Origin of the sequence: Pseudomonas kielensis, from assembly GCF_030505375.1 — a bacterium.
Classification (GTDB): domain Bacteria; phylum Pseudomonadota; class Gammaproteobacteria; order Pseudomonadales; family Pseudomonadaceae; genus Aquipseudomonas; species Aquipseudomonas kielensis.
In genome coordinates this window covers 4,436,674-4,492,949 of record NZ_CP130043.1, presented here as the reverse complement: position 1 = coordinate 4,492,949, position 56,276 = coordinate 4,436,674, and the positions used below count along the sequence as shown (strand labels likewise).

Genomic DNA, 56,276 nt, shown 5'->3' with positions numbered 1-56,276 from the left:
GGTTCAGTTCGAGCGATACGCACAACAGGCGAGACACCGATCCACGGCCGACAAGGCCCTAGCCGGTGTCAGCCCTTGGTCAGATCAACCAACGGCGTCTGCCGCACCTCGGTCTCCCGCTCACCCTGAATCTCGCTCACCCGCTTCAAGGCCTTATCCACGGCCGCCTTGTCCGCCAACAAGCTGTAGCTGATGCGGAACTGCTTGTGCTCCTTGGGCCCAATGGTGGGGACCAGGTTCAGGGGCCGCTGATAACGGCGGTTGTAGGAAAAACTTGTTCCCGGCTCCAGCCCCGTGACATAGCCCTGGCCTTGGGTATCGGTGTTTTTCCACAGGGAAAACACCGGCAGTGTCTGAGTATTGAAGCCAACCGAAACGCCCAGGCTGCCGGCCTTGTTATGCAGCACGGTCAACGTATCGCCCTTGGCATCGGCATACGGCACCACGTTGTAAACCGTTTCGTCGTAGTCCTTGGTCGGTGCGCGGTAGGTTTGCCACTCGGGCAGATCGCCCTTGGCCTTGTCGTTGAACGGCGACACCTGTTTCACCGGCGCGGCGAAACGAGCGCCCTGCTCCAGGAACGGCGTACTGAAGTTACTGTGATACAGCGCCTGGTATTCCTTCGGATAGTCGCCGTTGTTGGTCAGGGTGTCGTTGAGGGCGAACACTACGCTGCCGGGTTCGGTGACCAGTTCGGTCGCGACGGAGAAGTCGACCTTCTTGAACGCCTGCTCTTTCAGTTCGCCGCGCAGGGTGATGGCGTACGGCGGTTTTTCATCGATGTGCAGGGTGACTTTGTTCGCAGGAATGTTGGCGGCCCGACCGTGCAGGGTCAGCAGTTCGCCGTTGTCGACGCCGGGATGGCCGACCCATTCGTACCCGCAGCGGGTGACCAGCTCATTGAAACCTTCCAGCCAGCCCAGACCTCCGCGGCCATTGAGTTCGATGAAGGACGGATTGACCACTTCCTTGACCGGCGAATCCCAGCCCATGCGCACATCGCCGACCGAGGCCTGCAAGACGTTCATGCCGCGAGTCGGCACTACCGAGAGTTTCATCGTGCCGTTATCGATGTCGACGATGCTGACACCCTCCTGCCGACCGCCGTGCAAGGTGCGCAGGGTAACGCTGAAGGGGGTGTCGGTTTTTATGCCCAGTTGCTGGCTGGTGATCTGCCAGCTCTGGGCGGCTTTGTCGGTGTCGAGCAGAACGTAATCCCAGGCCATGGCCTGGGAGGCAGCGGACAGTGCGCTGAGGGCAACAACGAGTTTGAGCGGGGTCATGGCAGCAGCCTTTCTTGGAGTTGTGCCATTTTTATAAACGCGATGAAACGTTTCAGCAAGCTTAAAAAGCGGCACAGCGCCGGCAATGAATCGATTCATGATCGCCGCCCCACTCCGATCTTGTGGTCGAAGGGCTAGGCGATCCTGCTGACATTCACATAGTCTGTACCGCCTGCCGACGGCTGTAGGCTTATTCAAACCCCACCGGCGGGACGAAAACATAAGGAGTGTTTCAGATGCTGCGAGTGGATTGGCTCGATAATCAAATGGATAAATGCGGCCTGATGGCCGAATGGATTTATCGGGAATTCAGTTACGAGTTTGCGCAACAATCTCTTTCGAGTTGGCAACAGGAATTCGCTGAAGGACAGCGTGATGGCAGTTGGAAGTGTCTGATCGCAACAGAACAAGACCAGTTGCTGGGCGGCGCCACGCTTGCCAGTAGCGACCTCTCTGACCGACCCGATCTAGGCCCATGGCTTGCGTGTGTTTTCACCGCCCCTGAAGCCAGGCGCAGAGGGCTCGCAACGCAGTTGATCGAAGGCATCTGCAGCCATGCAAAAGATGCTGGATTCACGACCTTGTACTTGCACACCCACAGCCAGAGCCATTACTACACAAAGCTCGGCTGGACGGTGTTGGAGCGCTTTGAGGTTTGGGGCAAAGAGCACTGCCTCATGTCGCGGAGTTTGTAGCCAACGCCGACTTCGACATTCCTGGGCTGACGCCACCCACCTGGCAGTCTCTGTTGGATCATGAGTACGAGCCGTGGGTGCGCCAGCCAAAAACCCAGCGTGGCGCAGTCCGCTCTTGAATCAGGGTTGCTTGCGGAAGAACAAGGTGATCTGGCCGACCTCCACCCCGAACTTGGTCATGAACGAACGGTTGATCATCGTGTTCTTGTCCATCAGGTACATCCAGTCGTCCAACTGAACCTGATACACCTCGCCGTCCACCGGTAGGCTCAGCACGTATTTCCAGCGCAGTGTATTGCCTGCCACCTCACCCAGCGCCTCGCCCACCACGTCGCCAGCGGTTCCGCGCCATTGACTGGAGCCAACCGGGGTCAACGTCCACACTCGTTTTTGCCGGGTACCGTCGCTGTACGTAAACGATTCGTCGAGTATCAGCTTGCTGCCTTCGGAGTGGCCAATGATCTCCACATGGAAGCGCTTGGCAACCAGGCCAGAGCGCTTTTGAAACATACCCCAGGCTTCAACCCGACCCTCGAAGAATTCTCGCAGCTCAAGCGTGGGCGTCTCCTGGCTGTAGCTTTGCACATCCACCGGGCTGCAACTTGCAAGGCCAAGACACAGCAGCAGTATCCCTATCTTCAACATGTGCATTTCCTCAGCGGTCTCAGGGTTTAGCTGCACCCAGCAATTGGGCGCGCAGCTCCGGGTTGCGTGTTCGGGGGTCAAGCCATATCGAAAAAAAGGCTTTGGCGAACGCAACATCGCTCACCACATGCCGAAGGTGCTCTCCGACGTAAAAGCGCGCGCCCTCCCTCGGCATATAAACGCCGGTGATGCGGTCACCGGCACGCACATCGACAAACGCCTGGAACATCTCCGACTCCCAGCGGGCCATCAGCTCGGCATCCAGGCCGTTGGGCGACAAGCGACGGATTTCCTTGAGGCTGGCCTCAACCAGATCATCGCGACTGATAGCGCGCCGGTAGGTCAGCTCCAGCGCAAAAGGCACATCCGCCCCCAGGGTTTCACCGGCAATCAGGCGTGAGCTCCAGAACTGCGCGCTGTAAATGGAAAACCCGAACACGCGCAACTCCCCGGAACCCAGCCGGCGAGCATTGGGAATAGCCTCGCGCCAATCAGCAAACAGTTCTGCGCTCTGGAGCATCAGAACAAAACAGATAGCGTGGCGGATAAAGCGGCCCGTCTGCCTGGTCATGCAAAGCCCTCGATATGACGCAATCGGCACCTTTAAAAGTTATACCAAATGCTTATTTTGTACAGGAAATATCTCAAACTCGACTGCCCCCACCAAAACGGACGGCAGCGATCCCGGCGAAATGACTTAATTACGATGGATTTGAAGACGATCTACGCCGAAAAAAGAGGTTAGTGCGAGGAAGGTTTTGACGAAAATACTCCATCCGCGAGGGGGGCCAGGGGCTGGCTTCGGCACGCGTTAATGAGCCGGTAGCGTCGCCTGGTGATCTGGCGTCAGCAATAGGGGCTGGAAATGGCGATTATCAGCGGGCTTTTTAGGCCTTATCTGCACAAAACATATACAAACGCATCCGATAGGTACAACAAAAAGGCGATGACCACTCACGCCTTCCTTTGACGGTGAATGCCCGCGCTGCGCTTGGAAAACAAAGCCCCGGCGGCGATTTGTTGAGATTTGCAGTGATCGGTATCAGGCACCACGAGTGGGTCGCGCATAGCAGCGCTGGCTTTTTCGATGTGCTGGTTCAAACCCAATATTCTGTCGTTCAGCACATTTTCACTCCCGCGGGCGTTCACTCATGAAACTTGCCAGCGAGCAAAATTGCGGTATAGCGCTGCCATACGCTCAATACAGAATCTGTAATGGGTCGATTGCGATGGGTCGTTACAGGCAGCAACCGGCCAATAGCGGTCTATCGACAACGGCACACACAGTGTTGAAAATGAGCCCGGCTCTCAGCGCCTGCCGTCTATCAACAATTTTCAGGGAAGAACCATGCAACCATCACTCAATCGGATAATGCTGTACGTCAGAAATGTTCAGGAGACTTGCGATTTTTATCAGCGCCATTTCGGCTTTGTCAGCGAGCGTGATGCTGATGACCGGGTCGTCGAATTGAGGTCTGCGAACGGCGGTGCGATTCTAATGGTTCACCTAGCGGCAAAAAGCGTCAAGACAGGCCAAGTCACCGTCAAACTTGTCTTTGACATCGAGGATGTCGATGGCTTTAAGGAAAAATGCCTGACGCAAGGACTGAAGTTTGGAGCCACACACAAGGCCGACGGCTATACCTTCGCTAATGCCAAAGACCCCGACGGCAATTCGATTTCCATTTCTAGTCGAGCGTTTGCCGCACCCTAAAACTAGTCACTGCTCCATCTGGAGTTGTGAGTCTGCTGATGACGTTTTCTGCCTCTCGCGACGGGCAGAAAACGGCCAAAAGCGGACATGCTCATGTCAACTACGCCCAGCACACTGGCTCTAATTATCCCGGCGTCGTTCTGGTTGGAGGCAAGTCTGCTGTCGATTCACGACTCGCCGCCAACAAGTCTCACTCTGTGGCAGTCAGACGGTCCAAGTTTTTGACCGTTTGATGAGCGAACATCAATCGGCATCAGAGGCTGGCCGGACTCGTTGTCTATCAGCACGGAACGCGTCTCCTGCGGCTTGAACAGGAAACGTTCGCCCCACTGCCTGAGACTTATCACAACTGGAAAGATCTCCCTTCCTTTTTCCGTAAGGACGTACTCCTTGTAGGCACTGCCATCTGACGCCGGTCGAATGTCGAAAACGCCGACCTCAACCAGCGTCTTCAGTCGCGATGCCAGAATATTCTTGGCCACGCCCAAGCTCTTTTGGAATTCGCTGAACCGGCGAATGTCGTCAAAAGCGTCGCGGATGATCATAAGCGACCAACGATCCCCAATGGCCTCCAGCGTCCTTGCTACCGGGCATTCGCTGCTGTGTGGTGAGGCATATTCTTCCATCTTTTTGACCTTGTGCGGTGTGGGGTGGCCAAGTCTGTCCACCAGTCTGGCGCAATGTGGTTGCAATTTAAAACCTGATGCGGCAACAATGAAATCTAGTTTCTAATTAAAACCAGATTAGCACCATGGAGGTGCACATGACAGCAGATGCCGACTCAGTCACCAAGCGGTTCTCCAGACATCCTTCGCAATTGCTGCATTCAGATACCGCTGAGAGCAGCAGCTGCGACCGCTCTCCAGGGCTTTCTCCGGCGCTGACGTTATTGTTATCTATCACCTGCGCACTGACCGTAGCCAACGTTTACTTCGCGCAACCGTTACTCGACTCAATGGCACTCAGCCTGGGTGTGGCCTCATCAATGATCGGCGTTGTGGTGACGGCCACTCAGGTTGGTTACGCGTTGGGGTTGCTGTTCATAGTCCCGCTGGGCGATTTGATAAACCGCAAGCGGCTGATTCTGACGCAGGTACTGCTGTCGGCGGCGGCGCTCGCGGCGGTCGGTGCGGCACAGCAGTGGCTGGCCCTGTTGGGCGCCATGATCATGATGGGCTTGTTGGCAGTGGTCGTTCAGGTATTGGTGGCATACGCGGCCGCGCTGGCAACACCCTCACAACGCGGGCAATCAGTCGGGACAATAACCAGTGGAATTGTCCTGGGCATTCTTCTGGCTCGGTTTACCTCTGGCCTGATTGCGGACATCGCGGGCTGGCGCGCCGTTTACTTCGTGTCCTCAGGATTGATGCTGACCATCGCGACGGTGCTGTGGAAAGTGGTTCCTGTCGCGGCGGCGCCAAGGCACAAAGATTCCTACCTGGCGCTCATCAGTTCACTCTTCAAACTATTCATCACCGAACGCACCTTACGCACCAGGGGCCTTCTGGCTTTACTGATCTTTGCCGCGTTTTCCGTGCTGTGGACATCCATGGTGCTGCCACTGAGCGCACCGCCGCTGTCGCTTTCACACACGGCCATCGGCCTGTTTGGATTGGCCGGCGTCGCCGGCGCCCTTGCTGCCAGTAAAGCCGGTCGCTGGGCCGATCAAGGCCTGGGGCAGCGAGTGACCGGTATTTCGCTGGGGCTCCTGACACTGTCCTGGTTGCCCATCACGTTTGCCGAGACGTCCCTCATCGCACTGGTCTGCGGCGTAGTCTTGCTCGACTTCGCGGTGCAAGCAGTGCACGTCACCAACCAGAGCCTCATTTTTGCTGCACGACCCGACGCCCAAAGTCGCATGGTCGGCGCCTACATGTGCTTCTACTCGGTCGGCAGCGCACTGGGAGCCGCAGCGGCGACCCAGGTTTATGCGCTTTGGGGCTGGATTGCAGTAAGCCTGCTGGGCGCCTTGATCAGCGCTACTGCCCTGGTGCTGTGGTTTTTCACGTTTCATTTTTCAACAACCCATCAAGGAAGATCAGCATGAGAGCCAGGCACCTACTGCTCGCAATCTCGATTACTGCCATATGGGGCTTGAATTTCTCGGTTATCAAACTGGGCCTCACCAGTGTTGACCCGCTGATTCTTGCTGGCATTCGCTTCACGCTTTGCGCACTTCCAGCGATCTTTTTCATTCCGAAACCCGATGTGCAGTGGCGCTACCTCATTGGTTACGGTCTGGTCTTCGGTATCGGACTTTGGGGCGTCGTTAACCTTGGTATTAAGTCTGGTCTTTCCGCAGGGATCGCTTCGCTTGTGCTTCAGTTCAGCGCATTTTTCACCATCCTGCTGGGCTCATGGATATTCAAGGAAGCGATTTCCCGCTACCAACTTGCGGGTATGGGTATCGCCTCCTGTGGTTTGTTGAGCATCATCTCAATTGTTGATGGGACAGTAACGACGGCCGGGCTGGTATTGGTGCTGATGGGAGCGGTCGCCTGGAGTGCAGCCAACGTGATCAACAAAAAAGCGAAGACCACCCAGGTCTTCGCTTTCCTGGTGTGGTCCAGTGCGTTTTCACCCATCCCTCTTTTCGCGCTGGATTACGCTGTTAACGGATCGACGGGTTACAGCGCACTGGTGAATCAACTCGACTACCGCGCCGTCCTGTCGATCCTGTTCCAGGTCTACCCCAATACACTGTTCGGCTACTGGGTGTGGAATTCACTTCTGAAACGATATCCAGTGTCTACAGTCGCGCCATTGTCGTTATTGGTGCCGGTATTCGGACTGCTTGGTTCAGTCATGATTTTCAGTGAGAGCCTGTCAGCCAACAAAATCGTTGCAGTGGTTCTAATTGTGTCGGGTCTTGGCGTCGGCTTATACGGACAACGCGTCCTCAGTGCGGTGCTCAAGCGTTCTGACCGATGCCCATCGTGATGTAACAGCATGAGCTGGAGATCTTCTGAACACTGCTGAAACCCACCATGGATTCAGTCGATATAGATGACAGGCTAAAGGGTCGCCAGGTGCCCTTCGCGACAGGCAGCAATCGGCCACTTTGCGCTTGCTTTCAATGTCAGTTAGGGGTCGTTTTCTGCCTCTCGTGACGGGCAGAAAACGGCCAGAGGCGGTCATCAAGTGTCTAGATAAGCCGGGACGGTTCAATGCTTCAACTTTTTGACTCAGTGGCGATAACGGCGCCGACGATAATCAGCAGTGCGGGAATAATCAGGATCGGGCTGGCATGGCTTTGCCCTATGGCCACCAGCAGCAGGGTCGAGATCAGGGGGGCCAGATAGGAGAGAGCGCCGAGCATCGCCAGGCTGCCGTGCTTGGTGGCGTGGTCCCAGGCGAAAAACGCCAGGCCCACCGGCCCCAGGCCAAGGCCGACGATGGCCGCCCATTGCCCGGTGCTTGGAATGACCGCGGTTTCAAACGCCAGATGGCAGACCAGGCCGGCCACTGCGACGAGGCCACAGATGCCACCAATGATGCTGCTTGGCACGTCGCTGAAGCGGCGGTTGATCACCGAATAGGACGACCAGACCAGCGCGCAGGCGAAGGCGGCCAGGTAACCGGCTACCGGCATGGCGGCGGCTTCACCCGAGGCGCGCTGTTGCATGATGAACGCCGTACCGGCCAACCCCAGCAGCGCGCCGAGCAATTGGCGTTTGCGCAGCCGTTCCCCCGCGCTGAAGGCCGAGAGCAGCACAATCAACAATGGCCACAGGTAGGCAATCAGACTCGCCTCGGTAGCCGGGGCAGCCTTGAGGGCGAAAAAATACAGCGCGTGGTAGGCGAATATCCCGAGAAAACCGACCGCCCATACCGACCAGGGCTGACGCCAGCTGCGAAACCCCGCCATGCCGTTGCGGCCAAGGATGCACAGGCTCGCCACAAACGCAACGGCAAAACTCAGGGTCAGCAGTTGGAAGGGCGGAATGCCTTCGGTGAGGCTGGTCAGCAACGCCAGGCATGACCACAGGAACACCGCGATCACGCCGATGGCGGTGGCCGAGGCTGCGGCTCTGACAGACACCTGTGTTTTGGCAGTGTGCGTCGCTTCGGTCATCTACGCCCCGTCTGATTTATCCTTGTCAGTGGGGCAATGATAGAAAGGTCCGGCCGGGCGGGTATTGATGAGCACTGCTGAAGATTTGTTCAGGCCTGCCGGACTCAACTTACCCGCGAACTTCGGCGCACCGCGGCCGGGGTCAGGTCGCGGTTCTTTTTCAGGGCGTGGGTGAGTGCGCTTTGATCGGCATAACCGACGCGGTGGGCGATCTCGGTGATCGACAGCGCGGTTTCGCACAGCAAGTCGATAGCACGGTTGAGGCGCAAGGTGGCGATATGCGCAAAAGGCGTGCTCTTCAAATGCCGAGCGAACAGTACGTAGAGTCGCCGCTCGCTGGTACCTGCCACCCGTGCAATCTCCATGGCGCTGAGCCGGCTGTCCAGATGGCTTTCGATGTAAGCGAGAGCCCGTGCCAGGGTGAACTGACCATGCTCAGGGATGATTCCGGGCGGTAGCGTCAGCGAAGACAGCAGCAAAGTACTCCAGGACTCCGCCACCTGAGGTGAACTGGTCAGCAGGGGTGCGCTGCGGCTGGCGTATTCGAGTAAATGGCGGATTTCCGGGCGTACCGGGAAAAAGCGTTTGCCGGCCAGGAGTCTGGTCGACAGGTCGACATTCTTGGGCCCGCCGAAGGTCGTCGCCGGCACGTCGAGCACCAAAAAGGTATTGGTCTTTTGCGCCAGAAACGCATGGCGAGCACCGGCAGGAATTACCAGGCCCTGACTCCAGTCGACCTTGCCGCCCCGACCGTCGACTTCGATGTCCATGGAGCCGGACTGCGGCAGCACGAGCTGATGAAAGTCGTGATCGTGCAGTTCGACTTGGCCCGAATACGAACGAAGGGCCAGTGAAACCGCTGGGTTGTCGTGACTGCCCATAGCGCATCTCCGTTGGCTCAGTTTCACATCATGCCTGAGTCAGAGAGCCCGGTGCCACTCCCGCGAGCGCTCAGGAGAGATGCGACGGGTCATCGTTTTCCAATGACTGCCCGGTCGTTATTCCTGCTTGATTGACTGGAAAAGGGGACGAAAAAGGGGACATTCATTAGCCTCCCCAAACGACCGCTCTTGGCCGATTCTGTTGAAAAAGTCGGCCATGGTTTCCACGGTAGAGAAGTATGCGTTTGAGATTGAAATCTTCACGTTGAGCAGAGGATTCGCGGCTCAGATTTCGCATAGCGACGCGCAAAAAAGGCATGTTGAGCAGTCAGTACGTGGGCAGTCTGGAAGTACCGACTTTTTCAACAGAATCGGCCAAAAGCGGGCGTTCGCTAATAATGACCCAGTAGCGCTGCGATGACTCACTCAGCGCAGAGGGGATCTGCTTAACGTTTTCCGCAGGTAGCTTGCTGACGAAGGGCACAAATGCTTGAACTGAGCTGTCTGGGAAATTGCGACAGGTGCCTTATCCCTATCAAGCCGTTCGTACCCGTTGGCCGTGAAAAAATCAACAGCACTTTGGGTCAACAAATGCAGTCGGTCTGCGCCTCGGGAGACCGCGTATTGTTCCAGTTCCGACAACACCGCCGAGCCCAGTCCTGCTCCACGATGCTCCTCGCAAACGACCATAGATCGCAATAGTAGATCGGGACCAGTACCCTCCAACCCTCCGTAAGCAACCATTTCCCCATCCACGTCGAATCGGTAAAACTGTCGCCCGGGATCGCTCACATCATCGTAGGGCAATCCAGCTTGACTCAGGGACGCGCGGAGCTGATTCAAACCGCTCGCTTCTACTTCAATCATCTGCATTTTCAGTGCTCTTATAGGCTCTCTGATACTCAATGCTAGCAGGCTCAATCCTTATCACCGATCAATCGACGACGGCACCTGAATTCGTCCGCTTTGGGTCGTTTTCAGCCGGTCGCGACAGGCAGAAATCGGCCAGAAGAAGACATCAGGTGTGTCTGAGAATTAGAGGCGATTGAGGGCTGAAAAATCCTATATCAGTAAGAACTGATAGCGGCAATTTGCTGCATATCAAGACGTGTTTCGGCTTGAAGATTCAAAAGGATCATCAAACGACGGATTTTCTAATCCTCCCTGACAAAAGGAGGAATGGCGATGAACCGTTTCCTCAACCACTGATGAAGCTCGGCTACGGCCCGCGATACTTGCCCACGGTGGGGGCAGGCGAAACTCAGAGGGTACACGTCACCGGGAAAATCAGTCAGCAGCACCACGAGCCTTCCCGCTTGCACATCGACGCTGACATCCAGCCAGGACTTGTAGGCGATACCTTCACCTTCCAGTGCCCAGCGGCGCACCACATCGGCATCATCGCTAAACAACGGGCCGGCGACTTGCACCGTTTGCGTGCCCAATTGCCAGCGGTCATGCAGTCGGCCGCTTTGTAGGTAGGGCAGGCACGTGTGACGCAATAGGTCTTCTGGCGTTCGTGGCGCGGTACGGCGTGCCAGATAGTCCGGCGACGCCACCAGTACCCGGCGGTTCAATGGAACTAGGGGCAGGGCAATGTAGTTAGCGTCTTCGTTCAGGCCATAGCGGATGGCCACGTCCACCGGGTCGCGAAACAGGTTGCTCACTTGATCGGAGAGCAGAAAGCGTAGGTTCAACTCAGGATGCAGGTGCCGAAAATCCGTGAGCCACGGCAGTAAGATATTGCGTCCCAGATCAGACGGGGCGGCGATCTGCAGGGTACCGCGCAGTGGTGCATTGTCACCGCGCAGGTTCGCCCGTCCTTGCTCCAGGTGCTCGAGCACTGACCGAGCTGTGGGCAAGTATTGCTCGCCTTCAGCGCTGAGGCGCAGGCTGCGCGTAGTACGGGTAAATAGGCGCACCCCCAACTCCCGCTCCAGCCGCTTAATAGCGGCTGAAACCTGCCCCGGCAGCAAATCAACTTCGACCGCCGCTGCGGTAAAGCTGCCCAGGGCGGCGCTGCGCAGGAACAGCCCAAGATCATCGATACGAATCATTTTCCCTCCAGCAGTGAAAGTGTTACTGCATTGTGTTGATTTTTCTTTGTAGTGGGAAAGGTAAAGATGCACGCAACCCCATCATCAATGAGTTGTCATGAAAGCCATTGCCTTTACGGAGCACGGTCTACCTATCAACGACCCGCGCTCCCTCCAAGACGTGAACATCGCCGCACCTATGCCAGGCCCTAGGGATTTACTGGTGGAAGTGGAAGCGGTTGCGGTCAACCCGGTGGACACCAAAGTCCGTTCCGGTAGCTTCGCCAAAGAACCGAAAATACTCGGCTGGGACGCGGCCGGCACCGTGCGGGAAGTGGGCGCCGACGTCAGTTTGTTCAAGCCTGGCGACAAGGTCTACTACGCCGGCTCGCTGACCCGGGCAGGCAGTTACAGTGAACTGCAGGTAGTGGATGAGCGCATTGTCGGGCACCGGCCGCAGTCATTGAGCGCTGCCCACGCTGCTGCCTTACCGCTGACATCGATTACAGCCTGGGAATTGTTGTTTGATCGTCTAGGCGTCAGCGAAGGCGGCAGCGATGGCGATGTATTGCTGGTAGTCGGTGCTGCCGGCGGTGTGGGGTCGATGCTGGTACAACTGGCTCACGAGCTGACCGGCATGACCGTGATTGGTACCGCTTCGCGCCCGGAAACCGCTGACTGGGTCAAGCGCATGGGCGCCGACCATGTGATCGACCATCGCCAGCCGATGCTGGCCCAATTGCAGGTTCTGGGGATTGGCGAGGTCAGTTATGTGGCCAGCCTGACGCACACCGAGGAGCACCTGGCGCAGTTGATCGAAGTGTTGCGCCCTCAGGGTCGCCTGGGGGTGATTGATGATCCACGCAGCCTGGATGTGATGCCACTCAAGCTCAAGTCTTTATCCCTGCATTGGGAACTGATGTTCACCCGCTCACTGTTCGAAACCCCGGACATGATCAACCAGCATCACCTGCTCAATCGCATTGCCCAACTGATCGACCAAGGCATTTTGCAGACCACACTGGGTGAGCATTTTGGGGTCATAAATGCCGCCAATATGCGCCGCGCCCACGCGCTGGTCGAAAGCAACAAAGCGTGGGGCAAGATTGTTCTAGAGGGCTTTGCATGAACACCTTAATCAGATCGATGGGCTTATCGTTACTGGTGTTGTTGATCGGCGGATGCGGCAGCCAACACCCAACCCTTTCTTCTGACGGAACTACCACTATGCAAAAATCATTGATATCCATCGCCGTACTCAAGGCCAAGCCAGGCAAACAGCAGGCGCTCAAGCAAGGCTTGTTGGCGTTGGTTGAACCAACGCGCACCGAGCCCGGTAATCTTGACTATGTGCTGTTTGAGCTGCGCGATGAACCCGGCACTTTCTACATGCGCGAAGCGTTCAAGGACCAGGCGGCCCTCGATGTGCATTTTGCAACGCCGTACTTCAAACAATTTGCGGCAACCGCCGATAGTTTGCTCAAGGAGCCTTTGCAACTGATCTTCCTTGAGCAGGTCTCGAACTGAGACAGCCTCGTTTCACATGCCGTCTTGTGAATCGCTCCTGATTTCTCAGACACATCGAATGTCTGCTCCTGGCCGTTTTCTACCTCTCGCGACAAGCAGAAAACGGCCGATTCTATTAAAAACAGTCGGAACGCCTGCTTTACACGCCCCCACCTGAAATCCGACTCCGGAAGCCTCTCCAAACCATAAAAACGTCAATCTCCAACACCTACTTTTCTGATACGCAAACCAGACCGACCTTTTCAACAGAATCGATCAAAGTCGGTCTCCCCTCCCCAGCAAGCAATCCTGGTCCAAAACAAAACCCCAGGTTATCTACCGATATCAATCCACGCCGCTGCAGGCCGGCGGGCTTTGTCCATTCGTCTGTTCTTGCGGTCAACAGCTGAATGAGGTGCGCATCCAAAGTAGCACCACCTATGCTTAGCACAGCCCTCTTTAGAAGACGTCGTGTTCCATGCCTGAAGCCCGTGCCGGCAGGTTATTGACCTAGAGGCTGCGTGCTCCAGCTGCCCATCCTGAACAGGCGGGTCATCGATGTATCAGAACTTAGCGCTGCTTGCCGCCTTCCTCCTGACCTACAGCATCTTTGCGGGGCGCCTGGAGTCCAGTCTGCTCAATGGCCCGCTAATGTTCATGCTGGCCGGTCTGATTCTCGGCCCGGCCGTTCTGGGCATTATGCAACTCCAGATTGACAGGTATGGCCTCAAGTTCCTGGCGGAGCTGACACTGGCGATTGTTCTGTTCAGCGATGCGGCCAACGCCGACCTGAAGGTCCTGCGGGCCAATGAAGGACTTCCGTTGCGCTTGCTGATGGTGGGGCTGCCCCTGACCATCGCAGCGGGTTGGCTCGTCGGCATATGGCTGTTCCCACAGGTTCCACCGTTGGAAATAGCAATACTGGCGACCCTTCTGGCGCCCACCGATGCGGCGCTCGGCAAGGCGGTGGTGAGCAACCCCCAGGTTCCCGCGTCCGTGCGTGAAGGGCTAAACGTTGAGAGCGGGTTGAATGACGGAATCTGCGTCCCCGTGTTGCTTGTGTTTTTGGCATTGCTGGTTGAACAACAGACACAGTCCCCCCTCTCACTGGCGTTCGAGTTAGTCATCGAGGAGCTGGGCATCGGTGCATTGATCGGTGTCAGCCTGACGCTCATCGCCTGGCGGTTGCAGCGCTACTCCGCAAAACACCAATGGCAAACGCCCATGTGGTCACAGTTGACCCTGCCCGGGCTCGCCATTCTGTGCTTTGCCACCGCGCAGACACTGGGTGGCAGCGGGTTTATCGCCGCGTTCGTCGGTGGGTTGCTCGCCAGCTTTCTGTTTACCGAGCAAAAGCACCAGATGCTCAAGGCCAGCGAAGAGTTCGCCAGCCTGCTATCGGTCATCACTTGGGTCGTATTTGGCGCACTGGTGATCCCTTGGGCCTGGAGCAGTCTCACCCTGAACATCTGGCTTTACTCGGTGCTCAGCTTGACCGTGATTCGCATCCTGCCCGTGCTGATCAGCCTGGTGGGAACACGCTTCGATTTCGAAACCCGCCTCTTCATCGGTTGGTTCGGCCCACGAGGCCTGGCCAGCATTGTCTTCGCCGTCATGATATTGGCCTCCCCTCTACAGGAAAGTCGCACCTTGGTGGCGACGGCGGTCTGTACCGTTTTACTCAGTGTGCTGCTGCACGGCCTGACTGCCAATCCATGGGTCGCGCGGCTAGCCAATCGTAATCATTGATCGTTGTCAGAAACACCACCGCGTTGAGGATGCCCTGGGCTTCGGCGTCAACGCTGCTCATGGAAGCGGGTTTGAAAGTCAGCTATAAGCTTTTACCCCCTTGCGTGACATACGGTGATCCCATTGGCAGCGATCCAACATTGCATGTATTGCCCACCGCCAGTAATGGCGCGTCGGACCTGAGCCTCGAGCATGTCTGAACGTTTGAGCAAACTGCTGCTAGGTCCCCTGCTCCTGCTGCAGGGCCTGTACACCCGGCGGGTCACCCCGCGGTTGCCGGAAGCCAGCGGTGCACGCCAGGGCCTGGCGGGCAACGGCGCGCGCCTGCGCTTGCTGATTGTCGGGGATTCGGCCATTGCCGGGGTGGGTGCCGCGACCCAGGATGAGGCCTTGAGCGGGCAACTGGTCGCTCGGCTGGCTGAGGGCTTTCAGGTGAGCTGGCAGCTCTGGGCGCAGACCGGGCTGGATTCCCAGGGCCTGCTGGAACTGCTCGACAGCCAGGACGCGCAGCCCTTTGATGTGGCGGTGCTGGGTATCGGTGTCAACGATGTCACCAGCAGCCTTGGCGCCGATCAATGGCTGACACGGCAACAGCGCCTGCTGGGGGTCTTGAAGGACAAGTTCGCAGTGCAACAGTTGGTCATTTCTCCACTGCCGCCGATGCACCTGTTCCCCGCACTGCCCCAGCCGTTGCGCTGGTACCTGGGCAACCGGGCCAGGCGCTTCAACCAACACCTGGCCACCCTGATCGCTGCCCAGCCATCCTGTAGCCTCCTGACCCTGAGCCTGGCCCCGGAGGCCGGCATGATGGCCGCCGATGGTTTCCATCCTGGGCCTGTGATCTACAGTCTCTGGGCAGAGCACGCCGCCCGGGCCATTACCGGGCAGCGGCACACGGATAAAAACCCAGGAGTCGAACATGTCTGAACTCAACCTGTCCCCCAACGTCGCCACCGCCCTGGCCCAGTGGCACGCCATGCTCGACCAGGGTGACTTGCGCGCACTGCCCGAGCTGCTGGCCCCCGAGGCGGTGTTCCGCTCGCCCATGGCCCACACGCCCTACCCCGGCGCGCCGGTGGTGGCGATGATCCTCAACACGGTGTTCCAAGTGTTCGAGGACTTTACCTACCACCGCGAACTGGCGAGTGCCGACGGGCTGAATGTGGTGCTGGAGTTCAGTGCCCGGGTCGGCGACAAGCAACTCAAAGGCATCGACATGATCCGCTTCAACGCGGAGGGGAAAATTGTCGAGTTCGAAGTGATGGTGCGGCCGATGAGTGCCTTACAGGCCCTGGGGGATGAGATGGGCCGGCGCCTGGCTGCATACCTGGCGGCGAGCAAGGCCTGATGGCCCAGGCGCCAGCCTGGATTTAAACGCAAGACACCGGGTGCGAGGTGGCGCACGGACGACTAGTCTGTCCGCCATACCTTCACTGCTGCCCCGGATGACCCATGCCTTATGACCGCGCCCGCCAGTTCCTCGCCGCCCTTGACGACGACTGGGCGCGGCATGTCGCGGCCATCGGCCCATGCCTGCATGAACCCAAGCCAACCCGCGATCCCTACGAAGCCCTGGTGCGGGCCATCGCCTATCAGCAACTGCACGTGCGGGCCGGCGATGCGATTGTCGGGCGTTTGCTCGCGCTGTTCCCGGGGCAGCCCTTCCCCAGTGCCGCGCAGTTGCTGGCCAGTGACGGTGACGCGCTGCGCCGCTGCGGGTTCTCCGCGAGCAAGGTCGCGACTATCCGGGGCATCGCTGACGCCACCTTGAGCGGCGTAGTCCCGGATTACCCCACGGCGCAAGCCATGGACGACGAGACGCTGATTGCGCGCCTGACGCCGTTGCGCGGGGTCGGTCGCTGGACCGTGGAGATGTTGCTGATCTATACCCTCGAACGCCCGGACATCCTGCCCGCCGACGACTTTGGCGTGCGTGACGGATACCGCCGCCTCAAGGGCCTGGAACAGACGCCCACCCGTAGACAGATGCTCGAGCTCGGCCAAGCCTGGAGCCCGTATCGGACGGTTGCCGCGTGGTATTTGTGGCGAGTGCCCAGAGGATGAAAACCTACTGGCTGCTCAACGAGAAACGACAGAAGGTCGCCAGCCCGGTGCCCGGCCTGTTGGGCGGCCACCGGCGCTCGAAGATCTACGGTCGCCTGGATTGCCCAGGCGCCTTGCGTGCCATCGCCCGGGGCGGCTACGTCACTCATCGGGTGTTTTTTGCCGATGAGGCCGCCGCCCTGGCGGCCGGTTTCAGGCCATGTGCGGTGTGTTTGCCCGAGGCTTATCGGGCGATGGCACGCAGCGCGACAGCCGTACCCCGGGTAACGCTTTTCAGACGATGCTGAAAATGGGCCGGGCACACAAAACAAAACGCCGCTCAATGAGCGGCGTTCTTGTGCGCGGGGCGATTACCAGGACCTGGAAGGTCTCAGGCCTCGCTGTCCCATGGACGATCGCCACGCTCATCCTTGACGCGGGTCGGCAGGCCCATCACGTCCAGCGCCTTGAGGAACGGCTCGGCTGGCAGCTCCTCGACGTTGACCATGCGTTGCACGTCCCACTCGCCACGGGCGACCAGCAAGGCCGCGGCTACCGGTGGCACGCCAGCGGTGTAGGAAATGCCCTGGCTGTCGGTTTCGGCATAGGCTTCCTCGTGATCAGCCACGTTGTAGATGAACACTTCGCGCGGCTGGCCATCCTTGGTGCCCTTGACCAGGTCGCCGATGCAGGTCTTGCCGGTGTAGCCCGGCGCCAGCGAACTTGGATCCGGCAGCACGGCCTTGACCAGCTTCAACGGCACCACTTCCAGGCCTTCGGCGGTCTTGACCGGTTGCTCGGAGAGCAGGCCAAGGTTCTTGAGCACGGTGAACACATTGATGTAGTGCTCGCCGAAGCTCATCCAGAAACGCACGTTGGCCACGCCGAGGTTCTTCGACAGGGAGTGCACTTCATCGTGGCCGGTGAGGTAGAGGTTCTGCGCGCCGACGACGGGCAGGTCGTCGGTGCGTTTGACTTCGAACATGGTGTTGCTGGTCCACTGGCTGTCCTGCCAGCTCCACACCTGTCCGGTGAATTCGCGGAAGTTGATTTCCGGGTCGAAATTGGTGGCGAAATATTTGCCGTGGGAACCGGCATTGACGTCGAGAATGTCGATCGAATCAATGCGGTCGAAATACTGTTGTTGCGCCAGGGCTGCATAGGCGTTGACCACACCCGGGTCGAAGCCCACGCCGAGAATGGCGGTGACGTTCTTCTGCTGGCATTCCTCGAGGTGCTTCCACTCGTAGTTGCCATACCAGGGCGGCGTTTCACAGATCTTGCCCGGCTCTTCGTGGATGGCGGTGTCCAGGTAGGCGACACCGGTATCGATGCAGGCACGCAGCACCGACATGTTGAGGAACGCGGAACCGACGTTGATGACGATCTGCGATTCGGTTTCGCGGATCAGCGTCTTGGTCGCTTCGACATCCATGGCGTCCAGGGCGAAAGCCTGGATATCGGCGGGCACTTTGAGGCTGCCCTTGGCCTTGACGCTGTCGATGATGGCCTGGCATTTGGAGATGTTGCGCGACGCGATAGCAATACGACCGAGTTCATCGTTGTGCTGCGCGCACTTGTGGGCCACCACCTTGGCGACACCTCCTGCACCAATGATAAGTACGTTCTTCTTCAATTTTTCTCTCTCTCCTTCTGCGCCAGCTTACGAAAGGCTGGACAAGTAATCGTCGAAACCAAACTCACGAACCAGCTCGACACTACCATCGAGTTGTTTCACTACGATGGACGGCATTTTCAGGCCGTTGAACCAGTTTTTCTTGACCATGGTGTAACCCGCGGCATCGACAAACGACAGACGGTCGCCAATGGCCAACGGTGCAGGAAACTGATACTCACCAAAGATATCCCCGGCCAGGCAGGATTTGCCGCACACCATGTAGGTGTGTTCACCCTCGCTCGGCGCCAGCTTGGCGTTCAGGCGGTAGATCAGCAGATCGAGCATGTGCGCTTCGATGGAGCTGTCGACGACGGCCAGGTGCTTGCCGTTGTAGAGGGTGTCGAGCACGGTGACTTCCAGCGAGGCGCTCTGGGTGATGGCGGCTTCGCCCGGCTCCAGGTAGACCTGCACGCCGTACTTCTGCGAAAAGGCCTTGAGGCGCGCGCAGAACTGGTCGAGGGCATAGTCTTCACCGGTGAAGTGAATACCGCCGCCCAGGCTGACCCACTCGACCTTGTGCAGCAGGTGACCGAAGCGCTCTTCGATGGTGCACAGCATCTGGTCGAACAGGCCGAAATCGCCGTTCTCGCAGTTGTTGTGGAACATGAAGCCGGAGATCTGCTCGATGACCGCCTCGACCTTGACCGGGTCCCACTCGCCCAGGCGGCTGAAGGGACGCGCCGGGTCAGCCAGCAGGTAGTCGGAGCTGCTCACCTGCGGGTTGACCCGCAGACCGCGAACCTTGCCTTCGGACGCCTCGGCAAAGCGCTGCAGCTGGCCGATGGAGTTGAAGATGATCTTGTCGCAGTTGGCGAGCATCTCTTCGATTTCGTCGTCGGCCCAGGCCACGCTGTAGGCGTGGGTCTCGCCGGCAAATTTCTGGCGGCCGAGCTTGAGCTCGTAGAGCGAGGACGAGGTGGTGCCGTCCATGTACTGCTCCATCAGGTCGAACACCGACCAGGTAGCGAAGCACTTGAGCGCCAACAGGGCCTTGGCCCCGGACTGCTCGCGCACATAGGCGATTTTCTGCATGTTCGCCAGCAGCTTTTGTTTATCGATCAGGTAGTACGGCGTCTTAATCATTTCGAGGCCTCCGGCAAGGCTAGCCAAAAAAGGATGCGCATTGTGCCTTCACTGACTGCAGATCGAAAGAGCAGAAAGCGTTTGCACCCTGGCCGGGGCGTGGAGAGGGGTCGGTTACAACGGAGCGCAGGTCGGCGGGGTGGCGGGTTTAACCCACCAAACCGGTGGGGGGGCCAGGCGCCATTGGTGTTGAATGGACTGGCCCCATCGCGAGCAAGCTCGCGCCTACAGGTCGTAGAGCGCTTTGCCTAGCGCGCGCTCGCCAGTTCACGCAACCGTGCCAACTCGGCTGCAGGCAGGGTGATGCCTTCGGCCAGGGATTTGGCCCGCTCCTGATACCGTCGGTCGCCTGGCATGCGCTGCAGGCCGACGCCGCGCATCTGCTGCACCAGTGCTTCGCTGCGGCTGGCGAAGTGGTTGCCGGCGGTTTTGCTCGGGTCGATCACGATCAATAACTGACCGGTCCAGGGGGTTTGTGCCCCGGGGTGGTTCGACCAGTCGAACTCGAACGAGAAGTTGCCGCCGGTCAGGGCCGCCGACAACAGTTCCACCATCATCGACAGGGCCGAGCCCTTGTGTCCGCCAAACGGCAACAGCGCACCACCGTTGAGGATCGCCTTGGGGTCCCGGGTCGGCTGGCCCAGGCTGTCGACGCCCATGCCCTCAGGCAGCATCTGGCCCTGGCGCGCGGCGATCTGCACATCGCCGTGGGCGATGGCGCTGGTTGCCAGGTCAAAGACGATCGGCTCACCACCGGCACGGGGTGCGGCAAAAGCAATCGGGTTGGTGCCAAACAGCGGCCGTTGCGCGCCGTGGGGCACCACGCAGGTCATGCTGTTGACCACGCTCAAGGCCACCAGCCCCTCTTCGGCGAAGGGTTCGACGTCCGGCCAGAGCGCGGCGAAATGGTGCGAGTTACGGATCGCCAGCACCGCGATGCCGGCACTGCGGGCCTTCTCGACCAGCAAGCCGCGGGCCGCGGCCAAGGCGGGCTGGGCAAACCCATTGGCGGCGTCGACCCGGACAAACCCCGAGGCCACATCCTCCACCACCGGCACGGCCCGGCCATCCACCCAGCCGCTGGCCAGCGACGACAGGTAACCGGGAATGCGGAACACCCCGTGGCTGTGGGCGCCGTCGCGCTGGGCGCTGGCACAGTTGTGCGCCAGCACCTGGGCAACCTCGGACGAGGTGCCGTGCTGTTCAAAGATGCGCTGCAGCAACTCCGTCAGGTCGGCGAGTGCAAGGGTTTCCACTTCGGGCAAGGCGGCATTGGCGTGGGACATTCGAAAGGCTCCGGGCGAATTGTTGTTATGGGCGAACTATCCGGCCGTGACAGTTATCTGTCAAATATTGACTTTATGACAGAAAACATCCATTTTCCTCGCCAAGCGCTGAATAACAACAGGAAGCAGCCTTGAGCCAGCCCATCAAACAACGCCTTGAAAGCAGTCTGTCAACCGCCGCCGCCTCCGGCCGGGCGATTGCCAACTACATGCTGGCCAATCTTTATGAACTGCCGTTCCAGACCGCAGCGGACATCGCCGCGAAGTTGAACGTCAGTGAGTCCAGTGTCGGGCGCTTCTGCCGCTCCATCGGCTACAGCCACTTCAAAGACCTGAAAAACGACCTCAAGGCCGACCTGGGCGATGGCCCGTGGCTGGTGGGCGACCGTCTGCAGGAATTCCGCCAGCAGGCCAGCCAGGGTCCGCAGGGCCTGCCCCGCAGCTTCGAGCTGGAAGTGGCGGCCCTGGTCAAAGTCTACGAATACAGCCTGACCCCCACCTGGCACGCCGTCAGCCAGCGCCTGGCCAGCCGGCGCAAGGTGTTCGTCGCCGGGTTCCAGACCGAACGGGGCATCGCCGCCTCCATGGTGCATCTGCTGCAGTACCTGCGCGATGACGTGCACTGGGTCGACGGCGCCGCCGGGCATTACGCCGACGTGCTGCTCAGCGTGCCCGCCGACAGCGCCCTGGTGGTGTTCGAAGCCCGCCGCTATTCGCGCCACGCCCTGACGCTGTGCCGCAAGGCCCGCGAGGCCGGCATCCCGGTGACGCTGGTCACCGACACCTTTTGCGACTGGGCCGAGCAGAACGCCGACGAAGTGTTCCGCGTGCCCACCGAGTTCAACCTCTTCTGGGAATCGACCGCCGCGATGCTGTCGCTGGTGCACCTGTTGGTCAACGACGTGTGCAAACAGTTGGGCCCGGAAGTGGAAAAACGTCTTGCCGCCGTTGCGCTCCTGCACAACGAGTTCGTTGGATACACATCATCACCAAGCTCAAAACAATAAATCGAGGTGCTAGATGAAACACGTCATTCGCTTTGCCAGTGCATGTGCAATGGTCCTGGCCGGGGCCTCCGGGGCGCAGGCTGAAACCCTGAAGATCGCCACCGAAGGCGCTTACCCGCCGTTCAACTATGTCGACTCGGACAACAAGCTGCACGGTTTCGATGTCGACATCGCCAACGCGCTGTGTGAACGCATGAAAGTGCAATGCAGCATCGTCGCCCAGGATTGGGAAGGGATTATCCCGGCGCTGATGGCCAAGAAATACGACGCCGTGGTCGCCTCGATGATCGCCACCGACGAGCGCAAGCAGAAGATCGATTTCACTAACCACTACTACCGCACACCGCTGTCCGTGGCCGTGCCCAAGGACTCGGACATCACCGATGCCCAGACCGATTTCAAAGGTCGCACCGTGGGCGCCCAGGCCTCCTCGACCCAGGCCATCTACGCCGAAGACCACTACGGCCCGGCCGGCGCCGACGTCAAGTTCTACCCGACCCTGGATGAAGCCAACAGTGACCTGGCCGCCGGCCGCGTCGACGGGGTGATTGCCGACAAGTTCCCGCTGCTGGCCTGGATCGACAGCGCCGGCAAGGACTGCTGCAAGATCATCGGCGATGTCAACGGCACCACGGCCGATGCATCCATCGCGGTGCGCAAGGGTGACGATGCGTTGCGCGAGCGTTTCAACAAAGCGCTGGATGAGATCGTCGCCGACGGTACCTACAAGAAGATCTCCAGCCGCTACTTCGCGTTCGACATCTACTGATCCCCTGCCCCTCAGGCCAGCCTGAGGGGCGTTCCTTGCCGACCTGCTGCACCGCGCACCCACCGGCGGTGGTGAGCGCGTGCGGGCTTAATTTACCGAGAGGGTTCGAGCATGTTCGAACATCTGTCACTGCTTTCCTTCGCCAGCGGCGGCTGGGGCTCAGCCTTGCTGGCCGGCGCCCTGGTGACCATCGTCCTGGCCCTGAGCTGCCTGCCGATCGGCTTGCCACTGGGGCTGGGCCTGGCCTTGGCCGCCCGCTCCCGGCGGCGTTGGCCGCGCGCCATGAGCACGGTGTTTGCCACCGTGTTCCGTGGCCTGCCCGAACTGCTGACCCTGCTGATCATCTACTACGGCTGCCAGATCGGCGCGCAGAAACTGTTGTCGGCGATGGGCTACGAGACTGAAGTGGCGATCAACCCCTTCGTCGCCGCCATGATCGCCTTCAGCCTGGTGTTTGCCGCGTTCTCCAGCCAGATCTGGCTGGGCGCCTTCAAGACCGTGCCCAAGGGCCAGTTCGAAGCCGCTGCCGCCCTCGGCCTGTCCCGGCGTACCACCTTTACCAAGGTGGTGCTGCCGCAACTGGTGCGCATCGCCCTGCCGGGTCTGTCGAACAACTGGCTGTCGTTGCTCAAGGACACCTCGCTGGTGTCGACCATCTCCCTGGTCGACCTGATGCGCCAGACCAACCTGGCGGTCAGCGTGACCAAGGAACCGATGTTGTTCTACACCGTGGCCTGCTTCGGCTACCTGTTCTTCTCGGCGATTTCCGGCCGTCTGTTCCAGTATCTGGAGCAGCATTTCAGCCGCCATCAACGGAGCGTGCGCCCATGAGCCTGGCTGAATTGCAGAGCCTGTTCCTCAGCCCTGATCTGCTGGAACGTTACGGTCCACGCTTCATCGACGGGCTGTTGGTGACCGCCAAACTGGTGGCCATTTCCTTCACCCTGGGCGCCCTGCTCGGCCTGCTGATTGCCCTGGCGCGGTTGTCGGGCAACCGGTTTCTCAGCCGTTTTGCCGGCGTCTATGTGTACTTCTTCCGTGGCTCGCCACTGCTGGCCCAGCTGTTCATGCTGTATTACGGCCTGGGTTCGTTCAAAGGTTTCTGGCAGGACGTCGGCCTGTGGTGGTTCTTCCGGGACGCCTGGTTCTGCACCCTGCTGGCGTTCACCCTGAACACCGCGGCCTATCAGGCAGAGATCCTGCGGGGCAGCATCCTGGCCGTGGCCCAGGGCCAACGCGAAGCCTGCAACGCCCTGAGCCTGTCGCGCTGGACCACCTTTCGCAAAGTCATCCTGCCGCAATCGCTGCTGGTGGCGATCGGTCCCCTGGGCAACGAACTGATCCTGATGATCAAGGCCAGCGCCATCGCTTCGCTGGTGACCATCTACGACTTGATGGGGGTGACCAAACTGGCCTTCTCGCGCAGTTTCGACTTCCAGATCTACCTCTGGGCCGCGGTGCTGTACCTGCTGATCGTGGAAGTGGTGCGACGCAGCCTCAAAGCCCTGGAAGGCCGCCTCGGCCGCCATTTGCAGTAAACCGGTTTTTTCTCGGGCTGCCGTGGCCGCCCCAGCATCAAGGATCTACCCATGCATTGCCAAACCATCGTTCTGGGCGCCGGGATTGTCGGCGTCAGTACCGCACTCCAGCTACAGGCCCGTGGCCGCCAGGTGGTGCTCATCGACCGCCAGCAGCCGGGCAAAGGCACCAGCCACGGCAACGCCGGGCTGATCGAGCGTGCCAGCGTGATCCCCTATTCCTTCCCCCGCGAGCTGACGAGCCTGTTGCGCTACGCCCGCAACCAGCAGTCGGACGTGCGCTACAGCCTCAAGCACCTGCCCAAGGCCGGTCCCTGGTTGCTGCAATACTGGCGGCATTCCGGGGCCAAGGGCCTGGCCACCGCGACCAAGGCCATGCTGCCGCTGGTGGAGCGTTGCGTCAGTGAACATGACCTGCTCTCGACGCCAGCCGGCATGGACCATCTGATCAAGGCCGGCGGTTGGGTCGAGGCCTACAGTTCGATCCCGGCTTTCTTCAAGGCACAGAAGGACGCCGAAGCACTGCAGCGCTACGGCCTCAATTACCAGGTGCTCGACCGCGACGAACTGCGGGCGCGGCAACCCGGCCTGCACAGCAGCGTGATCGGTGGCATCCACTGGCTCGACCCCAAGACCGTCAGCGATCCCGGTGGCCTGACCCGTGGTTATGCCGAGCTGTTCGTCGAGCGCGGCGGCGTGTTTGCCCTGGGCGATGCCCTCTCCCTGCGCCAGAGCGAGGGGAAATGGCAGGTGCAGACCGAGCAGGGCCTGGTGATCGGCGACGAAGCCGTGGTCGCCCTCGGTCCGCAAGCACGGGGTGTCTTCGAACCCCTGGGCTACAAGATTCCGCTGGCGATCAAGCGCGGCTATCACATGCACTATGCCGCCCTGCCGGGCAGTTGCCTGCAACAACCCTTGCTCGACCCTATCGGCGGTTACGTGCTGGCGCCGATGGTGGGCGGGGTGCGCCTGACCACCGGGATCGAGTTCGCCGACAGCGACGACCCGATCAACGAAATCCAGTTGCGCCGCTGCGAAGCGCTGGCGCGCACGTTCTACCCGCTGGGCGAACGCCTGGACGCCGAACCCTGGCTGGGTCGCCGCCCGTGCCTGCCGGACATGTGCCCGGTGATCGGCCCGGCAGCGCGGCACCCGGGCCTGTGGTTCAATTTTGGCCACGCCCACCATGGCCTGACGCTCGGCCCGGTCTGCGGCCGCTTGCTGGCCGAAATGATGACCGGCGCCACCCCGTTCACCGACCCTGCCCCTTACAGCGCCGAGCGCTTCCATTGATTGCCGGAGACCCGACCATGCCTGCCCTCTCTGCCCGTATCGATACGCCGCTCGCCGTGCAACCCGACACCCGTAAAGTGGTGGTGGATATCGCCGCCCTGAACAAGTTCTATGGCGCCTTCCATGTCTTGCACGACATCAACCTGCAGGTACGCGAAGGCGAACGCATCGTCTTGTGCGGGCCTTCCGGCTCCGGCAAGTCGACCCTGATCCGCTGCATCAACCGCCTGGAAATCGCCGAGAAAGGCTGCATCCTGGTCAACAACACCGACTTGTCCCAGAACACCCGCGAGGCGGCCAAGGTGCGCAGCGAAGTGGGCATGGTGTTCCAGCATTTCAATCTGTTCCCGCACATGAGCGTGCTCGACAACTGCACCCTGGCGCCGATCTCGGTGCGCGGCCTGAGCCGCAAAAAGGCCGAGGAACTGGCCGAGCATTTCCTGCAGAAAGTGGGTATCGCCAGCCAAGCCAGCAAGTACCCCAGCCAGCTCTCCGGCGGCCAGCAACAGCGCGTGGCCATCGCCCGGGCGTTGTGCATGGAACCGAAAATCATGCTGTTCGACGAGCCCACCTCGGCGCTCGACCCGGAGATGGTCAGCGAAGTGCTGGATGTGATGGTGAAACTGGCTGGCAGCGGCATGACCATGCTCTGCGTGACCCACGAGATGGGCTTTGCCCGGCAAGTGGCCGAGCGCGTGCTGTTTCTCGACGGCGGCCAGATCATCGAGGACGCGCCACCCGAGGACTTCTTCAACGCGCCGAAAAGCCCACGGGCCAAAGCCTTCCTGGCGCAGATCGTCCATTGACACAAACGGGGCCCGCAGCGTGCTGCGGGCCCCGTCTGACGAACGTCAGGCGACTATTGGGCCATACCCGCTAATCTCCCATAGTGCTTCTTCAGCACTGGAGGTTGGTTATGAATCCCAGACACCCACTGGTCGCCCTGCTGGTCTGCGCGAGCCTGTTTGGCTGCAGCACTTCATCCGAGCACGGGATCAGCATTCCCCTGGCGGCTACCCGGCACAACGCCGGACAAATCGCCAACACCACCCTGGCCAATTGGGACCAGAAGACCGGGTTCGACTTTTTCATCAGCGGCGTGCCCACCGGCACCTCCCTGCCCCTGCGTATCTACACCTTCATCCATAAGGGCAGTTGCCAGCAGCCGGGCCCGGTGGCCTATGCGATGAACAGCCAGGTCACCACCGAACGCGCCGCCGTCACCGGCTGGACCTTTTCCAGAACCGCCCCCATCGCCCTGCCGGAATTGCTGGCCGGCCAGTACTCGATCGTCGTGCGATCGGCACCGGAGGACGGCAACCTGGACCTGTTCTGTGGCGACATTCCCCAGGGCGGCACCGTGAAGTAATCGGGGCGCGATCAGCTCTCGGCCGGGCTGCCGGAATCCTGGCTGGCTTGCGCTGCCAGCTTCAAACGGTCGGCCTTGCTGATGTACTTGTCCTTGTTGACCGGCGCCAGTTTGGCGCTGGCCTTTTTCGCGTGAGCTTTTAGCAACTGCTTGATCTTTTTACGGCGGTTCATGGTGTTCTACTCAGGGTGACAATGGCGCGATGGTAGCAGCTAACGGTCTTGAAGCAGGACCCCATGGCGCGTCCTGGATGCAGGACACTGGACACGTACAGAAATTAATCCTGTAGGTGGCCGCCATGAGACCGTTGGGGGCCAGGACAGTCGGCCTGCCCTGCCCCCGGTTGACGCGGGTTAACCCTTGATTGCAGCCTCAATGGCCGCGACATCGATTTTGCCCATTTCCATCATCGCGGCGAAGGCACGCTTGGCCACCGCTCGATCGGGGTGAGTGAACGCCGCCGTGAGCACCCTGGGGGTGATCTGCCACGACAGTCCCCAGCGGTCCTTGCACCAGCCGCAGGCGCTGGCCTCGCCACCGTTGCCGACAATCGCGTCCCACAGGCGGTCGGTTTCGGCCTGATCGTCGGTCGCGACCTGGAACGAAAACGCCTCGTTGTGCTTGAACGCCGGCCCGCCGTTCAATCCCAGGCAAGGGATGCCCATCACATTGAACTCCACCGTCAACACATCGCCCTGCTTGCCAGCCGGGTAGTCGCCGGGCGCGCGATGCACAGCGCCCACCGTGCTGTCCGGGAAGGTCTTGGCGTAGAAGGTCGCCGCGTCCAGGGCATCGCCGTTGAACCACAGACAGATCGTATTCTTGCTGACCATTTTGTTTCTCCAGAATTGGCACAGACCGGTTCATTCTAGCTGCACTGTTCAATGGCAGGCGCGCGCCGACTCCACCAGCGGGACTGCGTTCTGGCTGGCCCTCGAGGACGAACGAGCGCTGGGCCTGATCGGCATGTGGGTGGACGCGGTGAAATCCCGCGCACAGGAACAAGGCCATGGGCGGGTGTTCCTCGATGTCGCACCGGACAACCACCGCGCGGCGAATTTCTACCTCAGGCAGGGTTTCGTCTTCATCGATGAGTGCCCCCACTGGCCTGTCACCCGCAGATTCTGGTCCAGACCATGATCTGGCAGGCAAACCACTGAAATTCAGGGTAAAAAGCCGCGTTTGCATGTGTTTCCCGGAGGCTGCCCGGCGTCGCAGTTCTTTACTGCCCGCCCCCTTTTCGTCTGGAGTTCACCCGATGCCCGCGTCCAAATCCTTGCCCACTGCATTACTGGGCCTGGCCCTGGCCTGTCCGGCCATGGCCGAGGCGCAGGGCCTGGAGTTGGGCCAGGTGCTGATCGGTGCCGAGGAGCGCAGCGGCGAAGACGCCTCGGTGGAGGACGCCAAGGCCCGGTTGGCCCAGGTGCCCGGTGGCACTAACGTGGTCGACCTGCGCCGCCCGCTCCAGGGCCGGGTGGCCAGCAACCAGGATGTGCTGGCCTATCAGCCCGGGATCTACGCCCAGTCCGCGGGCAACGAAGGGGTCAAGATCTCGATCCGTGGTTCGGGGATCAACCGCGCTCCCGGTGCCCACGCCTCGGGACTGTACGCCATGCTCGACGGCCTGCCCCTGACCGGCCCCGGCGGCACCCCCTATGAACTGCTCGAACCGCTGTGGCTCAACCGCGTGGAGGTGCTGCGCGGCGCCAACGGTTTCGACCGGGGCGCCCTGGCCCTGGGCGGCGCCATCGACTACGTCAGCCACACCGGCTATGACTCACCGCTGTTGCAGGTGCGCTACGGGATGGGCAGCCACGGCTACCAGCAGCGCCAGGTCAGCTCCGGCCAGGTGCTGGGCGACTTCGATTACTACCTGGCCGTGACCGATGCCCGCTCCGATGGCTATCAGGATCACACCGCCAGCGACAGCCAGGGCTTCATCGCCAACCTCGGCTACCGCTTCAACCCGAACCTGGAAACCCGCTTCTACCTGCGCTACCGCCAGACCGACAACGACCTGGCCGGGCGGGTCAGCAAGTACTCGATCGAGCACGACCCACGGGCCGCCAACCCCGCCTACGTGGCGCGCGACGATCGCCGCGAGCAACCGGGCAGCACCTTCATCGGCAACAAGACCACCTACTACATCGACGACGATTCGAGCATCCAGACCGGCCTGGTCTACCACGACTACCCGATGGACCTGCGCGAAGGACCGAACCGCCTGAAAGTCGCCTACAGCGATGTCAGTGGCACCTTCGACTACAAGCGCCGCGACACCCTCTGGGGCCTGGAAAGCCAGAGCACCCTGGGCCTGCGCACCACCAAACACCTGCCCAACGCCGGCGCCAGTGAAGAAGTGCGCATCCCCATCGGCAACACCGCCGGCTACGCACCCGGCACGCCGATGCGCGACTTCACCTACCAGGGGTCGGACTCCGTGCTGCACGCCGGCAACGACCTGGAAATCGCCGACGACCTGTGGCTGACCACCGGCCTCGCCGCCCTCTACACCCGCCGCGAAAGCGCCGTCACCTACCCCGAGGAAGGCGGCAAGACCAGCCTGCACCACTGGGACTACGCCGCCCGCCTGGGCCTGCGCTACCAACTGACGCCCGGCCTGCAAGTGTTCGGCAACCTCAGCCGCTCGGTGGAAGCGCCCCACCCCTGGTCGATGATCTACAGCTCCAACATTCGTTTTCCGAAAGACAGCGGCGCCGCCACCGGTACCCAGCGCGCGCCGATCGAACTGCAAAACCAGACCGCCACCACCCTCGAGCTGGGCGGGCGCGGCGACGCCACCCTCGGGCAATGGAGCCTGTCCTGGTACTACGCTCAGGTCCGCCATGAACTGCTCTCCGTCCTGCCGGACGCCAACACCATCACCCCCTACGAACTCAACGCCAGCCCCACCGTGCACCAGGGCGTGGAAGCCAGCCTGCAAAGCACCCTGTGGGCATCGCCAACCGGCGAGCAACTGAGCCTGCGCCAGAGCTACACCTTCAGCGACTTCCACTACCGCGACGACGACCACTTCGGCGACAACCGCCTGCCCGGCCTGCCGATGCACTACTACCAGGGCGAACTGCGCTACGACTGGCCCCTGGGCTTCTTCGCCGCCCTCAACACCCAACTGGTCTCCAAAGTCGCCGTCGACTACGCCAACAGCGAATACGCCGACCCCTACGCCCTCTTCGGCGCCACCTTGGGCTACAACGCCCCCAAGGGCGACTGGCAAACCTGGCTGGACCTGCGCAATTTGACGGATAAACGGTACGCGGCGACGGTTACGCCGGGGTATGACGATAAAGGGTTGGATGCGGCACGGTCGACGCCTGGGGAGGGGTTTGGGGTTTATGCGGGGGTTTCTTGGAGTTTGCGGTGAGGGGGAAAGATCAGTGGAGGGGCAGCTAGCGACCCACAGCGGCCGTTGATGGGAGGCAGCTATCGGCCGATTCTGTTGAAAAAGTCGGTACTTCCAGACTGCCCACGTACTGACTGCTCAACATGCCTTTTTTGCGCGTCGCTATGCGAAATCTGAGCCGCGAATCCTCTGCTCAACGTGAAGATTTCAATCTCAAGCGCATACTTCTCTACCGTGGAAACCATGGCCGACTTTTTCAACAGAATCGGCCAGTAGCGGACGTTGGTGGCCCGATTTTATCGGCCATTAGCAGCCGCTTACGAAGCAAACACAACAATGGTCCGGTCTGCCAGACTTATTTGCCTCATTAGCTTCCACACAGCTTGCTAATGTCACGCGAGTCGGGATAGATCGTTTTCAAACCTCAACTCATCATGTGTAGTCGCCAGGTCTATTTATGCCGCTGAGTTTTCATAAAATGCACGCCAATGGCGATGATTTCGTTATCGTGGACTCGCGAAACTCACCCAATCCAATCACAAGCAATTTGGCTCGGAGAATGGGAGATCGCAACCGAGGAATCGGCTTCAATCAACTCGCTGTGATGCTCGATTGCGATGATGCAGATGCGCGTTTGGTGTTCTGGAATGCGGATGGCTCACCGCTGGACGCTTGCGGCAGCGCAACGCGGGGGGCGGCAGATATGCTGATGCGCGAATCCAATATGACTTCGGTAGCACTGCGAACCAACCGTGGCCTACTGACTTGCGAACGTACTTCAACCGGCGCTATTTCCGTCAATATGGGAAAGCCGCTTTTCAACTGGGTGGATATTCCTCTGGCTCTTGAAATGGATACTTCAGTGTTGCCACTTGCCGGTGAACCAACAGCATGCAGCATGGGAAATCCGCACTGCACCTACTTCGTGGATGACCTGACAGCCGTTGAAATAGAGACGATTGGACCAGCAATTGAAACCAACCCCTTGTTTCCCCTAAGGACGAACGTGCATTTCGTCCGGATCATTGACCGAGCGCGCATTCGGTTGCGTATTTGGGAGCGCGGTGGGGGTATTCCGCTGGGTTCAGGCTCCTGCTCTTGTGGCGCCGCCGTTAATGGAATTCGTCGTGGCTTGTTAGACCGTTGCGTTGAGGTTGAATGTGACGGCGGGGCTGTGACGGTTCAATGGGATGGCGTGGGACCGGTCTTTCTCACCGGGCCGGTGGAGACGATTTATTCCGGAACAATCATGGATACTCTGTTGAAAGTTTGATTTTAGACAGGACAGCATGAAGGGCTGCAATGGGTCGTTTTCAGCCGGTCGCGACAGACAGAAATCGGCCAATTGCGGGCACTGGAGGCAGCACACATCCGTCCTTATCAGCGAAGCATTCCTCGCATGGCCATAGCGATCCCTGATCGCGTCATCGCCGGGCAAAACGTACCAGCGTACCCAGCATAAAAAGTCACTGTATCGGAGTTTATTGTGGAATCTGTGTCTGACTGTCGGCCCCTTCGCTCGCTAGCATTGATGCTCTCGCGGCGAAGAACGTGATGAAATCTTCAACCAGGCACTGATACCGACCAGCGCCAAGAGGGATCGAAATGTTCGACAGTACCGCGGTGCTCACTGTTTTCTGGGTTTATCTGGCGGGCGTAGTGATTCCGGGGCCGAACTTCGTCGCCGTTGTTCACAAGGCAGTAGCTGCCACACGTGCAGAGGCGCTGGCCTTAGTCGCCGGTATAGTGACCGTGAACCTGCTCTGGTCTGGCTGTGCGATCACAGGACTGGGCCTTGTGTTTGCAGCCTTCCCATGGGCGGTACTGGTTGTGAAAATAATGGGGGCTGCGTACCTGATGTGGTTTGGCGTACGTCTGATCGTTAAAGCAGGCAAGCATCCCGCCCTACGGCCTTGCGAGGGCCCGGCTGGCAGCGCCCGGAAATCTTTCTTTCAGGGTGTCGTTACCAACATCGGCAATCCTAAATCCATAGCCTTCTACGCCGCCGTCTTTTCAGCAGCCGCCCCCGCCCACCCCTCGGTCAGCACCTTCGTCTCAATGCTGGTGGTTGTGGTGGTCGTTTCGCTGGCCTGGTATGGACTGGTTGCGGTGGCTTTGTCGCAACCAAAGATTTCCTCGGCGTATCAGAATGCTAGGAAAGTGATTGATCGCCTGTGCGGTGGTCTGATTCTGGGCCTGGGAGTACGACAGCTGACCTGAGTATTGAATCGACCGCAAGACGTGTGGAGATTCCACCATCGGCCAGAAGCGGTCGGTCGTGACCGTCTGCGTTCGACCCACAGCAGCCATCGGTGACTGCTAAAGAACTCCAGATTGCCACTACTCGTGACGTCATATTGAAGTGGCGACCTCTGGTGAGGCCGCCCTTTTCCAGCTGATGTGGTCAGTTGCCCGCTGGCAATGGCAAGTTGATGCCTTCTTTTTTTAGGGTGTCACGCACGTATTGGAATTTCTGGTACTGCGATAGCTCGATCGGCCCGTCGTAACCCATACTTTGCAATTTCCGTGGTGGGTAATCGACGTAAGTTTTCATCAGTTTTATGATCGCGCCGGTAATCGGCACCATCGTCCAGGTACGTTCGGTAAAGTTGTTCATGAAGAGGTCATAACGCTCTTGCGGGTCTTGCCACAAGTCAAAGACCTGCGGCACGGTGGCCACATATTTTTCGGCGCCTTTCCATCCCAAGTTAGTGTCCACCGCCAAGCCACCGGTTTGCGCGCCATCATCGCCGCGCAGGTTGAATACAGCCTTATAGTTTCCAACACGGGCAGCGCCCGGGGATAATTCGTTCTCGGTGAAATAGAACCATTCCTTGCGCGGAGAAGGGCCACTGCCAGTGAGTACCGGGGTCATGTCGTAGCTGTCGAAGATGATGGGCTGGCCTTCGCGATCTTTTTCCGGCAGCTTCACGCCAGCGACAGAAGCGAAAGTCGCCATCAAGTCCAGGCCACCGAGCATCTCGTGGTTTTTGGTGTCTGGCTTGATCTTGTCTGGCCAGACGGCAATTGCCGGTACTCGGTTGCCGCCTTCACGCACCGTGCCCTTGGTCCCACGGAACGGGGTGTAGCCGGCGTCGGGATAGACATCCTGCCAAGCTCCGTTGTCAGTGGTGTAAACCACCAGGGTGTTCTTATCCAGGCCGAGTGCCTTTAGCTTGTCCATGATGCGGCCGATGTGGGTATCCAGTTCGACGATGGAGTCGGCGTACTTGGACTTGGACATGGACTTGTGAACGAACTCCGGTGCCGGCATGTTTGGCTGGTGCACTTTCATGAAGTTGACGTTGATGAAAAACGGCTTGTCCGATTTGGCCGCCGTGTCGAGAAACTCCAGGGCGGCTTTTTCGACGTAGTTATCAAAGAACGGAATGCCGACGACGCCGGGTTTGCCGTCTACGACAGGCGTGTCCACGTACTGGCCATTGACCTTGAATTCTTCGATCGGTTTTTCCCCCGCCTTGCCGGATAACGCGCCCTTGGTGACCCGTTGAAACATCTCCCGGGTTTCCGGATCCATGTCCGGGAACCAGGTCGGGTCAGCGTAGGTGTAGGCGTTGAGGTGGTACAGGCCTACGTACTTCATCACGTCATAACCTTGCGCATTGGGTAACGCATAATCTGCTTCGCCCAAGTGCCATTTGCCGGTGAAGTAGGTGTCATAGCCCCCGGTTTTCAACACCGATGCCAAGGTCCACTCGGCTGCGGGCAAGCCGCCGCCCTGGCCCTGAAAGGCTACGGTGGTCATGCCGCTGCGATTGGGAATACGCCCGGTTTGCATGGCTGCCCGACCAGGCGTGCAGCTGGGTTGCGCATAAAAAGAGTAGAAAGTGACGCCCTCTGCCGCCAACTCATCGATGCTGGGTGTCGGCATGCCCCGACCGATCCCACCGCCGTAGGGGCCCAAGTCGCCATAGCCAGTATCGTCGGAGACGATAAACAGAATATTGGTCTTTTCCGTTTGAGCCGCGTGGGCAAATCCGTTCAATGACAATAGTGCAGCAAACACGACAGACAGCTTGAAACGATCCGATAGCTTGTCCATACCAGCAATCCTCGTTGTTTCATTGTGTTGGCAACCTGGTGATGAGTGCACAACTACATTGACACTTGGTGCGTTGACCACCGAGTAATTAGCCTAGGTACTGCGTACAGAATCATTTCCCCTTCCTGCATGACCATGCACAAGTTAAGGCGCAGGATACAGTCTAGTGCGGTTTTTCAGGTGTGCGTGGTAAGTGCTCTCGCTGTATCAATAGACGCTTTTTGAAGAGACCATCTTCTGTTTTGGTCTAATAAAGTTTTGGGACACTCCTTTCAATGGGGGAAATTTCGCCCCGATGAAGAGGGGCTATTGATCGATGGCTCAACGGAGCGTTAGTTAATACGAATTAATCCGACTGACCGGAGATAGTTTTCCCCGATGAACATCTTTTAGATACCTGATCTAAGCTCATTGGCGGCAGGGTCACCCTCAGCTTTATCACCGCGACACGACAACCCAAACTCTCAATTTCGAGAAAGGAGTTGGAAATGAACAATGGCATTCGACTTGTTCCTTTCATTACCTTTGCGGTGGTATGGCCCGAAATCAGCCTCGCCGCCGATAGTCAGGCCGAGTTGGCCAAGCAAACGCTAAATCCCGTTGCCGCGCTTTACAGTTTGCCGATTCAATACAACTGGAACCAGAAACTCGGACCCAGCGGTGACGGCTACCAAAGTGTCACCAACATCCAGCCAGTGCTGCCCTTCAGCATCAATGACGAGTGGAACCTGATCTCCCGTACCATCCTGCCGATCATTGACCAGCATGGTCTGGTACCTGGCGGCCAGGCGGACAAATCCGGTACGGGGGATGTGACCCAGAGCTTCTTTTTTTCACCCAAGCAGCCGACTTCCAGCGGTTGGATTTGGGGCGCAGGACCGGCCATTCTGGTGCCGACCGGCAGCGATGAGCTTTTGAGCAGTGAGCAATGGGGGTTGGGCCCCACGGTGGTCTTGCTCAAGCAGCATGACGGTTGGACCCGTGGCATTCTCGCCAATCACATCTGGTCGGTGGAAAACAGCCCGCCCGATGACAAGGACAAGGTCAACGCGACTTTCCTGCAGCCTTTCTTCAGCTACACCACCCACACTTACACCACCTTCGGAATTAACACCGAATCCACCTATGACTGGCAGACACGCGAATGGTCAGTGCCAATCAACCTTTTCGTTACCCAGTTGTTCAAGGTCGGCCATCAACCCATGACCCTGCAAGCAGGACCACGTTATTGGGCAGATAGTCCTAAAGATGGTGCTGAGGGCTGGGGATTCCGGGTGGCGTTTACACTGTTGTTTCCCAAGTGAGTGCCAAGTTTCAATGGACCATGTAAGCGCCTGGTTTTGGCCGAGCTCTGCTTGCTGCCACTGTCAGCTTTGGATGGAAGACTTTCGCGACAGGCAGGCTATCGGGTACTCCATACGATTGCGGAAACTGCACATACTACCAAAACATCTACACTGGACTCCCAACTGACTGCTGTAGTCATCAACAGGGTGAGCAGGCAAGTACCACCAACGACTTACCAAATCAGCCATAGGTAGACATCATGAAACTCATGATCTTGGTGCAGCGTACTTGGAGCTCCGTAACTTCTGATAAGCGCCCTATCTCCCACGTCAGGCGACGCTATGGCTCACCACTAACGATATTAGGGTTGAGCCTGATAGCTTCAACGGCAGTGTTCGCTGCAGACCCTCTAGCGTCCTGGAATGAGGGGCCGGCCAAGCAAGCCATCGTTGAATTCGTCAAGGCGACCACCCAGGAAGGTGGTACTCAGTTCGTGGCGCCAGCAGAGCGCATCGCGACGTTCGATCAGGACGGCACGTTGTGGGTCGAGCACCCTGCCTATGGTCAATTGTTCTATTGCCTGAGTCGCGTGCCTGCCGCCGTCGAGGCGAAACCTGAGCTGGCTCAGGTCGAACCGTTCAAGACAGTGTTGTCGGGGGACCATGCCGCCATGGCGAAACTGACCCTTGATGACTATCTGAAAATTGCCATGGTAACCCTGAGCGGCATGCCCACGGACGAGTTCAAGCAGGAAGTCCATGCCTGGCTGGCCAAGGCCAAAGACCCTCGCTGGAAGCGCCCGTTTACCGAGTTGACCTACCAGCCGATGAAGGAAGTCATGCAATACCTGCGTGACAATGGCTACAGAACGTACATCGTCACCGGCGGTGGACAGGATTTCGTTCGCGCCTATTCCGAAGAGGTCTATGGTGTGCCTCCCGAACAGGTCGTCGGCAGTGCCGGGACCACCGAGTATGGCTACGACAAAAGCGGCAAACCGCAGCTAATCAAGCAACCCAAGATACTGCTCAACGACAACGATGCCGGCAAGCCTGAGAACATTTACCTGCTGGTCGGCCGCCAACCCAATGCAGCCTTCGGCAATTCCACTGGTGACAGGCAAATGCTGGAGTACGCCAAGTCCGGCAAGGGTGCCCGCCTAGCGATGCTGGTCCTGCATGACGACGCCGAACGTGAGTACGCCTATGGTCCTGCGCAAGGACTACCGGATACCAAGGTGGGCACCTTTACCGAATCCTTATATACCCAGGCGACAAATGACGGCTGGACTGTGATAAGCATGAAAAAGGACTGGAAGAAGATTTTCGCATTCGAGTGAAATGCAGCTGTAGTTGAATTCCGTTAGGCGATAGCAGCCAATCATGAAGGGCTGCTTTTGGCCGATTTCTGCCTGTCGCCACCGGCGGCAGCCGACCCATTGCGGACATTCATTTCTGCCTCTACAGAGGGATTCAGGGCTCAAAATGCGATTCATGGATTGAATCATCATTTTTCGATAGCGGAACTTCAGAAACGCCACGTCATGTTGCCGGTCAGGGCTTGAATCCAGGCATCGTCGAACTGACCGGAGACTCGGTTGCCCGAGATCGACTTGGTCTGGTCCACCGGCATGTCGCCGAGCCAGACCATGGCCCAACTGACGTTGATGTCGGTGTCTTGGTTCAGAGCATAGGTGGCGCCTGTGGCGATGCGCCAGGACTCGCCCATAGGTACGATCACGCTGCGTTTGCTATCGGAGACAGCGCTGCTGTCGTAGGCCACGCCGACATTCCACAGCCATTGCTCGGAGGCCTGGTACTGCGCGCCAAGGGACAGGTGCCAGGTGTCCTTGAAACCGGCATCGACCGATTTCGACTGCGCGCCAAACGCCGTGGTGTCGACCTGTACGCCGATCTCACCGAATTCCGACCAGTCCTGCCAGTTGGCCGAGGCCAGCAAGGCCCATTGCCGGTCCAGTTGCTGGAACAGGCTGAGGGTTACGGTCTGCGGCACAGTGGTGTCGAGTTTGGTGTTGGTGTCGTTGATGCGTTCCAGCAAACGGCCGTCGCCTTTCACATCCAGCCGGTCTTCGAAGTCCAGGTCGACTTTGCTGGTGTAGGCCAGGCCAATGCGGGTGCCGGATTGCGGGGCATAGATCACCCCGACGTTGGCGCCATAACCCCAGGCACCGTCCTTGTACTTGTACTGACCGTCAGCGCGATCGGTGAAACCGAAGGGAGAGCGGTCGATGGCGGTTTGCGCCTGCAACATGCCGTACATGGCCTTGACGCCAACGCCCACCGACCATTGCTCGTTGAAGCGATACGCCACGCTGGGCACCAAGGACAGACCCAGCAGGCTGGAGTTCTGCGCGAAGTAGCGGCCGGACCAATCGTTGTCGTAGTTGACCGCCAAGCCGAAGTCGCCGTACTGGCCGAAGCCGACGCTCCAATGTTCATCCAGTTCATGGCTGATGAAGAAACTGCCACCGGGGATCGGGTCGAGGGCATTGCCACTGCCGCTGCCGGCCACATTGCTGCCAGCGTCGCGATCGAAGCTCAGGTCGCCATACAGCACTTGCAAGCCGCCGGTGATCTGCGTGCCCCGCAGGTAACTCATACCCGCCGGGTTACTGGCGATGGTCGCTGGGCCTTGGGCCCGGGCGGCGGCACCGGCGTTGGCCAGGCCAGCGTTATCGGTGCCGATTTCGTAGAGCATGATGCCGCCGGCCCAGGCTTGCTGGCAGCACAGCGCGAGGAACGTACAAGCAGGCAGGGCAGTGGTTTTGGTTGGCATGGTTAACCTCTAGCCGTGTTTTGTTGGTGTATGTAACGTTAGGATTACAAACTGAATAAATACCAACCATGAACGCGGTGAACACAATCGCCACAAAGCGCGACTCAACTTAAAAATGACTACCGGCGGTTCATCGAGTCGCGTGCGCAATATCGCCGCAGAAAATATCGGCGCTGCCATCCTCGGGTGAAGTACGCACGACAACGGCGTACTTGCCGGAAAGCAGGTCTGGCATTGTGATGGGCGCGCTTCTGTAAAAGGTCCATCCACCGGTGCCTGCATTGGGTTCGGTGTTGACCTTATCGTTCATTGCGTACGCGACTGGCCCGGGTTGCTGGCAACTGCCTTTGTTGATGAAGGTGTAGATGCGCGGCGGCAGGATGGTCCCGTTTGGAACGCCGGTAATGTAGAAGTCAAAGTTGGTTTTATTACCTTCGCCCGTCAATGTAGTCGTGGCGGTATGACCAGGGTTTTTATGGGTCGCTGCCAACGGAAGATTCATTGATTGGTGTGAGGAGTTGATGCAGCCGAAGAGACTTGCGGTAGTCAATAGCACTGACAGGGGGAGACGGAGTTTCATTGCCAACCTCCAATACTGGAAGAAGTGCGGTGGGGGACTATTGGGTATAGCTCAATAACGTCGCTGTGCGTTCTTGAACGTCTACTTTTATAGCCCGTTAAATCCCTGAAGCCCCCCGGTTTATCAATCAGACGTTGTGAGCTCGCATGCTCACACGCTTGAGCACCTGCAAGTAGGTGGGTGGTTGCGGCACGATGCCGCGCTGGAGCAAAAGTGAATGCAATTTAGGCAACCGGAAATAAGGCGCTGACACCATCAGATGATGCTCAATATGAAAATTGACCCGGATCGGCGCCACGCAAGCGCGGGCGATCCAACACGGAATGTGTGATTCGGGTACTGAGCAGTACGTCCGGACTTGATTCCAGGCAGGCATGCTCCGCGATGGAGCGGATGCGTCTCACTGATCGAACAGACCTGCTGGCAATTGGCGGCTGCGAAGGACTATGCGTCGAATTGCGTCCCGAAAGCCTTCAGCCACAACGTGACCATCCCGCGTAACCCGCAATCCGGTCAGCCAACCGGCCAGAAAGAAGAAAGGGACAGATTTATTTTCTGTACGTTTGACCGCCCGCTTCTGGCCGTTTCCCGCCCGTCACGACAAACGCCTCCCACCTTGTACACCCCCCAACATCGTCCTATCGTTAATCCCCTCGGAGCACCTTTCAAATCGCGCGGCACAACAGCCCCAGTTAACCGCGTGCGGTAAGGAGGTTGGGGCAAGACGTGATTAGATTCAGTGCAAGGAGAATGCTCATGATCCGCAGGTACTATCTAACCGCCCTGACCGCCCTGGCCCTTGCCGTTGGCGGCTCCTGGGTGTCGACACAGGTTTTCGCCACCGATCAGGCTGATCAGCGACAGGAGTCGCGCGATACCAAGCAGGAGGGGCGTGATGCTGCTCGGGAAACCAAGGAAGCCTGCAAGGAAGGCGACGAAAAGAGTCGCGCCGATTGCCGCCAGGACAAGCGCGACACCAAGCAAGACACGCGCGATACGGCGCGTGATATCAAGTACTAGTCAGGTCCACCTCCCCCTGCGCTTCGCTGTGGGGCCAGGACAGGTTGTTGCGGTTGCGCGGCGTGTTGATGACAGCGCCGCGCGCTGCATCCGCAGGTTCAGGCAATCCCGACCAGGGCAGTGCATGTGCGGACGGCACTCGCGCACTTCGCCATGGGTTAGCTGACGCGTTGCCCAACGCGCTCAAGCGCAAGCCTCAACCACCCTCAGCCAAGGCCAGCGTTCCTGATAGCTCTGCGCCTTCTGCGCAAACAATGCCGGCTTGGGGTTTTTCGGGTTGATCCGCAACAATCCCTGCTCCGTGTCGCCCAGCCCATGGGGGGCATAGAGTTCGCCGGTGGTGATGTCCAGGCCGATGCAGGTGCCGGCGATCAGGTAGCGGTCGACGCCGTCTCGGGTGGAGTGCAATTGCGGATAATCGCTGCCGAATCGCTGGCGGTACCACAGGTGGACGCGGGCCTGGTTCTTGAATTCGATGTTGACGTCGAGGTCGTGAAACAGCTGGCGGCCCGCCTGGATGACCTGGTCTTCGGCTTCCCAGGACAGGTCGGGGTCGAAGTAGAAGATGTCGTAGTCCTTTACGCCCCAGTCGAGGGGGCGTTGGGCCTGTTGGTTCCAGATGGCCTGGAACAGGCAGCCGGCGGTGAGCATGCATTGGTTCAGGCCGAGTGCGGGCAGGCGTGCGGTGATCAGTGCGTTGACGGGGTTGGCCAGTGCCACCTCGAGCAGGGTTTCGGCCGTCAGTGTCATGTTGATCCTTTTTTTGGGTGGGGCGCCGGGGCTGGGGATAGCTTAGCGTTGGGGGGGAATAGTTGCATGGGGGTGTGTTGATGAGTTGAGCAGTAGCACGATCTGTAGCAGCTGCCGCAGGCTGTTGCTACAAACGCTCGCGGTCGCCATGCAGATGGTTAGCTCTAGAGGTTTTCGAGGAGCTCCAAGGCTTGGTCGAAGTCGTAGGATTGGGCTTGTTGCATCACTCGATTCAACTGCTCGGCCACTCGTGGGCCTGATGCCAGTCCTTGCAGGGTGTGCAAGGCGCTCAGGGCCTGGGCGTCGCTTTCGGCCAGCAGGTCGCGGACGTGGGCCAGTTGGGTGTGCCATTCGCTGCCCGGTGGAGGCGCGTCGACGGCGGGTGCCTCGTTCAGCGAAGACAAGCCGGCCAGCAGCGGGGTCAGGTGCTGTTCGACGGTCGTCAGGCGTTCGGCCAGGTCCTGTTCGCTGGCACCTTCCAGGCACGCTTGCTCCAGGGCGCCGGCAGCTTGGGCCAGGGCGCTGGCGCCGATGTTGCCGGCGGTGCCGCGCAAGGTGTGGGCGAGTCGCGCTGGCGCCGATGAATCGGCCTGGTTGCGCGCGACGTGGAATTCGGCGGCAAAGCCTTGTTGGCTGGCGTGGAATTTACCCAGCAGGCGCAGGTAGAGGTCGGTCTTGCCCATGCAGGTGGCGAGGCCGGCGTGCAGGTCGATCCCGGGCAGGCTGGCGGGCAGGCTCGTGGTGGTTGCGCGGGCTGGGGCCACCTCGACCGCAGGCGTACCGCGCCCTGGGCGCGGGTGTATCCACTTGGCCAGGGTGGCGAACATCTCGTCGATGTTCAGCGGTTTGCTGATGTGGTCGTTCATGCCGCAGGCCAGCGCCCGCTCGCGGTCCCCGGCCATGGCGTCGGCGGTCATGGCGATCACCGGCAGGTCGGCCCAGCGCGATTGCTCGCGGATTTTGCCGGTGGCGGTGTAGCCGTCCATCACTGGCATCTGGCAGTCCATCAGTACGCCATCGAAGTCTGAGTCACGCTGCAACTGTTCCAGCGCTTCGGCGCCGTGGACGGCCAGGCACAGTTCGATCCCGGCGCTCTCCAGCAACTCACACGCCAGCTCGCGGTTCAGTTCATTGTCTTCCACCAGCAGCACCCGGGCGCCCCGCAGGCTGGCGATGGCGCTGGCGCTCTGGCCGGAGCGCTCGCTGGCCCGGGTGTCGACCTGGGGCGCCTTGCCGAGCACCGTACCCAGCGCTTCGAGCAGGGTCGAGGGGGTCACCGGCTTGGTCAGCACCACCGGCAATTGAATGCCGTTGCGGCTGGCTTCTTCGCGGGCTTCCTCGCGGCCAAAGGCGGTGACCATGATCACCGACGGGGTTTGTGCCAATTGGGCAGCATGCATCTGCAGCACTGCCTCCACCCCATCCATGCCGGGCATGCGCCAGTCCATCAGCACCAGGTCGTAGGGCAGCTTCCGGGCTTCGGCGTCCACCAGCATGGCCAGGGCCGCACGGCCGCTCTGCGCGACGTCGACTTCCACGCCAAAACTGCGGGCCATGGTCGAGAGGATTTCCCGCGCGCTGGCGTTGTCGTCGACCACCAGCACCCGGCTGCCAAGCAGTTCATCGGCGGTCAGCATGCGCCGCACATGGCTCTCGCGCTGCAGCCCCAGGCTCACCTCGAAGTGAAAGGTCGAGCCCTGGCCCGGCTCGCTTTCGACCCAGATGTCGCCCCCCATCAGCTCCACCAGATGCCGGGAAATGGCCAGGCCCAGGCCGGTGCCGCCGTATTTGCGGGTGGTGGAGCTGTCTGCCTGGCTGAAGGGCTGGAACAGGCGCGAGCACTGCTCGGCGCTCATGCCGATGCCGCTGTCACGCACCCAGAAATGCAGCTGCGCCTGGTCTGCGGTTGCACTGCGCAGCTCCACGCCCAGCACGATCTCGCCGTGCTCGGTGAACTTGGTCGCATTGTTGCCCAGGTTGACCAGCACCTGGCCCAGGCGCAACGGATCGCCGATCAACGCGGTGGGCAGTTCGACGGCGGTACTGAACAGCAGTTCCAGGCCTTTGTCCTCGGCCTTGAGGCCAATCATGTTGGCGAAGCCGTCGAGCACGTCTTCGAGGTGGAAGGGAATCTGTTCCAGGTGCATCTTGCCGGCCTCGATCCTGGAGAAGTCGAGGATGTCGTTGATGATCCCCAGCAGGCTTTCCGCCGAGCGATGGACCTTTTCGATGTAGTTGCGCTGACGGTGATCGAGCTCGGTGCGCAAGGCCAGGTGGCTCATGCCGATGATGGCGTTCATCGGGGTGCGGATCTCGTGGCTCATGGTCGCCAGGAAGTCGCTCTTGGCCCGGGTCGCCTCTTCTGCCGCTTCCCGCGCGCGCTGCACCTGGGCCTCGGCGAGCTTGCGGTCGGTGATGTCGAAGTACCAGTTGGCCCCCATGCCCTGCTCCCCCTGACTCAGGGTCACGGTCGACACCAGCACCTCGAAGCGCTCACCGTCGGTGCGCTGCAGGCTGGCCTCGAAGTTGAGCACCGCCCCTTGCGCCGCCGCGGCGAGAAAGCGCTGGTGGGCCTCGGGCTCGACCCAGAACTGACTCAGGTCGCTGCCCTGCAGCTGCTCGAACTGGCTGGCGAACAAGCGGTCGAACTGCGGGTTGCTGTAGGTCGGACGGCCATCGGCGTCTTTGATCAGCATGGCCACCGGGCTGCTGTCGAGGACCGCGCGCAACTGGATCTCGCTGGCCTTGAGCGCCGCCTGCAGTTGCCGGCGCTCGCTGACATCGCGCACCGAGGCGCACACGCACAGGCCGCTCCCTTCCAGGCTCGGCAAGCGTGACAGGCTGATCTCGGCGGAAAACAGGCTGCCGTCCTTGCGCACGCCTTGCAGGTCTTCGAGGTTGGCGCCCATCTGCCGGGTGTCGCCCTGGGCCATGAAGCCGTCGCGCAGCGCCACGTGACGTCCGCGACTGGCCTGTGGCACCAGGCGTTCGATGGCCGCGCCGATCAACTCGCTGGGGGCGTAGCCGAACAGTTGATCCAGCTGACGGTTGGTCCTGAGGATATGCCCGCCATCGTCCACCACCAGCATGCCGTCGGGCGCCGCGTCGATGATGCCGCGATACCAGGCTTCGGTCGCGCGCAGTGCCCCTTGCTGGGCTTCCAGCGCCTGGGCCTGTGCCTCCAGTTGCAGCGCCTGTTGCGCCACTTCGCTGGCCTGGCGCCGGGTTTGCGCCAGCAGGGTCTTGACCGCCTCGTTACGCTCCATGATCGCCATGGCCGCGGCCAGTCGTGGCGTGGCCTCCTGCAACAGCAGCCACTGGCGCTCGTCCAACGGTTGCAGGCTGGCCAACTCGAACACCCCCAGCAGGCGCTCGCCATGCACGATCGGTTGCAGCAACAGGCAACTGGCCGCCACCTCCCCCAGCGGTGAGTGCAACCGCCAGTATTGCGGCGGCAACGTCTGCAACTGCCGCGCCTGGCGATCCACCGCACACTGGCCCAACAGGCCGTCGCCGAAGGGCACGTGATCCTTGGGCGGGTGCTCGGAATCGGTGGCGTAACCGCCCATCAGCAGCAGCGTGTCAGCGTCCTCCGGGGCGCTGTACAGCACCGCCTGGCAGATGCCGTGCAGGCTGGCGATGTGCTGCAGGAATACCTGCGCCAGTTCGTCCGGGGTGTCGGCCTGCTGCAAGTCGGCCTGCAACTGGGCGGTATGGCCTTTGATCCAGCGCTGGCGCTCCAGTTGCTGGGACTCGGTCTGCAGTTGGGCAATGGCCCGTGCCAGGTCCCCGGTTTCGTTGTTCAGGTCCGTGTGGGGAATCGGCTGGTCGAGCTGCCCGGCGGCCAGTTGATCCACCGCCACCCGTACCCGATTCAGCGGGTTGCGGATCGACTGGCTGGCCAGCCACGACAACAGCAACGCCAGCGACAAGCCACCGAACAACAGGATGTAGGTCAGCAAGGTGCTGCGTTCGGCGTACTCGACAATGTCCTTGGCCGTGTCGCGAATCGAGGCTTCCTTGATTTGTGCGATGCCGTACAGGTGGCTGTCGGCCTGCCGGGCGATTCTCTGGAATTCGCTGCTGTTGAGCAGCATCAACGCCTGGTTCTGCCGGCCCTGGTCGATCAAGGCAAACGCCTGTTCGCTGTAGCGCTGCAACTGTTGCAGCATCAGGTCGATCTCGGCCAGGCGCGCGAGGTTCTCCGGGCGCATGAGGGTGACCTTGGCCTGGGCCAGCGCCAGTTGCAGGCGTTGCCGGGTGTCAGCCAACTGCTGCAGGGCTTCGACGCGGATCTGCGCGCTGTCGGTGCCCACGGCACGCTGCAGGATTTGCATCAGATGGGGCAGTTGCACCCGCGCTTCATGCAGGTGCTCCATGCCGACCAGTTCCTGCAGATAGAGGTTTTGCATGTCGTGCTTCAGCGATTGCTGAGTGCGCAGGCTTTGCACGCCGAGCACCAGCACCAACAGCAGCAACGCGGCGAATCCCAGGAGCAGTTTGTGCAGCAGCGTGAGACGCTCGAGCAGGGTGCGAAATCCAGCCATTACCTATCCTCGTGAACCTGATCGAAAAAGCCCCGCTCTCGCGGGTTCAAGGCGTCTGCCCACTACGTTGCAGGGCTGCCAACTGGACGGCCATGTCCTGGTCGGTGTCGGCGAAACGCTGGGCGACCCCCTGGAACTGTTCCTTGCAGGCCAGGAAGGCATCGCAGATGTCCGGGTCGAAGTGGCTGCCGCGGCCCTGCGTGATGATCTCGACCGCCTGCTCATGGGGCATCCCCGCCTTGTAGACCCGCCGGCTGATGAGCGCGTCATAGACGTCGGCCACCGCCATCAACCGGGCGCTGATGGGGATAGCGTCCGCCACCAGCCCCTCGGGGTAGCCGCTGCCGTCCCATTTTTCCTGGTGGCTGTAGGCAATCTCCTTGGCCAGGATGAGGAAGTCGGCGCGTATGCCCAACTGGTCCTCGGCGTGCTGGATGGCGTCACGCCCAAGGGTGGTATGGGTCTTCATGATCTCGAATTCTTCCGGGGTAAAACGACCCGGCTTGAGCAGGATATGGTCGGGAATGCCGACCTTGCCGATGTCGTGCAGGGGCGCCGACTTGAACAGCAGTTCGATGGTCGCGGCGCTGAGAAAGTGGCGGAAACGCGGGTGATCCTGCAGGTACTCGGCCAGCACCTTGACGTAGTGCTGGGTGCGGCGGATGTGGTTGCCGGTTTCGTTGTCGCGCGTCTCCGCCAGGGAGGCCATGGCCTGGATCGCCACGTCCTGGATGGCGATGACCTCGCGGGTGCGACGCTGCACTTCCTGTTCCAGATAGTCGTTGTGATCGCGCAGGAAGTCGGCCGCCGCCTTGAGCTTGAGTTGGGTATCGACCCGCGCCAGCACCAGTGCCGGCCTGATCGGCTTGGTGATGTAGTCCACCGCGCCCAGCTCCAGGCCAAGGATTTCGTCCTCGGTGCCGGCCATGGCGGTGAGGAAAATGATCGGAATCTCCCGGGTACGGGGATCATCCTTGAGTCGCCTGGCCACTTGATGCCCAGACAGCCCAGGCATCATCACGTCCAGCAGGATCAGGTCCGGCAGCGAGTCGCCCTGGAGCAGGCGCAAGGCTTTTTCGCCGCTATTGGCGACCTTGACCCGGTAGCGATCCTTGAGCAGGTCGGTCATCAGCAACAGGTTGTCGGGGGTGTCGTCGACCACCAGCAAGGTCGTCCCCGTGTATTGACTCGGTTGGCTATTCATCGCAGACCGCCCCCTGTACCAGACATTGGCATCCCCAGGCGGCATTTCCAGCCCGGCGCTGGAAAGCGTAGTTGCAGTTATGCGCGATTGCCGAACCGTTTCACGCAGGAAACAACCGGAGTTTCCTGGCAGTTTTTCAGGCTTTGCTACTATTAGCGGACGGCCTCGACACCGACGCCTGCGGCTTGCACAGTCGGCTGACACTTCCCCGGTTTTGATTCACCCCTCTCAACCTGCCTGAGCCCATGGAGTTGCAATGCGCATTCCATTCATTTACGCGTTATCAGCCGTCCTTTTTGTCAGTGCAGCGGCCAGCCAGGCACAAAGCGTGGATACAGCCGCCAGCCCTCCTGCCAGCAGCGCCGCTGCGGCACCGGCCACCGCGCCAGCCAAGGACCCGGTGTTTACCCAGGAGCAATTGGACCAGATGCTGGCGCCCATTGCCCTGTACCCGGACCCACTGCTGGCCCAACTGCTGATGGCCAGCACCTACCCCGGGGAAATCGCGGAGGCGGTGACCTGGTCCAAGGCTCACCCGGACGCCAAGGGCGATGACGCGGTCAAACAGGTGGCGAGCCAGCCGTGGGACCCGAGCGTGCAGGCGCTGGTCGCGTTTCCCCAGGTCATGGTGACCCTGGGACAGGATCCGGTCTGGGTCCAACGCCTGGGGGATGCCTTCCTGGCTCAGCCCGACGATGTCATGGAAGGCGTGCAACGCTTGCGTCGTCAGGCACAGACCGCCGGCAACCTGCAGAGCAACCAGTACCAGAACGTCACGGTCCAGGCCGCAGCGCCAGCGCCGGCCGCCAGCACCAGCAGCTCCGCGCCCGCCCCGGCCAGCAGCACCTCGACCATCATCATCCAGCCCGCCGACCCGCAGGTGGTGTACGTCCCCACCTATAACCCGACCACCACTTACGGCACCTGGCCCTACCCGGCTTCGCCGCCGGTCTACTATCCGCCGCCACCCGCTTACTACCCGGGTTCGGCCCTGATGGCCGGGCTGGCGTTCGGTACCGGTGTGGCGATCGTCGGGGCGTTGTGGGGCGAATGTGACTGGGACGATAACGACATCGACATCGACGTTGATCGCTACAACAACATCAATGCCAACAACCGCATCACCAACAATCAGAACAAGTGGCAGCACAACGCCGCGCACCGCAATGGCGTGCCCTATCGCGACAACCGCAGCCGCCAGCAATACGGTCGCCAACTGGACGGTGCCACTCAGCGTGAGGCCTACCGCGGGGACAATGCCCAGCGCGCCCAGGCGCGGGAAAAAGCCCGCACGTCGATGGACAAGCACGGTATCGAACGCCCCGCCACCAGCAACCGCGAAGCCCGTGACCGGGTGCGCGACGCCCAGTCCGGCGCCACGGCGGGCAACCGCATGCAGGCCGGTAACGAGCGGCCCCGCACCACGGACCGAAGCCAGGGCACGCCCAGGACCACCCGCGACAATCAGCAGCCGAGGCAGCAGAACCCGCAGCTCAACCAGCGCGACCAGCGTCCCGCACAAGCACGGCAAAGTACGCAAAAACGCCCGGCCGCGACCCATCAGACCGGCGCGCGCAACAATGCCTTTGCCGGCGCGCGCTCACCGTCCCAGGTCAACGCCCAAGCCAATCGTGGCCGTGCCAGCCAAGTTTCCGCGCAGCGCCCCAGCGCCTCGCGAGCCGCAGGCCATCAAGTCAGTCGACCATCCAGCGCACCCGCGCGCCAACGGGGGAGCCGTCGTTGAATAACCATCCTCGCATCAAGCCATTTACCGGCCGGCTCCTGCACGCCCTGGCACTGACTGCTGGCCTGGCGTGGTCGTGCCTGGCCAGCGCGCAGCAGGAATTTGCCACACCGGAACAGGCCGCCCAGTCATTCGTCGAGGCGCTGGGCAGCAAACACGCCGATCACGAACGCCTGACGGCGTTGCTGGGCAACGAATGGCGCAGTTTCATCCCACGCGAAGGCACCGAGCGCCAGGACGTCGATGCCTTCATCAAGCAGTACCACGAACAGCATCAGATCGAGAAAACCGGCGACGACAAGGCACTGCTGTCGGTGGGCAGCAACCATTGGACGCTGCCGATTCCCCTGGTCAAAAGCGCCAACGGTTGGCGCTTCGACATCAAGGCCGGCAGTGCCGAAATCCGGGCTCGGCGCATCGGCCGCAACGAACTCTCCGCCGTGCAGGCGGCGCTGGCCTATCACGATGCGCAGATGGAATATGCGTCAATCGATCGCGACGGCGATGGCGCCCTGGAGTATGCGCAGAACCTCTTCAGCACCCCGGGCCAGCACGACGGGCTCTATTGGGCAGACGATGACAGCGGTCAGATCAGCCCGCTGGGCCCCGCGTTCGGCAAGACCGTCGGCGGCGAGGACTGGCACGGTTATCACTTCCGCATCCTGCATGGCCAGGGGCCTTCGGCACCGGGTGGGGCCTACAGCTACCTGATCGGCGACAAGATGAGCCGGGGTTTTGCCCTGATCGCCTGGCCGGCGAAATACGCCGACACCGGGGTGATGAGTTTCATGATCAGCCATGACGGCCAGGTGTTCGAAAAAGACCTGGGGCCGGACAGTGAGAAGCTGGCCCAGGGGATGACCCTCTTTGACCCGGATGACAGCTGGAAGGAGGTCAGTGCGGAGCAAGATTAACGCGCTGAGCGGCCTGGTCCGTTGTCGTCAACGTCCCCCCCGCCGGGGCCGGGCGCAACATCAGTGCCGCGCCTCACTCCTCCTCTCTCAACGCGATGATCCGCCCGGATTTTTCGGCGGCCAGCAACGTCCCATGGTCGGCGGCATTCTGATCGGCATAGGCGATGGAAAATTTGCCGATGGCCTGGTCGAAGGAGTCGGTCTTGCCCAGGTAACCACTGATGAGCGCCGCATCGCCGGATTTGGCGTGGGCGCGCGCCAGGGTCAGGCCGCACCACTGGGCGTACATTTTCATCCGCGCGGCGGATATGCCTTCGATGGGCGCGGACATTTTCATGTCGCGTAGCTGGCGTACAAAAAAACAGCGACCATTCTGGCTGCGGGTCCAGCCCAGGAAAATGTCGCTGGAGGACTGCATCAGGCGCTGCCCGGTGACCACCCGCTGGCCCTGGTTGTCGTAGTTGCTCTTGCCGGCATAGGGCGCCAGGACCGAGGGACAGGCCTCCTTGAACTGCAGGAGCAACGGGTGATTTTCCGCAGAAAAGAACAGACCGACAAAACAGTAGGTGCCGACGCTCCCAATGCCCACCGCCTTGACCGCAATGTCTTCCAGGCGGTATCGATCGAACAGCACGCGCCGTTCATGGGGCAGTGACAGTCGGTAGTCCTGCAGCGCCAGATGGACGTTGCGCCGGAATCCCTTTTCATTCACATGAAACAGGATCGGCGGCTGATCGATCAGGCGCCGCCGCCCTCCCACTTCACCGCTGATCTTGGGGTAGAGGTAATCGCCGACCCGCATCCTGGCCTTGGCGACCACCTGCTCGCGGATTTTCTTGATTTGCGCATTGGGCGCCATGTCGATGATGGTTTGCGCGTCCAGGCGGTCATACCAGACATCCAGCGGGTTCATCTTGGAGAACCTGCGCAGATTCTCGCGGTAGGCACCCACGCAGCCGGCGGCGATGGCTCGCGCCTCTTTGTCGCCCAGGTCGTTGTCGCGCGCGGCCACGGCAAAGCTGATGGCCAGGCGTTTGACATCCCACTCCCAGGGCGCGGGCAGGGTTTCGTCGAAGTCGTTGATGTCAAAGATCAGGTTGCGCTCAGGGGTGGCGAACAAACCGAAGTTCATCAGGTGGCAATCGCCACAGGCCTGGACCTGGATACCGGTTGTCGGGGTCGCCGCCAGGTCATGGGCCATCAACCCGGCAGAGCCGCGCAGAAAGGTGAAGGGACTGCGCAGCATGCGGCCGTAGCGCACCGGCACCAGGTTGGGCAGTCGATAGCGGTTGGATTCTTCGAGCAGTTCGATGGCGTCCCGCTGCTTGCGCACGGGCTTCCACTGGGCGTGTTGCCCATGGGGCAGACGCTCGCGCAACAACGCGCCGGCGTACAACCGTTCTTTGCGCGACTGAAAGACCCGTTCGTCTCTGGTGTCTTCCGACGGCTCTGGGTTGCGGGCCTCAGGCCGGTTTTTTGGCGGGGGCATGTCCGCTCCTCTGCTCAACGAAGTCTGATTCGCTTGGGCACAGGACCTGGCAATTCGACTGTTCCGTCAGCCCGCAGAAAACCGGTGCGGTGGTAGGCTGGAAAGCGCCAAAGCTAATGGTTCAAGCGTAGCAGCTCTTATCCTCGGTGCTGCATGGTGGGGACACATTCAACAGGTAGCCCTTCGCAGTAGCGACAACGAAGCGACAGGACGGCTCAGATCTCACCGACGTCACCACTTGGAACGTGGGCGCTGCCGTGTGTGGAACACGCCAAGAACTTGAAGGCGATCACCGCGTATTCGATAGGGATCAGATAGGACCAGTTGGGCACCGCCCATTCACGTGTGTTTCTGACCCGGCCTTTACGGCCCATGGCTGGAAGCCGGGCCAGTTTGTCGACGCTGGCGAAGACAGCATCGGAAAAGTCGTTGGCAGCCTTGGGATTTTCAAGGGCAATGTAGCTAGCTTCGTCTTCCACGTTCTTGAGGGCTCTTTCCAGCCACTCAACCCGCACTGTTGCTCCAGCGGCGAGCGCGCATCGCTGCTACCTGGTCATCGGTGGCAAATTTGCCCTCGTCTGCTTCTTTTACCGCCAATTCGATCTGTGCAGTCAGCGCGCGCTCATGCGCGATGTAATCGCGAAGAACGTCCATCGCCAGATAGCTCGCGCTTTGCCCGTTGGTCTTGGCCAGATCGGCGAGGGAGTTTGATAGGTCTTCCGGCAGGATCAGGGATATCCCGGTCATGGCAGCCTCGATGGTGGACATTTGTTGGGCATCTTACACCGTCAACTGCTGGCTTGAAGCCGCAGACCGCCGAGAGGTGTATCTCGAAGTGAATCTGCTCCCTCTTTGCCTGACGGGCGAACGTGACGCCTTGGCATCACGTTCGCTCGGCACTCAGTGCGGGGCGCGGACGATGGTCTTGAGCAGGTCCGCCGGGCTGATGTGCCCGACCACCTGCTGCTGTACACCGCTACCCGGCTGCGGCAGGTCGAGGATGTGGCCCTTGATCTTGCCGACCACGTGCATCTCGCAGGGTTTGCAATCGAACTTCAGGGTCAGCACTTCGTCGCCGTGGATCAGTTGCATCGGCGCGACCTTGGTGCGCACGCCGGTGACGCCCTTGGCCTGTTTCGGGCACAGGTTGAAGGAGAACCGCAGGCAATGCTTGGTGATCATCACCGGCACCTCGCCGGTCTCCTCGTGGGCCTCGAAGGCCGCGTCGATCAGCTTGACCCCATGGCGATGATAGAAGTCCCGGGCTTTCTGGTTGTAGACGTTGGCCAGGAACGACAGGTGGGACTCCGGGTACACCGGCGGCGGGCTCGTCTCGGCCTTGCGTCCACCCCTGGGGTGGGCGTTGACCCGGGCGGCGGTCAGGGCGTCGATGACGTCGCGGCGCGCCGCCTTGAGCTGGGAGTTGGGGATGAAGTAGGCCTGGGGCGCATCCAGCTTGATCGCTGCCGCGTGGTACTGGGTGGTGCCCAGTTGACCGAGCAGGTCGCGCAGTTGCTCCAGGGCCTGCTCAGGTTTGTTGGCGACGCCGAACGGGCCTTCGAGGGCGACGCTGGCACTGATGCCCTCCTCGCTGGTGGCCGTCAGTTCCAGGCGTTCCTCACGCAGGTGCACGTTCCAGTCAACACCCACCCGGCGCTCGGCGGAGGTCTTGAGCAGGGCTTGCTGCCAGTTGTGGTCCAGGTTGCGGTTCAGCGGGTGATTTGGCCGGACCTTGTACAAGTCCGCAGGCATCTCGTTGGGCTCGACGCGGTAGCGGTAGCGCTTCTCGCCGTCCTCCTCGAACTCGCCCTTGGCCTCGGCGATGTTGGCGCGAAAGCCCACCACTTCGCGCTTGATCAGCACGTTGAGGCCGTCGCCGTTGGACAGCGGCTCCTGGGTGACCACCTGCAAGTCGCGCTTGCCGACTTTTTCGACGATGCCCACCGGCAGGCCGGTAAAGGTCGGCGTGTCGAAGGCGCCAATGTCGATCTTGCGGTCGCTGACGAAGTAGTCGGTGCTGCCACGGTGGAAGGTCTTTTCCGGGTCCGGCAGGAAGAAGTGCGCGGTGCGGCCGCTGGAGGCGCGGGCCAGGTCCGGGCGGTCTTCGAGCACATCATCCAGGCGCTGGCGGTAGTAGGCCGTGATGTTCTTCACGTAGCCCATGTCCTTGTAGCGCCCCTCGATCTTGAACGAGCGCACGCCGGCTTCCACCAGGGCGCGGATGTTGGCGCTCTGGTTGTTGTCCTTCATCGACAGCAAATGCTTCTCGAAGGCGACCACACGACCCTGGTCGTCCTTGAGGGTGTACGGCAGGCGGCAGGCCTGGGAGCAGTCGCCCCGGTTGGCGCTGCGACCGTTCTGCGCATGGGAGATGTTGCACTGGCCGGAAAAGGCCACGCACAAGGCGCCATGGATGAAGAACTCGATCGCCGCGTCAGTCTCGTCGGCAATCGCGCGGATCTCTTGCAGGTTCAGCTCGCGCGCCAGCACCAGTTGGGAGAAACCTGCCTGGTCGAGGAACTTCGCCCGGGCCAGGGTGCGGATGTCGGTCTGGGTGCTGGCGTGCAGCTCGATCGGCGGGATATCCAGCTCCATCACCCCCAGGTCCTGGACGATCAGCGCGTCGACGCCGGCGTCGTAGAGCTGATGGATCAGCTTGCGGGCCGGCTCCAGCTCGTTGTCGTGCAGGATGGTGTTGATGGTGGTGAACACCCGGGCATGGTAGCGCCGGGCAAATTCCACCAGGCCTGCGATTTCGCTCACTTCGTTGCAGGCGTTGTGCCGCGCACCAAAGCTTGGGCCACCGATGTACACGGCGTCGGCGCCATGCAGAATGGCCTCGCGGGCAATGGCGACATCGCGGGCGGGGCTGAGTAATTCCAGATGATGTTTAGGCAGGGACATATTTTTTTAGTCGACTTGTCACGGTAGGTGCGCATTGTAGCGGCGAATCACCTGGGCGGCACCCGTGCGCTGCCCGGTGGCGGCCATTGCCTGGGCAAGGCCGCCGTCCGAACCCGCCGACTCAGGCCTTGGCGGCCATCGCGGTGACTTCCACGCGCATGCCTTCAACGGCCAGGGCGGCCACGCCCACGGCGGCGCGGACCGGCCATGGCTTGGCGAAGAAGCGCTGGTAGACCTGGTTGAACGCGGCGCGGTCGGCCATGTCGGTGAGGTAGATGGTCAGGTGCAGCACCCGGTCCATGGAACTGCCGGCCTTCTCCAGTGCGACTTTCAGCGCCTGCAAGGTGCACTCGCTCTGCGCCACGATATCGCCCAGCTCCAGGCTGCCGTCGGCGCGGGTAGGAATCTGGGTCGAGACCAGCAGGCCAGCGAAACCGGCAACGTCGGAAGAGATCGAATCGGCGTCCGGATCGGGAATGAAGGTCAGGTCTTGATTAGCCATGGGGTGCTCCTGCATGAGGGGATAAAAGTCCCGCAGTCTACCGCCCCCGCTGGAAAAAAATCCCAGGCACGGAAAAAACCGCGTCACGGCCCAGGCCGGCGCAGCAGATTTTACGAGACAGATTGCTTTGGAAAATGGCAGGGGCGGCTGGATTCGAACCAACGCATGGCAGGATCAAAACCTGCTGCCTTACCGCTTGGCGACGCCCCTGTAGATGTAGCGACGAGTGCTGGGCACTCACTTGCTGAACCCTTGCACCACGATGACCGTGTAATGGCCAGTGCAAGAATGCGCGGAAATTTACCAAGTTTGTTCGAGTCTGGGAAGCTTTTTTTTAACAAATTTGTTTGAAAACAGCTACTTGCTCATAAGTCATGGCGGTTACCGGCCCTGCGGGGCAGTTTTCTCCCGCTTTTGCTCGGCCAGACTTGCACTTGGCGACAGTCAGCTAAGCTTTGAGCAGCTCATTGCACACGATGCTCATGCTGCAGGTTTTGGGGTTTTCTGGAGAGCGTCTGCAACGGCTAGTCAGACTGCCCACCTCCTTGCTGCAGGATTTGTCGTGATGACCGAGCCTCTCTTAAGCTTCGAAGCACTCAAGCGCGCCGCTGCCAATGGCGAAATCGATACCGTGCTGGTGTGCATGGTCGACATGCAGGGCCGTCTGGTGGGCAAGCGCTTCCAGGTCGAGTTCTTCATCGACAGCGGCCACGAAGAAACCCACTGCTGCAATTACCTGCTGGCCGACGACATCGACATGGAGCCGGTGCCCGGGTACGCGGCCGCCAGCTGGAGCAAAGGCTACGGCGACTTTGTGCTCAAGCCCGACATGAGCACCCTGCGCCGCGTGCCGTGGCTGGAATGCACGGCCCTGGTGCTGTGCGACGTGCTCGACCATCACCACCGCCAGGACCTGCCCCACAGCCCGCGGGCGATCCTCAAGAAACAGGTCGAACGCCTGCGCCAGCGCGGCTACACCGGCATGTTCGCCTCGGAACTGGAGTTCTACCTGTTCGACGAGAGCTACGAGGCCATCCACCAGCGCAACTACCACCAGCCGAAAACCGCCGGGCACTACATCGAGGACTACAACATCCTGCAGACCACCCGCGAGGAGCCGGTGCTGCGGGCGATCCGCAAACACCTGCAGGCCTCGGGCATCCCCGTGGAAAACTCCAAGGGCGAATGGGGGCCAGGGCAGGAAGAGATCAACATCCGCTACGCCGATGCCCTGACCATGGCCGACCACCACGTCATCATCAAGCACGCCTGCAAGGAGATCGCCCAGCTGCAGGGCAAGGCGATCACCTTCATGGCCAAGTGGCGCTACGACGCCGCGGGCTCCAGCAGCCACATCCACAATTCGCTGTGGGACAAGAACGGCAAGAAGCCGCTGTTCTTCGAGGCCAAGGCCGAGTTCGGCATGTCAAAACTGATGCGTGCCTGGGTGGCCGGGCAGCTCAAGTACGCCAACGACATCACCTGTTTTCTCGCGCCCTACATCAACTCCTATAAGCGCTTCCAGGCCGGCACCTTTGCACCCACGCGAGCCGTCTGGAGCCTGGACAATCGCACCGCCGGCTTTCGCCTGTGCGCCGAGGGCAGCAAATCGATCCGCATCGAATGCCGGATCGGCGGGGCCGACCTCAACCCCTACCTGGCCTTCGCCGCCCTGATCGCCGCGGGCCTGGCCGGGATCGACGAGCAGCTCGAACTGGCCCCGCCCTTCGAGGGCGATGCCTATGTCGACAGCCATTTGCCGGAAGTCTCCAAGACCCTGCGCGAGGCCTGCGCCGCACTCAAGGGCTCGGGCATGTTGCGCGAAGCGTTTGGTGACGACGTGATCGACCATTACGTGCACACCGCCGAATGGGAGCAGAAAGAGTACGACCGACGGGTCACCGACTGGGAACTGCAGCGCGGCTTCGAGCGCTATTGAGACCGCCATGACTTCCACTATCCAGCTGATTTCCCCGGTCGATGGCCAGGTCTACGCCGAGCGCCAGCGCGCCGATGCCGGGCAGATCGAACAGGCCCTGGCCAGCGCCGCCAGCGCCCAGGCACTGTGGAAGCGCCGTCCGCTGGATGAACGTGCGGCGCTGTGCAGCGCCGCCGTCGACGCGATGCTGGCGATGCAGGCCGAGATCGTCCCGGAGCTGGCCTGGCAGATGGGCCGCCCGGTACGTTTTGGCGCGGGTGAGCTGCGCGGCTTTGCCGAACGGGCCCGGCACATGATCGCGCTGGCGCCGCAGGCATTGGCGGCGGTCGAGCCTGAACCAATCGCCGGGTTTCGCCGCTGGATCAGTCGCGAGCCACTGGGTACGGTGCTGGTGGTCGCGCCCTGGAACTACCCCTACCTCACCGCCGTAAACAGCATTATTCCGGCGCTGATGGCGGGCAACAGCGTGATCCTCAAGCACGCCTCGCAGACCCTGCTGGTGGGCGAGCGTTTTGCCGAGGCC

Annotated in this window: 53 protein-coding genes, 1 tRNA gene and 2 pseudogenes (1 of these 56 running past the window's edge); 30 read left to right on the top strand and 26 right to left on the bottom strand. The window is 60.6% G+C overall.

The genetic code is table 11. From position 1 onward, the window contains the following. Positions 1–68: 68 nt before the first annotated feature. The gene (locus tag Q1W70_RS21000; protein WP_302097849.1) at positions 69–1,283 is read right to left on the bottom strand and encodes an aldose 1-epimerase family protein; all 1,215 of its coding nucleotides are present in this window, start codon (positions 1,281–1,283) and stop codon (positions 69–71) included. A 236-nt stretch (positions 1,284–1,519) separates the two neighbouring features. On the opposite strand from Q1W70_RS21000, the gene Q1W70_RS20995 reads away from it, so the two are divergent. Together Q1W70_RS20995 and Q1W70_RS27345 are read left to right on the top strand one after the other, a co-directional pair. Next, on the top strand, positions 1,520–1,978 hold the full coding sequence (locus Q1W70_RS20995) for a GNAT family N-acetyltransferase (protein ID WP_166591963.1): 459 nt from the start codon (positions 1,520–1,522) through the stop codon (positions 1,976–1,978). Positions 1,979–1,989: 11 nt separating this feature from the next. Next, positions 1,990–2,097, top strand: a pseudogene (locus tag Q1W70_RS27345) (AAA family ATPase); the annotation flags it as partial. Position 2,098: 1 nt separating this feature from the next. Here Q1W70_RS27345 and Q1W70_RS20990 read toward each other — a convergent pair. The 3 genes from Q1W70_RS20990 to Q1W70_RS20980 all read right to left on the bottom strand — a co-directional run bounded on the left by Q1W70_RS20990 (position 2,099) and on the right by Q1W70_RS20980 (position 3,748). After that, positions 2,099–2,623 carry a DUF3833 domain-containing protein gene (locus tag Q1W70_RS20990; protein ID WP_166591964.1) on the bottom strand — a complete coding sequence of 175 codons (525 nt, stop codon included), beginning with the start codon at positions 2,621–2,623 and terminating at the stop codon, positions 2,099–2,101. Positions 2,624–2,642: 19 nt separating this feature from the next. Beyond that, positions 2,643–3,194: a chalcone isomerase family protein gene (locus Q1W70_RS20985; RefSeq protein WP_302097847.1), complete on the bottom strand. Its 552-nt coding sequence runs from the start codon at positions 3,192–3,194 to the stop codon at positions 2,643–2,645. Positions 3,195–3,577: 383 nt separating this feature from the next. Next, complete coding sequence (locus Q1W70_RS20980) at positions 3,578–3,748, bottom strand: hypothetical protein (RefSeq protein WP_166591966.1); 171 nt, start codon at positions 3,746–3,748, stop codon at positions 3,578–3,580. Positions 3,749–3,971: 223 nt separating this feature from the next. Between Q1W70_RS20980 and Q1W70_RS20975 the strand changes: the two genes are divergently transcribed. Further along, entirely contained in the window at positions 3,972–4,337 is a 366-nt protein-coding gene (locus tag Q1W70_RS20975) for a VOC family protein (RefSeq protein ID WP_166591967.1), read from the top strand. Between the two features lie 167 nt (positions 4,338–4,504). Here Q1W70_RS20975 and Q1W70_RS20970 read toward each other — a convergent pair whose 3' ends face one another. Further along, complete coding sequence (locus Q1W70_RS20970) at positions 4,505–4,963, bottom strand: winged helix-turn-helix transcriptional regulator (protein WP_166591968.1); 459 nt, start codon at positions 4,961–4,963, stop codon at positions 4,505–4,507. Positions 4,964–5,100: 137 nt separating this feature from the next. Between Q1W70_RS20970 and Q1W70_RS20965 the strand changes: the two genes are divergently transcribed. Together Q1W70_RS20965 and Q1W70_RS20960 are read left to right on the top strand one after the other, a co-directional pair. Then, positions 5,101–6,384, top strand: a complete 1,284-nt coding sequence (locus tag Q1W70_RS20965) for an MFS transporter (protein ID WP_166591969.1) — start codon at positions 5,101–5,103, stop codon at positions 6,382–6,384. After that, positions 6,381–7,277: an EamA family transporter gene (locus tag Q1W70_RS20960; protein WP_075945233.1), complete on the top strand. Its 897-nt coding sequence runs from the start codon at positions 6,381–6,383 to the stop codon at positions 7,275–7,277. Before Q1W70_RS20965 ends, Q1W70_RS20960 begins: the two co-directional genes overlap by 4 nt. 232 nt (positions 7,278–7,509) lie before the next feature. On the opposite strand, the gene yddG is transcribed toward Q1W70_RS20960, so the two are convergent. From yddG to Q1W70_RS20940, 4 genes are all read right to left on the bottom strand, one after another. Beyond that, positions 7,510–8,412, bottom strand: coding sequence for an aromatic amino acid exporter YddG (yddG, locus tag Q1W70_RS20955; protein ID WP_166591970.1), 903 nt, complete (start codon positions 8,410–8,412; stop codon positions 7,510–7,512). A 104-nt stretch (positions 8,413–8,516) separates the two neighbouring features. After that, positions 8,517–9,293: a helix-turn-helix domain-containing protein gene (locus tag Q1W70_RS20950; RefSeq protein ID WP_302097845.1), complete on the bottom strand. Its 777-nt coding sequence runs from the start codon at positions 9,291–9,293 to the stop codon at positions 8,517–8,519. Between the two features lie 426 nt (positions 9,294–9,719). Beyond that, positions 9,720–10,166, bottom strand: a complete 447-nt coding sequence (arsN2, locus tag Q1W70_RS20945) for an arsenic resistance N-acetyltransferase ArsN2 (RefSeq protein ID WP_166591972.1) — start codon at positions 10,164–10,166, stop codon at positions 9,720–9,722. Between the two features lie 281 nt (positions 10,167–10,447). Further along, a complete protein-coding gene (locus Q1W70_RS20940) occupies positions 10,448–11,350 on the bottom strand; it encodes a LysR family transcriptional regulator (RefSeq protein ID WP_166591973.1) in 903 nt (300 codons plus the stop codon). Between the two features lie 97 nt (positions 11,351–11,447). On the opposite strand from Q1W70_RS20940, the gene Q1W70_RS20935 reads away from it, so the two are divergent. The 7 genes from Q1W70_RS20935 to Q1W70_RS20905 all read left to right on the top strand — a co-directional run bounded on the left by Q1W70_RS20935 (position 11,448) and on the right by Q1W70_RS20905 (position 16,935). Further along, positions 11,448–12,458, top strand: a complete 1,011-nt coding sequence (locus Q1W70_RS20935) for a zinc-binding alcohol dehydrogenase family protein (RefSeq protein WP_302097844.1) — start codon at positions 11,448–11,450, stop codon at positions 12,456–12,458. A gap of 98 nt (positions 12,459–12,556) precedes the next feature. After that, positions 12,557–12,856: a putative quinol monooxygenase gene (locus tag Q1W70_RS20930; RefSeq protein WP_166591998.1), complete on the top strand. Its 300-nt coding sequence runs from the start codon at positions 12,557–12,559 to the stop codon at positions 12,854–12,856. Positions 12,857–13,393: 537 nt separating this feature from the next. Further along, positions 13,394–14,584 carry a cation:proton antiporter gene (locus Q1W70_RS20925; RefSeq protein ID WP_182340877.1) on the top strand — a complete coding sequence of 397 codons (1,191 nt, stop codon included), beginning with the start codon at positions 13,394–13,396 and terminating at the stop codon, positions 14,582–14,584. 192 nt (positions 14,585–14,776) lie between these two features. Beyond that, positions 14,777–15,511, top strand: coding sequence for an SGNH/GDSL hydrolase family protein (locus tag Q1W70_RS20920; protein WP_166591976.1), 735 nt, complete (start codon positions 14,777–14,779; stop codon positions 15,509–15,511). Continuing rightward, complete coding sequence (locus Q1W70_RS20915) at positions 15,504–15,932, top strand: nuclear transport factor 2 family protein (RefSeq protein ID WP_166591977.1); 429 nt, start codon at positions 15,504–15,506, stop codon at positions 15,930–15,932. Before Q1W70_RS20920 ends, Q1W70_RS20915 begins: the two co-directional genes overlap by 8 nt. A gap of 104 nt (positions 15,933–16,036) precedes the next feature. Beyond that, a complete protein-coding gene (locus tag Q1W70_RS20910) occupies positions 16,037–16,648 on the top strand; it encodes a DNA-3-methyladenine glycosylase family protein (RefSeq protein WP_302097843.1) in 612 nt (203 codons plus the stop codon). Continuing rightward, positions 16,645–16,935 carry an Ada metal-binding domain-containing protein gene (locus Q1W70_RS20905; RefSeq protein WP_265537906.1) on the top strand — a complete coding sequence of 97 codons (291 nt, stop codon included), beginning with the start codon at positions 16,645–16,647 and terminating at the stop codon, positions 16,933–16,935. The genes Q1W70_RS20910 and Q1W70_RS20905 overlap by 4 nt, the downstream gene beginning before the upstream one ends. A gap of 83 nt (positions 16,936–17,018) precedes the next feature. On the opposite strand, the gene Q1W70_RS20900 is transcribed toward Q1W70_RS20905, so the two are convergent. The 3 genes from Q1W70_RS20900 to Q1W70_RS20890 form a co-directional block, all read right to left on the bottom strand. Next, positions 17,019–18,263, bottom strand: coding sequence for a saccharopine dehydrogenase family protein (locus Q1W70_RS20900; RefSeq protein WP_166591986.1), 1,245 nt, complete (start codon positions 18,261–18,263; stop codon positions 17,019–17,021). A 27-nt stretch (positions 18,264–18,290) separates the two neighbouring features. Continuing rightward, a complete protein-coding gene (locus Q1W70_RS20895; protein WP_166591987.1) occupies positions 18,291–19,388 on the bottom strand; it encodes a carboxynorspermidine decarboxylase in 1,098 nt (365 codons plus the stop codon). Between the two features lie 248 nt (positions 19,389–19,636). Next, positions 19,637–20,674, bottom strand: coding sequence for an Ldh family oxidoreductase (locus Q1W70_RS20890; RefSeq protein ID WP_182340898.1), 1,038 nt, complete (start codon positions 20,672–20,674; stop codon positions 19,637–19,639). A 131-nt stretch (positions 20,675–20,805) separates the two neighbouring features. Between Q1W70_RS20890 and Q1W70_RS20885 the strand changes: the two genes are divergently transcribed. The 7 genes from Q1W70_RS20885 to Q1W70_RS20855 all read left to right on the top strand — a co-directional run bounded on the left by Q1W70_RS20885 (position 20,806) and on the right by Q1W70_RS20855 (position 26,650). After that, a complete protein-coding gene (locus Q1W70_RS20885) occupies positions 20,806–21,681 on the top strand; it encodes a MurR/RpiR family transcriptional regulator (RefSeq protein WP_166591989.1) in 876 nt (291 codons plus the stop codon). A 13-nt stretch (positions 21,682–21,694) separates the two neighbouring features. Beyond that, positions 21,695–22,450: a transporter substrate-binding domain-containing protein gene (locus tag Q1W70_RS20880; protein ID WP_166591990.1), complete on the top strand. Its 756-nt coding sequence runs from the start codon at positions 21,695–21,697 to the stop codon at positions 22,448–22,450. Positions 22,451–22,561: 111 nt separating this feature from the next. Further along, a complete protein-coding gene (locus tag Q1W70_RS20875; RefSeq protein WP_166591991.1) occupies positions 22,562–23,281 on the top strand; it encodes an ABC transporter permease in 720 nt (239 codons plus the stop codon). After that, a complete protein-coding gene (locus Q1W70_RS20870; protein WP_166591992.1) occupies positions 23,278–23,988 on the top strand; it encodes an ABC transporter permease in 711 nt (236 codons plus the stop codon). Before Q1W70_RS20875 ends, Q1W70_RS20870 begins: the two co-directional genes overlap by 4 nt. A 51-nt stretch (positions 23,989–24,039) precedes the next feature. Further along, positions 24,040–25,281 (top strand): NAD(P)/FAD-dependent oxidoreductase, encoded by a 1,242-nt coding sequence (locus Q1W70_RS20865; RefSeq protein ID WP_166591993.1) that lies wholly within the window; start codon positions 24,040–24,042, stop codon positions 25,279–25,281. Positions 25,282–25,298: 17 nt separating this feature from the next. Next, on the top strand, positions 25,299–26,087 hold the full coding sequence (locus Q1W70_RS20860) for an amino acid ABC transporter ATP-binding protein (RefSeq protein ID WP_436799868.1): 789 nt from the start codon (positions 25,299–25,301) through the stop codon (positions 26,085–26,087). Positions 26,088–26,197: 110 nt separating this feature from the next. Continuing rightward, positions 26,198–26,650 carry a hypothetical protein gene (locus Q1W70_RS20855; RefSeq protein WP_302097842.1) on the top strand — a complete coding sequence of 151 codons (453 nt, stop codon included), beginning with the start codon at positions 26,198–26,200 and terminating at the stop codon, positions 26,648–26,650. An 11-nt stretch (positions 26,651–26,661) separates the two neighbouring features. Here the strand turns inward: Q1W70_RS20855 and Q1W70_RS20850 are convergent, their stop codons facing one another. Continuing rightward, positions 26,662–26,823 carry a DUF2986 domain-containing protein gene (locus Q1W70_RS20850; protein WP_166591995.1) on the bottom strand — a complete coding sequence of 54 codons (162 nt, stop codon included), beginning with the start codon at positions 26,821–26,823 and terminating at the stop codon, positions 26,662–26,664. A gap of 180 nt (positions 26,824–27,003) precedes the next feature. Further along, the gene (locus tag Q1W70_RS20845; RefSeq protein ID WP_166591996.1) at positions 27,004–27,483 is read right to left on the bottom strand and encodes a VOC family protein; all 480 of its coding nucleotides are present in this window, start codon (positions 27,481–27,483) and stop codon (positions 27,004–27,006) included. On the opposite strand from Q1W70_RS20845, the gene Q1W70_RS20840 reads away from it, so the two are divergent. The 4 genes from Q1W70_RS20840 to Q1W70_RS20825 all read left to right on the top strand — a co-directional run bounded on the left by Q1W70_RS20840 (position 27,473) and on the right by Q1W70_RS20825 (position 32,234). Continuing rightward, complete coding sequence (locus Q1W70_RS20840) at positions 27,473–27,790, top strand: GNAT family N-acetyltransferase (RefSeq protein WP_306109759.1); 318 nt, start codon at positions 27,473–27,475, stop codon at positions 27,788–27,790. The two genes, Q1W70_RS20845 and Q1W70_RS20840, sit on opposite strands and share 11 nt — an antisense overlap. Before the next feature lie 118 nt (positions 27,791–27,908). Then, positions 27,909–30,035 carry a TonB-dependent receptor family protein gene (locus Q1W70_RS20835; RefSeq protein WP_302097841.1) on the top strand — a complete coding sequence of 709 codons (2,127 nt, stop codon included), beginning with the start codon at positions 27,909–27,911 and terminating at the stop codon, positions 30,033–30,035. Positions 30,036–30,471: 436 nt separating this feature from the next. Then, on the top strand, positions 30,472–31,287 hold the full coding sequence (gene dapF / locus Q1W70_RS20830) for a diaminopimelate epimerase (protein WP_166593109.1): 816 nt from the start codon (positions 30,472–30,474) through the stop codon (positions 31,285–31,287). Between the two features lie 332 nt (positions 31,288–31,619). Next, positions 31,620–32,234, top strand: a complete 615-nt coding sequence (locus tag Q1W70_RS20825; RefSeq protein WP_166593108.1) for a LysE family translocator — start codon at positions 31,620–31,622, stop codon at positions 32,232–32,234. A gap of 184 nt (positions 32,235–32,418) precedes the next feature. Here the strand turns inward: Q1W70_RS20825 and Q1W70_RS20820 are convergent, their stop codons facing one another. Continuing rightward, positions 32,419–34,077: an arylsulfatase gene (locus tag Q1W70_RS20820; RefSeq protein WP_166593107.1), complete on the bottom strand. Its 1,659-nt coding sequence runs from the start codon at positions 34,075–34,077 to the stop codon at positions 32,419–32,421. Between the two features lie 488 nt (positions 34,078–34,565). Here Q1W70_RS20820 and Q1W70_RS20815 point away from each other — a divergent pair, with 488 nt between their 5' ends. Both Q1W70_RS20815 and Q1W70_RS20810 read left to right on the top strand, forming a co-directional pair. After that, positions 34,566–35,381, top strand: a complete 816-nt coding sequence (locus Q1W70_RS20815; RefSeq protein WP_166593106.1) for a transporter — start codon at positions 34,566–34,568, stop codon at positions 35,379–35,381. A gap of 242 nt (positions 35,382–35,623) precedes the next feature. Next, on the top strand, positions 35,624–36,703 hold the full coding sequence (locus Q1W70_RS20810) for an HAD family hydrolase (RefSeq protein ID WP_166593105.1): 1,080 nt from the start codon (positions 35,624–35,626) through the stop codon (positions 36,701–36,703). Positions 36,704–36,891: 188 nt separating this feature from the next. Here the strand turns inward: Q1W70_RS20810 and Q1W70_RS20805 are convergent, their stop codons facing one another. After that, positions 36,892–38,160 carry an OmpP1/FadL family transporter gene (locus tag Q1W70_RS20805; RefSeq protein ID WP_166593104.1) on the bottom strand — a complete coding sequence of 423 codons (1,269 nt, stop codon included), beginning with the start codon at positions 38,158–38,160 and terminating at the stop codon, positions 36,892–36,894. A 130-nt stretch (positions 38,161–38,290) separates the two neighbouring features. Further along, positions 38,291–38,740: a hypothetical protein gene (locus Q1W70_RS20800; RefSeq protein WP_166593103.1), complete on the bottom strand. Its 450-nt coding sequence runs from the start codon at positions 38,738–38,740 to the stop codon at positions 38,291–38,293. 756 nt (positions 38,741–39,496) lie between these two features. Between Q1W70_RS20800 and Q1W70_RS20795 the strand changes: the two genes are divergently transcribed. Beyond that, a complete protein-coding gene (locus Q1W70_RS20795; RefSeq protein WP_166593102.1) occupies positions 39,497–39,760 on the top strand; it encodes a hypothetical protein in 264 nt (87 codons plus the stop codon). Positions 39,761–39,943: 183 nt separating this feature from the next. On the opposite strand, the gene Q1W70_RS20790 is transcribed toward Q1W70_RS20795, so the two are convergent. From Q1W70_RS20790 to Q1W70_RS20780, 3 genes are all read right to left on the bottom strand, one after another. Next, positions 39,944–40,510, bottom strand: a complete 567-nt coding sequence (locus Q1W70_RS20790; protein WP_166593101.1) for a nucleotidyltransferase family protein — start codon at positions 40,508–40,510, stop codon at positions 39,944–39,946. A gap of 164 nt (positions 40,511–40,674) precedes the next feature. Further along, positions 40,675–45,057 (bottom strand): response regulator, encoded by a 4,383-nt coding sequence (locus Q1W70_RS20785; RefSeq protein ID WP_302097840.1) that lies wholly within the window; start codon positions 45,055–45,057, stop codon positions 40,675–40,677. Between the two features lie 46 nt (positions 45,058–45,103). Next, positions 45,104–46,261 carry a response regulator gene (locus Q1W70_RS20780; RefSeq protein WP_302097839.1) on the bottom strand — a complete coding sequence of 386 codons (1,158 nt, stop codon included), beginning with the start codon at positions 46,259–46,261 and terminating at the stop codon, positions 45,104–45,106. A gap of 256 nt (positions 46,262–46,517) precedes the next feature. Here Q1W70_RS20780 and Q1W70_RS20775 point away from each other — a divergent pair, with 256 nt between their 5' ends. Continuing rightward, a complete protein-coding gene (locus tag Q1W70_RS20775) occupies positions 46,518–48,005 on the top strand; it encodes a DUF3300 domain-containing protein (protein WP_302097838.1) in 1,488 nt (495 codons plus the stop codon). Then, entirely contained in the window at positions 48,002–48,919 is a 918-nt protein-coding gene (locus Q1W70_RS20770; protein WP_371927777.1) for a DUF2950 domain-containing protein, read from the top strand. The genes Q1W70_RS20775 and Q1W70_RS20770 overlap by 4 nt, the downstream gene beginning before the upstream one ends. 73 nt (positions 48,920–48,992) lie before the next feature. Here the strand turns inward: Q1W70_RS20770 and Q1W70_RS20765 are convergent, their stop codons facing one another. From Q1W70_RS20765 to Q1W70_RS20740, 6 genes and pseudogenes are all read right to left on the bottom strand, one after another. Further along, complete coding sequence (locus Q1W70_RS20765; protein WP_166588994.1) at positions 48,993–50,408, bottom strand: DUF2252 domain-containing protein; 1,416 nt, start codon at positions 50,406–50,408, stop codon at positions 48,993–48,995. A 231-nt stretch (positions 50,409–50,639) separates the two neighbouring features. Continuing rightward, positions 50,640–50,923, bottom strand: a pseudogene (locus tag Q1W70_RS20760) (type II toxin-antitoxin system RelE/ParE family toxin). Continuing rightward, complete coding sequence (locus Q1W70_RS20755) at positions 50,913–51,155, bottom strand: CopG family ribbon-helix-helix protein (RefSeq protein ID WP_166589165.1); 243 nt, start codon at positions 51,153–51,155, stop codon at positions 50,913–50,915. Before Q1W70_RS20755 ends, Q1W70_RS20760 begins: the two are co-directional and overlap by 11 nt. Before the next feature lie 153 nt (positions 51,156–51,308). Further along, positions 51,309–53,312 carry a peptidase U32 family protein gene (locus Q1W70_RS20750; protein ID WP_182340941.1) on the bottom strand — a complete coding sequence of 668 codons (2,004 nt, stop codon included), beginning with the start codon at positions 53,310–53,312 and terminating at the stop codon, positions 51,309–51,311. Positions 53,313–53,433: 121 nt separating this feature from the next. Beyond that, positions 53,434–53,814 carry a RidA family protein gene (locus Q1W70_RS20745; protein WP_166588996.1) on the bottom strand — a complete coding sequence of 127 codons (381 nt, stop codon included), beginning with the start codon at positions 53,812–53,814 and terminating at the stop codon, positions 53,434–53,436. A gap of 135 nt (positions 53,815–53,949) precedes the next feature. Next, positions 53,950–54,024, bottom strand: a tRNA-Gln gene (locus Q1W70_RS20740). 355 nt (positions 54,025–54,379) lie between these two features. On the opposite strand from Q1W70_RS20740, the gene Q1W70_RS20735 reads away from it, so the two are divergent. After that, positions 54,380–55,753: a glutamine synthetase family protein gene (locus Q1W70_RS20735; protein WP_182340943.1), complete on the top strand. Its 1,374-nt coding sequence runs from the start codon at positions 54,380–54,382 to the stop codon at positions 55,751–55,753. A 7-nt stretch (positions 55,754–55,760) separates the two neighbouring features. Continuing rightward, positions 55,761–56,276 carry the start of an aldehyde dehydrogenase family protein gene (locus tag Q1W70_RS20730; protein ID WP_302097836.1) on the top strand. 876 nt of this gene lie beyond the right edge of the window, so only the first 516 of its 1,392 coding nucleotides appear in the window; it begins with the start codon at positions 55,761–55,763; the stop codon falls past the right edge of the window.

Coding starts and splice junctions, on each gene's coding strand:
- Q1W70_RS21000 (WP_302097849.1), bottom strand. CDS start 1,283: ATGACCCCGCTCAAACTCGTTGTTGCCCTCAGCGCACTGTCCGCTGCC.
- Q1W70_RS20995 (WP_166591963.1), top strand. CDS start 1,520: ATGCTGCGAGTGGATTGGCTCGATAATCAAATGGATAAATGCGGCCTG.
- Q1W70_RS20990 (WP_166591964.1), bottom strand. CDS start 2,623: ATGTTGAAGATAGGGATACTGCTGCTGTGTCTTGGCCTTGCAAGTTGC.
- Q1W70_RS20985 (WP_302097847.1), bottom strand. CDS start 3,194: ATGACCAGGCAGACGGGCCGCTTTATCCGCCACGCTATCTGTTTTGTT.
- Q1W70_RS20975 (WP_166591967.1), top strand. CDS start 3,972: ATGCAACCATCACTCAATCGGATAATGCTGTACGTCAGAAATGTTCAG.
- Q1W70_RS20970 (WP_166591968.1), bottom strand. CDS start 4,963: ATGGAAGAATATGCCTCACCACACAGCAGCGAATGCCCGGTAGCAAGG.
- Q1W70_RS20965 (WP_166591969.1), top strand. CDS start 5,101: ATGACAGCAGATGCCGACTCAGTCACCAAGCGGTTCTCCAGACATCCT.
- Q1W70_RS20960 (WP_075945233.1), top strand. CDS start 6,381: ATGAGAGCCAGGCACCTACTGCTCGCAATCTCGATTACTGCCATATGG.
- yddG (WP_166591970.1), bottom strand. CDS start 8,412: ATGACCGAAGCGACGCACACTGCCAAAACACAGGTGTCTGTCAGAGCC.
- Q1W70_RS20950 (WP_302097845.1), bottom strand. CDS start 9,293: ATGGGCAGTCACGACAACCCAGCGGTTTCACTGGCCCTTCGTTCGTAT.
- arsN2 (WP_166591972.1), bottom strand. CDS start 10,166: ATGCAGATGATTGAAGTAGAAGCGAGCGGTTTGAATCAGCTCCGCGCG.
- Q1W70_RS20940 (WP_166591973.1), bottom strand. CDS start 11,350: ATGATTCGTATCGATGATCTTGGGCTGTTCCTGCGCAGCGCCGCCCTG.
- Q1W70_RS20935 (WP_302097844.1), top strand. CDS start 11,448: ATGAAAGCCATTGCCTTTACGGAGCACGGTCTACCTATCAACGACCCG.
- Q1W70_RS20930 (WP_166591998.1), top strand. CDS start 12,557: ATGCAAAAATCATTGATATCCATCGCCGTACTCAAGGCCAAGCCAGGC.
- Q1W70_RS20925 (WP_182340877.1), top strand. CDS start 13,394: ATGTATCAGAACTTAGCGCTGCTTGCCGCCTTCCTCCTGACCTACAGC.
- Q1W70_RS20920 (WP_166591976.1), top strand. CDS start 14,777: ATGTCTGAACGTTTGAGCAAACTGCTGCTAGGTCCCCTGCTCCTGCTG.
- Q1W70_RS20915 (WP_166591977.1), top strand. CDS start 15,504: ATGTCTGAACTCAACCTGTCCCCCAACGTCGCCACCGCCCTGGCCCAG.
- Q1W70_RS20910 (WP_302097843.1), top strand. CDS start 16,037: ATGCCTTATGACCGCGCCCGCCAGTTCCTCGCCGCCCTTGACGACGAC.
- Q1W70_RS20905 (WP_265537906.1), top strand. CDS start 16,645: ATGAAAACCTACTGGCTGCTCAACGAGAAACGACAGAAGGTCGCCAGC.
- Q1W70_RS20895 (WP_166591987.1), bottom strand. CDS start 19,388: ATGATTAAGACGCCGTACTACCTGATCGATAAACAAAAGCTGCTGGCG.
- Q1W70_RS20890 (WP_182340898.1), bottom strand. CDS start 20,674: ATGTCCCACGCCAATGCCGCCTTGCCCGAAGTGGAAACCCTTGCACTC.
- Q1W70_RS20880 (WP_166591990.1), top strand. CDS start 21,695: ATGAAACACGTCATTCGCTTTGCCAGTGCATGTGCAATGGTCCTGGCC.
- Q1W70_RS20875 (WP_166591991.1), top strand. CDS start 22,562: ATGTTCGAACATCTGTCACTGCTTTCCTTCGCCAGCGGCGGCTGGGGC.
- Q1W70_RS20870 (WP_166591992.1), top strand. CDS start 23,278: ATGAGCCTGGCTGAATTGCAGAGCCTGTTCCTCAGCCCTGATCTGCTG.
- Q1W70_RS20865 (WP_166591993.1), top strand. CDS start 24,040: ATGCATTGCCAAACCATCGTTCTGGGCGCCGGGATTGTCGGCGTCAGT.
- Q1W70_RS20860 (WP_436799868.1), top strand. CDS start 25,299: ATGCCTGCCCTCTCTGCCCGTATCGATACGCCGCTCGCCGTGCAACCC.
- Q1W70_RS20855 (WP_302097842.1), top strand. CDS start 26,198: ATGAATCCCAGACACCCACTGGTCGCCCTGCTGGTCTGCGCGAGCCTG.
- Q1W70_RS20850 (WP_166591995.1), bottom strand. CDS start 26,823: ATGAACCGCCGTAAAAAGATCAAGCAGTTGCTAAAAGCTCACGCGAAA.
- Q1W70_RS20845 (WP_166591996.1), bottom strand. CDS start 27,483: ATGGTCAGCAAGAATACGATCTGTCTGTGGTTCAACGGCGATGCCCTG.
- Q1W70_RS20835 (WP_302097841.1), top strand. CDS start 27,909: ATGCCCGCGTCCAAATCCTTGCCCACTGCATTACTGGGCCTGGCCCTG.
- dapF (WP_166593109.1), top strand. CDS start 30,472: ATGCCGCTGAGTTTTCATAAAATGCACGCCAATGGCGATGATTTCGTT.
- Q1W70_RS20825 (WP_166593108.1), top strand. CDS start 31,620: ATGTTCGACAGTACCGCGGTGCTCACTGTTTTCTGGGTTTATCTGGCG.
- Q1W70_RS20820 (WP_166593107.1), bottom strand. CDS start 34,077: ATGGACAAGCTATCGGATCGTTTCAAGCTGTCTGTCGTGTTTGCTGCA.
- Q1W70_RS20815 (WP_166593106.1), top strand. CDS start 34,566: ATGAACAATGGCATTCGACTTGTTCCTTTCATTACCTTTGCGGTGGTA.
- Q1W70_RS20810 (WP_166593105.1), top strand. CDS start 35,624: ATGAAACTCATGATCTTGGTGCAGCGTACTTGGAGCTCCGTAACTTCT.
- Q1W70_RS20805 (WP_166593104.1), bottom strand. CDS start 38,160: ATGCCAACCAAAACCACTGCCCTGCCTGCTTGTACGTTCCTCGCGCTG.
- Q1W70_RS20800 (WP_166593103.1), bottom strand. CDS start 38,740: ATGAAACTCCGTCTCCCCCTGTCAGTGCTATTGACTACCGCAAGTCTC.
- Q1W70_RS20795 (WP_166593102.1), top strand. CDS start 39,497: ATGATCCGCAGGTACTATCTAACCGCCCTGACCGCCCTGGCCCTTGCC.
- Q1W70_RS20790 (WP_166593101.1), bottom strand. CDS start 40,510: ATGACACTGACGGCCGAAACCCTGCTCGAGGTGGCACTGGCCAACCCC.
- Q1W70_RS20785 (WP_302097840.1), bottom strand. CDS start 45,057: ATGGCTGGATTTCGCACCCTGCTCGAGCGTCTCACGCTGCTGCACAAA.
- Q1W70_RS20780 (WP_302097839.1), bottom strand. CDS start 46,261: ATGAATAGCCAACCGAGTCAATACACGGGGACGACCTTGCTGGTGGTC.
- Q1W70_RS20775 (WP_302097838.1), top strand. CDS start 46,518: ATGCGCATTCCATTCATTTACGCGTTATCAGCCGTCCTTTTTGTCAGT.
- Q1W70_RS20765 (WP_166588994.1), bottom strand. CDS start 50,408: ATGCCCCCGCCAAAAAACCGGCCTGAGGCCCGCAACCCAGAGCCGTCG.
- Q1W70_RS20755 (WP_166589165.1), bottom strand. CDS start 51,155: ATGACCGGGATATCCCTGATCCTGCCGGAAGACCTATCAAACTCCCTC.
- Q1W70_RS20750 (WP_182340941.1), bottom strand. CDS start 53,312: ATGTCCCTGCCTAAACATCATCTGGAATTACTCAGCCCCGCCCGCGAT.
- Q1W70_RS20745 (WP_166588996.1), bottom strand. CDS start 53,814: ATGGCTAATCAAGACCTGACCTTCATTCCCGATCCGGACGCCGATTCG.
- Q1W70_RS20735 (WP_182340943.1), top strand. CDS start 54,380: ATGACCGAGCCTCTCTTAAGCTTCGAAGCACTCAAGCGCGCCGCTGCC.